The 44,362-nt window shown below is 34.2% G+C and carries 58 protein-coding genes, 4 pseudogenes and 2 other annotated features (1 of these 64 cut by a window edge); of the genes and pseudogenes, 12 read left to right on the top strand and 50 right to left on the bottom strand.

Annotated features, from left to right (window positions below; all coding sequences use genetic code 11):
• From ACTNDN_RS06255 to ACTNDN_RS06265, 3 genes are all read left to right on the top strand, one after another.
• A protein-coding gene (locus ACTNDN_RS06255; RefSeq protein WP_031539814.1) for a TetR/AcrR family transcriptional regulator crosses the window boundary here: on the top strand, positions 1-54 show its end. It extends 489 nt beyond the left edge of the window; the window shows 54 of its 543 coding nt (coding positions 490-543); the start codon falls outside the window, past its left edge; it ends in the stop codon at positions 52-54.
• A gap of 137 nt (positions 55-191) precedes the next feature.
• On the top strand, positions 192-437 hold the full coding sequence (locus tag ACTNDN_RS06260; protein WP_441130896.1) for a hypothetical protein: 246 nt from the start codon (positions 192-194) through the stop codon (positions 435-437).
• Between the two features lie 71 nt (positions 438-508).
• Positions 509-817 carry an aspartyl protease family protein gene (locus tag ACTNDN_RS06265; RefSeq protein WP_441130897.1) on the top strand — a complete coding sequence of 103 codons (309 nt, stop codon included), beginning with the start codon at positions 509-511 and terminating at the stop codon, positions 815-817.
• Positions 818-1,291: 474 nt separating this feature from the next.
• Here ACTNDN_RS06265 and ACTNDN_RS06270 read toward each other — a convergent pair whose 3' ends face one another.
• Complete coding sequence (locus ACTNDN_RS06270; protein ID WP_441130898.1) at positions 1,292-2,014, bottom strand: hypothetical protein; 723 nt, start codon at positions 2,012-2,014, stop codon at positions 1,292-1,294.
• Positions 2,015-2,355: 341 nt separating this feature from the next.
• On the opposite strand from ACTNDN_RS06270, the gene ACTNDN_RS06275 reads away from it, so the two are divergent.
• A complete protein-coding gene (locus tag ACTNDN_RS06275) occupies positions 2,356-2,598 on the top strand; it encodes a hypothetical protein (protein WP_031539717.1) in 243 nt (80 codons plus the stop codon).
• A 25-nt stretch (positions 2,599-2,623) separates the two neighbouring features.
• Here the strand turns inward: ACTNDN_RS06275 and ACTNDN_RS06280 are convergent, their stop codons facing one another.
• Genes ACTNDN_RS06280 through ACTNDN_RS06295 form a run of 4 tightly spaced genes read right to left on the bottom strand, consistent with a single transcriptional unit; the run spans position 2,624 to position 4,328 of the window.
• The gene (locus ACTNDN_RS06280; protein WP_441130899.1) at positions 2,624-3,079 is read right to left on the bottom strand and encodes a hypothetical protein; all 456 of its coding nucleotides are present in this window, start codon (positions 3,077-3,079) and stop codon (positions 2,624-2,626) included.
• A gap of 19 nt (positions 3,080-3,098) precedes the next feature.
• A complete protein-coding gene (locus ACTNDN_RS06285; protein WP_031539720.1) occupies positions 3,099-3,677 on the bottom strand; it encodes a TetR/AcrR family transcriptional regulator in 579 nt (192 codons plus the stop codon).
• A gap of 13 nt (positions 3,678-3,690) precedes the next feature.
• Positions 3,691-4,002 carry a DMT family transporter gene (locus tag ACTNDN_RS06290; RefSeq protein ID WP_031539721.1) on the bottom strand — a complete coding sequence of 104 codons (312 nt, stop codon included), beginning with the start codon at positions 4,000-4,002 and terminating at the stop codon, positions 3,691-3,693.
• Between the two features lie 5 nt (positions 4,003-4,007).
• On the bottom strand, positions 4,008-4,328 hold the full coding sequence (locus ACTNDN_RS06295; RefSeq protein ID WP_231512599.1) for a DMT family transporter: 321 nt from the start codon (positions 4,326-4,328) through the stop codon (positions 4,008-4,010).
• 181 nt (positions 4,329-4,509) lie between these two features.
• On the opposite strand from ACTNDN_RS06295, the gene ACTNDN_RS06300 reads away from it, so the two are divergent.
• The 3 genes from ACTNDN_RS06300 to ACTNDN_RS06310 all read left to right on the top strand — a co-directional run bounded on the left by ACTNDN_RS06300 (position 4,510) and on the right by ACTNDN_RS06310 (position 6,473).
• Complete coding sequence (locus ACTNDN_RS06300; protein ID WP_251629308.1) at positions 4,510-5,073, top strand: CPBP family intramembrane glutamic endopeptidase; 564 nt, start codon at positions 4,510-4,512, stop codon at positions 5,071-5,073.
• Between the two features lie 128 nt (positions 5,074-5,201).
• On the top strand, positions 5,202-5,789 hold the full coding sequence (locus ACTNDN_RS06305) for a hypothetical protein (RefSeq protein ID WP_441130900.1): 588 nt from the start codon (positions 5,202-5,204) through the stop codon (positions 5,787-5,789).
• 3 nt (positions 5,790-5,792) lie between these two features.
• Positions 5,793-6,473 carry a lysozyme inhibitor LprI family protein gene (locus ACTNDN_RS06310; RefSeq protein WP_441130901.1) on the top strand — a complete coding sequence of 227 codons (681 nt, stop codon included), beginning with the start codon at positions 5,793-5,795 and terminating at the stop codon, positions 6,471-6,473.
• A 40-nt stretch (positions 6,474-6,513) separates the two neighbouring features.
• On the opposite strand, the gene ACTNDN_RS06315 is transcribed toward ACTNDN_RS06310, so the two are convergent.
• From ACTNDN_RS06315 to ACTNDN_RS06330, 4 genes are all read right to left on the bottom strand, one after another.
• Positions 6,514-6,783, bottom strand: coding sequence for a DUF4030 domain-containing protein (locus ACTNDN_RS06315; RefSeq protein WP_311298478.1), 270 nt, complete (start codon positions 6,781-6,783; stop codon positions 6,514-6,516).
• Between the two features lie 60 nt (positions 6,784-6,843).
• Positions 6,844-7,191 carry a GNAT family N-acetyltransferase gene (locus tag ACTNDN_RS06320; RefSeq protein WP_396953890.1) on the bottom strand — a complete coding sequence of 116 codons (348 nt, stop codon included), beginning with the start codon at positions 7,189-7,191 and terminating at the stop codon, positions 6,844-6,846.
• A gap of 323 nt (positions 7,192-7,514) precedes the next feature.
• Positions 7,515-8,201: an acyltransferase gene (locus ACTNDN_RS06325; RefSeq protein WP_251629315.1), complete on the bottom strand. Its 687-nt coding sequence runs from the start codon at positions 8,199-8,201 to the stop codon at positions 7,515-7,517.
• 405 nt (positions 8,202-8,606) lie between these two features.
• Positions 8,607-8,747 carry a hypothetical protein gene (locus ACTNDN_RS06330; RefSeq protein ID WP_251629317.1) on the bottom strand — a complete coding sequence of 47 codons (141 nt, stop codon included), beginning with the start codon at positions 8,745-8,747 and terminating at the stop codon, positions 8,607-8,609.
• A 407-nt stretch (positions 8,748-9,154) separates the two neighbouring features.
• On the opposite strand from ACTNDN_RS06330, the gene ACTNDN_RS06335 reads away from it, so the two are divergent.
• A complete protein-coding gene (locus tag ACTNDN_RS06335; protein WP_251629319.1) occupies positions 9,155-10,027 on the top strand; it encodes a DMT family transporter in 873 nt (290 codons plus the stop codon).
• 312 nt (positions 10,028-10,339) lie between these two features.
• On the opposite strand, the gene ACTNDN_RS06340 is transcribed toward ACTNDN_RS06335, so the two are convergent.
• The 22 genes and pseudogenes from ACTNDN_RS06340 to ACTNDN_RS06445 all read right to left on the bottom strand — a co-directional run bounded on the left by ACTNDN_RS06340 (position 10,340) and on the right by ACTNDN_RS06445 (position 27,555).
• The gene (locus ACTNDN_RS06340; protein WP_441130902.1) at positions 10,340-10,705 is read right to left on the bottom strand and encodes a DUF2294 domain-containing protein; all 366 of its coding nucleotides are present in this window, start codon (positions 10,703-10,705) and stop codon (positions 10,340-10,342) included.
• A gap of 158 nt (positions 10,706-10,863) precedes the next feature.
• A complete protein-coding gene (locus tag ACTNDN_RS06345; RefSeq protein ID WP_441130903.1) occupies positions 10,864-11,361 on the bottom strand; it encodes a carbonic anhydrase in 498 nt (165 codons plus the stop codon).
• Positions 11,362-11,393: 32 nt separating this feature from the next.
• The gene (locus tag ACTNDN_RS06350) at positions 11,394-14,027 is read right to left on the bottom strand and encodes a DUF2309 domain-containing protein (protein ID WP_441130904.1); all 2,634 of its coding nucleotides are present in this window, start codon (positions 14,025-14,027) and stop codon (positions 11,394-11,396) included.
• A 14-nt stretch (positions 14,028-14,041) separates the two neighbouring features.
• Positions 14,042-15,559 carry an NADH dehydrogenase subunit 5 gene (locus ACTNDN_RS06355; RefSeq protein WP_441130905.1) on the bottom strand — a complete coding sequence of 506 codons (1,518 nt, stop codon included), beginning with the start codon at positions 15,557-15,559 and terminating at the stop codon, positions 14,042-14,044.
• Between the two features lie 658 nt (positions 15,560-16,217).
• A pseudogene (locus ACTNDN_RS06360) lies at positions 16,218-16,813 on the bottom strand (class I SAM-dependent methyltransferase).
• A 103-nt stretch (positions 16,814-16,916) separates the two neighbouring features.
• Entirely contained in the window at positions 16,917-17,672 is a 756-nt protein-coding gene (locus ACTNDN_RS06365) for an isoprenyl transferase (protein ID WP_441130906.1), read from the bottom strand.
• A gap of 86 nt (positions 17,673-17,758) precedes the next feature.
• Positions 17,759-17,977, bottom strand: coding sequence for a helix-turn-helix domain-containing protein (locus tag ACTNDN_RS06370; protein WP_031537865.1), 219 nt, complete (start codon positions 17,975-17,977; stop codon positions 17,759-17,761).
• A gap of 10 nt (positions 17,978-17,987) precedes the next feature.
• Entirely contained in the window at positions 17,988-18,464 is a 477-nt protein-coding gene (locus ACTNDN_RS06375) for a DUF2975 domain-containing protein (RefSeq protein ID WP_031537864.1), read from the bottom strand.
• A gap of 238 nt (positions 18,465-18,702) precedes the next feature.
• Positions 18,703-19,218, bottom strand: coding sequence for a GNAT family N-acetyltransferase (locus ACTNDN_RS06380; RefSeq protein WP_441130907.1), 516 nt, complete (start codon positions 19,216-19,218; stop codon positions 18,703-18,705).
• Between the two features lie 225 nt (positions 19,219-19,443).
• Positions 19,444-19,647 carry a helix-turn-helix transcriptional regulator gene (locus tag ACTNDN_RS06385; RefSeq protein WP_235251818.1) on the bottom strand — a complete coding sequence of 68 codons (204 nt, stop codon included), beginning with the start codon at positions 19,645-19,647 and terminating at the stop codon, positions 19,444-19,446.
• Positions 19,648-19,950, bottom strand: a complete 303-nt coding sequence (locus tag ACTNDN_RS06390; protein WP_235251819.1) for a hypothetical protein — start codon at positions 19,948-19,950, stop codon at positions 19,648-19,650.
• A 188-nt stretch (positions 19,951-20,138) separates the two neighbouring features.
• Positions 20,139-21,818 (bottom strand): glutamine--tRNA ligase/YqeY domain fusion protein, encoded by a 1,680-nt coding sequence (locus ACTNDN_RS06395; RefSeq protein ID WP_251629327.1) that lies wholly within the window; start codon positions 21,816-21,818, stop codon positions 20,139-20,141.
• A 73-nt stretch (positions 21,819-21,891) separates the two neighbouring features.
• Positions 21,892-22,146, bottom strand: a binding site (T-box leader).
• Positions 22,147-22,272: 126 nt separating this feature from the next.
• Positions 22,273-22,743 (bottom strand): hypothetical protein, encoded by a 471-nt coding sequence (locus ACTNDN_RS06400; protein WP_251629328.1) that lies wholly within the window; start codon positions 22,741-22,743, stop codon positions 22,273-22,275.
• Positions 22,744-22,970: 227 nt separating this feature from the next.
• Positions 22,971-23,360, bottom strand: coding sequence for a VOC family protein (locus ACTNDN_RS06405; protein ID WP_251629329.1), 390 nt, complete (start codon positions 23,358-23,360; stop codon positions 22,971-22,973).
• Positions 23,361-23,540: 180 nt separating this feature from the next.
• Positions 23,541-23,876 (bottom strand): hypothetical protein, encoded by a 336-nt coding sequence (locus tag ACTNDN_RS06410; RefSeq protein WP_441130908.1) that lies wholly within the window; start codon positions 23,874-23,876, stop codon positions 23,541-23,543.
• 265 nt (positions 23,877-24,141) lie between these two features.
• A complete protein-coding gene (locus ACTNDN_RS06415; RefSeq protein ID WP_031537858.1) occupies positions 24,142-24,459 on the bottom strand; it encodes a HesB/IscA family protein in 318 nt (105 codons plus the stop codon).
• Between the two features lie 165 nt (positions 24,460-24,624).
• Positions 24,625-25,161 carry a DUF5412 family protein gene (locus tag ACTNDN_RS06420; RefSeq protein ID WP_251629332.1) on the bottom strand — a complete coding sequence of 179 codons (537 nt, stop codon included), beginning with the start codon at positions 25,159-25,161 and terminating at the stop codon, positions 24,625-24,627.
• 61 nt (positions 25,162-25,222) lie between these two features.
• On the bottom strand, positions 25,223-25,426 hold the full coding sequence (locus tag ACTNDN_RS06425; protein ID WP_031537855.1) for a hypothetical protein: 204 nt from the start codon (positions 25,424-25,426) through the stop codon (positions 25,223-25,225).
• Between the two features lie 70 nt (positions 25,427-25,496).
• Positions 25,497-25,676 (bottom strand): hypothetical protein, encoded by a 180-nt coding sequence (locus ACTNDN_RS06430; RefSeq protein ID WP_031537854.1) that lies wholly within the window; start codon positions 25,674-25,676, stop codon positions 25,497-25,499.
• Between the two features lie 7 nt (positions 25,677-25,683).
• Positions 25,684-25,977, bottom strand: coding sequence for a hypothetical protein (locus ACTNDN_RS06435; protein ID WP_251629334.1), 294 nt, complete (start codon positions 25,975-25,977; stop codon positions 25,684-25,686).
• Between the two features lie 106 nt (positions 25,978-26,083).
• Positions 26,084-26,786: pseudogene (locus ACTNDN_RS06440) on the bottom strand (class I SAM-dependent methyltransferase).
• A gap of 106 nt (positions 26,787-26,892) precedes the next feature.
• Positions 26,893-27,555, bottom strand: coding sequence for a Type 1 glutamine amidotransferase-like domain-containing protein (locus ACTNDN_RS06445; RefSeq protein ID WP_441130909.1), 663 nt, complete (start codon positions 27,553-27,555; stop codon positions 26,893-26,895).
• 604 nt (positions 27,556-28,159) lie between these two features.
• Between ACTNDN_RS06445 and ACTNDN_RS06450 the strand changes: the two genes are divergently transcribed.
• Positions 28,160-28,306, top strand: coding sequence for a hypothetical protein (locus ACTNDN_RS06450; RefSeq protein ID WP_155986752.1), 147 nt, complete (start codon positions 28,160-28,162; stop codon positions 28,304-28,306).
• Positions 28,307-28,411: 105 nt separating this feature from the next.
• Here ACTNDN_RS06450 and ACTNDN_RS06455 read toward each other — a convergent pair whose 3' ends face one another.
• Complete coding sequence (locus ACTNDN_RS06455; protein ID WP_235251827.1) at positions 28,412-29,305, bottom strand: DUF4367 domain-containing protein; 894 nt, start codon at positions 29,303-29,305, stop codon at positions 28,412-28,414.
• Positions 29,265-29,795, bottom strand: coding sequence for a sigma-70 family RNA polymerase sigma factor (locus ACTNDN_RS06460; RefSeq protein ID WP_441130910.1), 531 nt, complete (start codon positions 29,793-29,795; stop codon positions 29,265-29,267). The genes ACTNDN_RS06455 and ACTNDN_RS06460 overlap by 41 nt, the downstream gene beginning before the upstream one ends.
• A gap of 179 nt (positions 29,796-29,974) precedes the next feature.
• Here ACTNDN_RS06460 and ACTNDN_RS06465 point away from each other — a divergent pair, with 179 nt between their 5' ends.
• Entirely contained in the window at positions 29,975-30,751 is a 777-nt protein-coding gene (locus ACTNDN_RS06465) for a class I SAM-dependent methyltransferase (protein WP_235251829.1), read from the top strand.
• Positions 30,752-30,821: 70 nt separating this feature from the next.
• Positions 30,822-31,151: a chaperone CsaA gene (gene csaA / locus ACTNDN_RS06470; RefSeq protein WP_235251830.1), complete on the top strand. Its 330-nt coding sequence runs from the start codon at positions 30,822-30,824 to the stop codon at positions 31,149-31,151.
• A 99-nt stretch (positions 31,152-31,250) separates the two neighbouring features.
• Here the strand turns inward: csaA and ACTNDN_RS06475 are convergent, their stop codons facing one another.
• From ACTNDN_RS06475 to ACTNDN_RS06490, 4 genes are read right to left on the bottom strand one after another with little or no spacing between them, the layout of a single operon-like run.
• Positions 31,251-32,081, bottom strand: a complete 831-nt coding sequence (locus ACTNDN_RS06475; RefSeq protein WP_235251831.1) for a GNAT family N-acetyltransferase — start codon at positions 32,079-32,081, stop codon at positions 31,251-31,253.
• 38 nt (positions 32,082-32,119) lie between these two features.
• Positions 32,120-32,593, bottom strand: a complete 474-nt coding sequence (locus ACTNDN_RS06480) for a GNAT family N-acetyltransferase (RefSeq protein ID WP_031537844.1) — start codon at positions 32,591-32,593, stop codon at positions 32,120-32,122.
• A 24-nt stretch (positions 32,594-32,617) separates the two neighbouring features.
• Positions 32,618-32,845 (bottom strand): hypothetical protein, encoded by a 228-nt coding sequence (locus tag ACTNDN_RS06485; protein ID WP_441130911.1) that lies wholly within the window; start codon positions 32,843-32,845, stop codon positions 32,618-32,620.
• A 20-nt stretch (positions 32,846-32,865) separates the two neighbouring features.
• The gene (locus ACTNDN_RS06490; RefSeq protein ID WP_031537842.1) at positions 32,866-33,036 is read right to left on the bottom strand and encodes a hypothetical protein; all 171 of its coding nucleotides are present in this window, start codon (positions 33,034-33,036) and stop codon (positions 32,866-32,868) included.
• Between the two features lie 148 nt (positions 33,037-33,184).
• Here ACTNDN_RS06490 and ACTNDN_RS06495 point away from each other — a divergent pair, with 148 nt between their 5' ends.
• Entirely contained in the window at positions 33,185-33,397 is a 213-nt protein-coding gene (locus ACTNDN_RS06495) for a hypothetical protein (protein WP_441130912.1), read from the top strand.
• Between the two features lie 114 nt (positions 33,398-33,511).
• Here the strand turns inward: ACTNDN_RS06495 and ACTNDN_RS06500 are convergent, their stop codons facing one another.
• The 13 genes and pseudogenes from ACTNDN_RS06500 to argS form a co-directional block, all read right to left on the bottom strand.
• Positions 33,512-34,045, bottom strand: a complete 534-nt coding sequence (locus tag ACTNDN_RS06500; protein ID WP_441130913.1) for a dihydrofolate reductase family protein — start codon at positions 34,043-34,045, stop codon at positions 33,512-33,514.
• Between the two features lie 42 nt (positions 34,046-34,087).
• On the bottom strand, positions 34,088-34,543 hold the full coding sequence (locus tag ACTNDN_RS06505) for a GNAT family N-acetyltransferase (protein ID WP_441130914.1): 456 nt from the start codon (positions 34,541-34,543) through the stop codon (positions 34,088-34,090).
• 141 nt (positions 34,544-34,684) lie between these two features.
• Positions 34,685-34,840 carry a DUF3934 domain-containing protein gene (locus ACTNDN_RS06510; protein WP_235251833.1) on the bottom strand — a complete coding sequence of 52 codons (156 nt, stop codon included), beginning with the start codon at positions 34,838-34,840 and terminating at the stop codon, positions 34,685-34,687.
• Between the two features lie 226 nt (positions 34,841-35,066).
• A complete protein-coding gene (locus ACTNDN_RS06515) occupies positions 35,067-35,255 on the bottom strand; it encodes a hypothetical protein (protein ID WP_441130915.1) in 189 nt (62 codons plus the stop codon).
• 120 nt (positions 35,256-35,375) lie between these two features.
• A pseudogene (locus ACTNDN_RS06520) lies at positions 35,376-35,974 on the bottom strand (DUF2441 domain-containing protein).
• A gap of 255 nt (positions 35,975-36,229) precedes the next feature.
• Positions 36,230-36,325 (bottom strand): annotated as a pseudogene (locus tag ACTNDN_RS06525) (antibiotic biosynthesis monooxygenase); the annotation flags it as partial.
• Positions 36,325-37,455 carry a DNA polymerase III subunit beta gene (gene dnaN / locus ACTNDN_RS06530; RefSeq protein WP_441130916.1) on the bottom strand — a complete coding sequence of 377 codons (1,131 nt, stop codon included), beginning with the start codon at positions 37,453-37,455 and terminating at the stop codon, positions 36,325-36,327. The gene dnaN and the pseudogene ACTNDN_RS06525, both read right to left, overlap by 1 nt.
• Positions 37,456-37,599: 144 nt before the next feature.
• Positions 37,600-38,034, bottom strand: coding sequence for a YfmQ family protein (locus ACTNDN_RS06535; protein WP_441130917.1), 435 nt, complete (start codon positions 38,032-38,034; stop codon positions 37,600-37,602).
• Positions 38,035-38,201: 167 nt separating this feature from the next.
• Positions 38,202-39,638, bottom strand: a complete 1,437-nt coding sequence (pdxR, locus tag ACTNDN_RS06540; protein ID WP_441130918.1) for a MocR-like pyridoxine biosynthesis transcription factor PdxR — start codon at positions 39,636-39,638, stop codon at positions 38,202-38,204.
• 152 nt (positions 39,639-39,790) lie between these two features.
• Complete coding sequence (locus ACTNDN_RS06545; RefSeq protein ID WP_441130919.1) at positions 39,791-40,717, bottom strand: DUF2268 domain-containing putative Zn-dependent protease; 927 nt, start codon at positions 40,715-40,717, stop codon at positions 39,791-39,793.
• A gap of 81 nt (positions 40,718-40,798) precedes the next feature.
• Positions 40,799-41,170 carry a VOC family protein gene (locus tag ACTNDN_RS06550; protein ID WP_031537825.1) on the bottom strand — a complete coding sequence of 124 codons (372 nt, stop codon included), beginning with the start codon at positions 41,168-41,170 and terminating at the stop codon, positions 40,799-40,801.
• 218 nt (positions 41,171-41,388) lie between these two features.
• The gene (locus tag ACTNDN_RS06555; RefSeq protein WP_031537824.1) at positions 41,389-42,057 is read right to left on the bottom strand and encodes a YcnI family copper-binding membrane protein; all 669 of its coding nucleotides are present in this window, start codon (positions 42,055-42,057) and stop codon (positions 41,389-41,391) included.
• Positions 42,058-42,265: 208 nt separating this feature from the next.
• A complete protein-coding gene (gene argS / locus ACTNDN_RS06560; protein WP_441130920.1) occupies positions 42,266-43,942 on the bottom strand; it encodes an arginine--tRNA ligase in 1,677 nt (558 codons plus the stop codon).
• A 52-nt stretch (positions 43,943-43,994) separates the two neighbouring features.
• Positions 43,995-44,209 (bottom strand) — a binding site (T-box leader).
• Positions 44,210-44,362: the final 153 nt, after the last annotated feature.

Raw genomic sequence — 44,362 nt, forward strand, 5'->3', positions numbered from 1 at the left:
GTTCATTTTAGTTCCGAGTATATAGCTGATCAAATGATTGAATTGTATCGATAGACATTTCAATCAAATAGGGAAGGCAGTAAAACATAACCTCCCCTACTTCTTTTTTTATCTATGTTTTTAAAAAACATAATTGAGTATTAATTTCGTAGTTTAATCGTTTATAATAAGATAAAAAGGAGGGATTTATTATGAAGTGGCAAGAAGTTAGGGAATTATTTCCTAATCAATTTGTATTACTTTCAATCCTCGACTATCATGAGGAAAATGGAAAAAAAATAATCGATGAAGTAGCACCCATTCGCTCTATTTCAAGTGAAAACGCTAATAAAGAGTTCTTTAAAGTAAAACAAGGCAACATTGTTTACCATACATCGAACGAGAGATGTATTGTCCATATTCGTAAAGACCCGTTATTAAGAGCGAGCCGAATTTAATGCAAATTTCATCTGATTGACAACTCCTAACAACATCTCTCATTATTACTTTTCGCGGAAGAATACTACAAGTGAATGATATTATTATTGATACAGGCTCATCTCACACAGATATTAGCCCAGATATTTTAGAAGAGATAGGGGTAGTATATGAATATGGAGACAATATTTATGAAGCCTATGGGATAGGTGGCTCAGTGCCTTTTTATACTAAAATAATGGATGAAATTCAAATTGATACGTTTATAGTGAAGGACATTAAAGTGGATGTAGGAATTCTCCCTAAAGATCATAAAGGACTTCTAGGGTTAGATATTTTATTGACCTACAATTTTATAATAGATATGAACAAGTTAGAATTATCCCCCTCAAAGAAATAGAATGAAGTTTAATAGAAAAATCTACTCTTTCCACGTATATACACTTCTCATTCATCTCAAACTCATGTTAGAAATAGAACACATATGAGAAATAGTTGCTTTCATGCTTAATTGTTTATTCGATTTTCAGCTCATTACTATAATAGTTGTAATAATTTCAGAATCTTCATTGCCTATTTTTGAAAAACAGAGTTCATTTTAACTCTGAATATATTGCTTATAAGATGATTGAATTGTGTCGATAGATATAAAAGAGAAGGCTGTAGAAACAACCTTCTCTCGTTTGTTTATTTAGTACTCTCGTCTATGGTTTTTGCAGAACCTGTAAATGGATGAATCTTATACGTTAAATCTCTGCCAGCTATCTTTTCTTCGGCAGTGATCATCCTACCTAAAGAAGCATAATAAAAAACAACTGCACCAAACGCTAAAATTCCACCTATAGCTTCGCATTTATCTTCAAAAAAATAACCTTCAATTCCCTTTAGCTAAAATAAACGCCATAAAACTGGGATCTGGCTTAGCTTCTTTCATTCCGTTTTCAGTTTGAAGAAAAACAGTCTTCTCCTTTTCATAATATACCTTTATTTTCAAATTTCCTAAATCCATTAATTTTGTATGCTTTCTACTAATAGTCGTTTCTTTTGAATCATATGCTTCGTTATTTATGAACTGGACTATTTCGCTAATGGCTGCTGTATCTTTCACTTCTACACCATCTTGTTGAGATTCATTTCGGTATATACGAATGCTCTCTGGATTTTGCTTTAGCCAGACAGTACTATTTAAAATTTGATGCTTGTCAAACATCACTTCTGTTTGCATTTCTGACTTATTATAAGATGCAGAAAGGGTTAGCTCACCATCAAAGCCTGCTTTTCTCCATCTAGAATAAAATCCAGACCAATCATTTGCTGAATCATTATCCTCAAGTGCTGAGCCTATATATTCTACACTCCATCCATGCCTAGGAAGTTCTTGCTCATAGTAGTCATAAATAGCCTCCCAGCTATTTCCGTCCATTATGTATTGGTCTTTAGTTGGTGTAAGTCCCGCATATAATGGGATGTCTTTCCCTTGCTCAGGAATAATGGTCATTCCCTTATATGTGTCATCCGTAACTTTTTGATAAATAATAAAACCCGTTAAAAGGAAAGTAAAAATAAATACATAAAGAACAAACCTTTTTTTGAACATTGAATTTCCCCTCTTCTAATATTAGCTTATCATTCAGTATAGTATAATATTTCCATTAATGATATTTAAATATTCTCAAAATTCCATTTGCTAACGAATTAATTTAGTATTATAAGGAATGTTATAAGCATTCCACATATAACTATATACGCGTGTCGCGTTAATCAGTTTCACTATTTGGAAAAATTATTTATACGGAATGTAATGAGAGCTTGAGGAAGGTTTATTTAGCTTAACTATTGAGATTAGTTGATTCTTTTCATTAAAAACTGGAAATAACCCCCATTTCCATTTAAATATATCGTATAATACAATTATTACAAATGGATGGAGGCTTATTAATGACAAAAAATGGATGGTTATCTCTACTTATGGTTGGTATTTGTATTGTATTATCCTTTTTTCTCAGTGCCAATAATGCAGGCATCTTCTTCTTATTATTCGGAATTTTATCTATAACTGGAATTGTATTCGCTATTTTGTCTAAAAAGTGGAGCAATATTATTCTTGGAGTTCTTTTAAATGGGATAGCAGGTGTGATTTTCACATTATTAGCCTTTGCATTTGGATTTGGAGAAGCTTAATACATTGATTACACTTCTATCCGAGTCAATAGCTTTCGATTTGAGCATCTTTTGGGCATACACTTTTTATATATGCGACTTCCTTTTCCGTAGCATGGGGAACATAGATCTCTGTTCCCCAATGACTGGAATGAAAGACCATCCTTTCTCCCATTAGTAAATTCACCGTAAACCACTTTAATTCTCTAGCTTTATTTGTATAGCTGTTGGATAAATAATGGACAAAAGCAGCTGTTTTCTTTCCATGGAATATCGTTAAATTATCCTCTTTCTGTATTTCGATATCTGGATAAAACGTTGATTTGAGTTCTTCTATAGTAATCGCTTCTTCATTCCAACAATGAATTTCAAAACAATCCGATTTTCGTAAAAAATAATCCACTGTTTGGAGCCAATAATCATCGTTTCCTAGTACAGGTTTTGGAAAGCTAGAATTTCCCTCCGTATAAAATGGGATATTAACAATGATATGTTTTTGCAAACTTAATTCCCCCCTTCCCCTACCTTGAAACTCCTTTCCAAAAAACCTCCCACAATGCTGCTAATTTATCATCCACTCTTTTCCCTGAATTAAAATAAACGATTTCAACCATGATTGCGATGATAATTCCTGTGAAAGCGGAGTTAAATATGTTTGCATCTTTTATAGTAAGTTGCCCTTTCTCTATCCATTTCGCGCACTTTTCGTCAATTAAATGCTCCTGGAAGTTCTCTGCTTCTGTTACTTCTTTTTGAATGACATCATATAGATGCATTGGTGGGAAGAAGCCCATTCTCAACCAAAATTTCAGCATTTCATTTTCCTGGAACATCCCTTTTACATAAAGTAAATAATGATAGAGAAACGTTTCTGGATTGCTACAATCTTCTTTTTCAAAAAACTGCTGTTTACGCTCGATTTCTTCTGCTTTTGCTTCCTTTAATACTTCGAGAAAAAGGTCATCTTTTCCTTTGAAGTGAGAATAAATAGACGCTTTTTTAATGCCCGCTTCCTCTGCAATTTCTGAAAGAGATGCTCCTTCAAATCCATTTTGTAAAAAAAACTTAATCGCTGCTTTTTTTATCTCTTCTTTTTTCACGTAATTCTCTCCTTTATGAGATTAGTTTCAATCCGACTGCAGCGCAAAGAATCATTGCAATAAATAAAATTCTTTTCCAATCCTTGGGCTCTCCGTATACAAACATCCCTAAGATTGCGGAGCCTACTGTGCCTATTCCTGTCCATACGCCATATGCTGTCCCCATTGAAATAGTCTTCATCGCATAAGTAAGTAATGCAAAGCTACACATAAACCCAATGATTAAATAAAGAAGCGCATCCCATTTTTTCATCGTTAACCGTTTAATATTAATGACACCAATTATCTCACAACATCCTGCTGCAATTAAAGCTAGCCACGCCATATCGTTTATGCCTCCTCTTTGTTTGCCCCTTCATCTGTTACCATTTTCAAGCCAATTACACCTATTAATAATACGAGAATCAATACCATTTTCACTAGATTAATTGGTTCTTTAAATAGAATGATTTCCGCAATGACTGTTCCAGCTGTCCCTAGCCCAGTAAACACAGCGTATACTGTACCAATAGGCAAATATTTTGTTGTATATATTAATAGATAAAAACTAATAATGATGGCGAAAATCGTTCCAGTCCATTCTAAAAAAGTGGATGCATGCTTAAGCCCAGAAACCCAAGCAACCTCCACAATCCCCGCACTAAATACCATTAGCCAATACTTATTCACACTCAAATCCTCCTTATATATAAACTACCGACCGTTCGGTAGTTATTGTGTCACATAATTGGTACCGCGTCAAGAAACAAGCTAAACAGGTGTAATTGTCTCTAAAAATTGTGTGAATTTCTATGTATGATAGCATGATAAATGTTATACTTACCATAATTTGGTGATATCAATAAAATACATCATTCTACAATTAGAAAAATTACTGGAGGAAAATAAGATAAATACGAAGGCAGTTACCTATGTTATCCTACTAATACTTTCAGGATATTTAATTAGTAATCTATCTGTTTTAAATCCAGCACTTAAAGATTATCAAGCTAGCATTTGGTTTGCAACCTTTCTAATCCTAACTTTAAGCTACAGCCGAGCAAAAGAAATAATCATTCCATTAGTGAACTTTTCCTGTCTAAAAAATACTGTATCCTATGTTTATATTTTCCTGACTTTAACGGCATCTTACTTCCTATTATTGTTATGTATTCACTATGAAATTCTATTAAATAAAACGTATATTTTCTACTTTAAGAATGGGCTTATGACAGGAGAAGATGTTTGGGGGATTATACCAAAAGTGTTGTTAGCACCAATTTGGGAAGAACTATTTTTCCGAGGGATCTTACTATTCTTTTTATTACGTTATATGAAACCCATTTTGGCTATTTCCATATCAGCTATAATTTTTGCCATGTTCCATCCGTTGTATTGGATCCTTACTCTTATTTGAGGATTACTATTAGCTTTTACTACTTATAAAACAAAATCTTTCGTCCCAGCCTTACTCTCCCATTCCCTTTGGAACTTGTATATATCCAAATTATTTATTTATTTTTAGCAAAAGGACTGGTGATAAATATGTTTTCTAACAAAGAATTACAGGATTTAATTGCTGGCAAGGTCGTTGGCAATCGGTTTCCCTATGATACAGGGAATCAACAAGAAATTGAAGCCCATATCAGGCGATTGTTTTATCGACTAAATCGCATACCAAATCTAATCTGCGAGGCAGAATGGAATCACTTTGGAAGTGGATACGCATCTTTTGTTGAAATATTTTGCTATATAAAAGAAGCCGTCACAGTGGAAGAAAAATACGGGATGCGGGAGGAAAATATTGAAGGAATTATCATTGATATTTGCCGATTAGCACCTGTAGCGATTATGGGAATGGATGAACGATTTCATAAGATTCGTATCGAAACGAATGAAAAAGTCAGTGGTTCGTCTGGATTTTTACTTGATGGACCTCATCGTTTATATGTAAACGAAAAATACCAAGAAGTTGCTGACAAGATAAGATTTGCTTTACAGGAATTTGATATTGAGCTTTTATCAGCAGCTACCCTTAATGATTTTTTGCCTTTTCGTGCTAAAATAGATACCATTCATCGAAATCCAAATGATTATTTAATAATGGACGCCATATTTTATTGGGAGGATTAACAAATGAACAAAAACAAAATTTTTATGGCAGCAACCCTATTGGTTATTTTACTTATGGGAATGTCTGCTTGCAGCAATTCATCTAATGAAACTACCTCAAGCAATACTCAAACGGAACCAGAGAATATAGAAGAAAGTACAGACAATGCATCTGAGAATATTGCGGACCCCACTCCTAGCGATCAAAATGAATCAGATGAAGCCGCTAATAATAATAACGATTCAAATTCAGAGAACAATAATATAGAGGAAAGAAGGCAAGAAAGTTTAACTACTATTCAAAAAGAGCTGGATGCATTGCCAGATAAGATTGCGGGCAACAAACAAGTTTTTCTAGAAAAATTAGATAATCTCCAGAAAGAACTTGATACTTTACCAGATAAAGAGGGTTCCGATTCAGGTGCTACAAACGCAATGAAAAATTACTACGGCATTTCTTATGAAAAGTATGATGAAGCCCTGAATGCTATTTATGCAACATTAAAAAAAGACTTGTCAACAGAGACGATACAGGATTTACAAACTAAACAGCTGAAATGGATTGATCAGAAAGAAGCAAAAGCGGAGGAAGAAAGACTAAAATATAATGGAGGCACCTTTGAAAATGTCGCATTATATATCTCTTTATACGAATCGACAAAAGAAAGATGTTATGTATTAGTGAATGAGTATATGACGGATTAAAGAAATATGGGAAGTCATTATGACTTCCCATATAATATTTTTAGTTTATTTTCTTATTATCTTTACTGTTCACAATAATGCTATACTCTTCATTAGCAAGTATGTCCGCTATTTCATCGGATTTTAAAAACTCCACTATTACTCCTTCAATTTCAGCTCCAAGTTGTTTTGACTGAGGATTGGAACTTAATTCCGAGGTACTAATAATGAATGTCAATGGTTCCCTTTTATAGCTTACACCTGTTACCTTGTATTCCTTTTTAGATAATAGACCTTCTGCGACGGGTGCTATATTATGAATTCCCCCTATATACTATCCAGTATTAAAATATATATATCTTCTTTTACAACATTTCATGATACCTATAATTTAATAGGATTTTAAATCTAATTCCATAAATCTTGCCTCTTTAATCGGATTATATACATATGGCTCAATATCATAAAATCCCATTGATTCATATAAACTTTGTGCTTTCTTCATCGTTGAAAGGGTATCTAGTCTTATATATTCATATTTCAGCCGTTTAGCTTCATCAATAATCACTTTGATAAGACCTTTTCCAATTCTATATCCCTTAAATTCATCACGAACATATAATCTTTTCATTTCAGCTATACCGTCTTTAATATTGCGAAGTGCCACACATCCTGCAACCTTCTCATTAACCATTGCTACATTTATTATTCCATCAGGGGGTGCATACTTTCCTGGCAATGTATTTAGTTCTGTATCAAAACCTTGAAAATCAAGGTCTATATTTAGAGAATGAGCATATTCTAAAAAAGTTTTTTCACTTCTTCCATCATTCCATCATCAAGGATTCGCTTAAATTCAATCGTATTCTCCTTGTTTCCAACTGCCATTATTAAAATCCCCCTTGGTATTTAACTATTCCTTTACTCCCCATCAATAGTGGACTATTCCCACCAATAATACCATAATTTTCAGAATATTCCACTGCTAATCTACAAAGAAAAAAGCAATCAAAGATGATCACTTTTTTATGCTTAAACTATATAATTTTAACCCGTTATGTATTATCTAGCCCACCCTACATTTTCTCTCACAATTTTAGCTGGATACCCTGCTATTGTGCAATTCTTCTCTTTGAATTTTTTCGTCACACAGCTATTATAGCCGACGATGCAATCATCTGCTATTTCGGTGCCTTTTAGGATATCTACATTTGCTCCTACCCAAATATGATTACCTATTGTGACTGGCTCTGTGTTTTTGTCTTTGCTATTATCCAAGATATTATAAATCGTATGTCCATTGGAATCTCTTACACTAACACTCCATCCAAATAAGACATTATCGCCTATTTCAATCCTTTCGCGGCATGCAAAAAAGCAGTTTCGATTACAGTCAAAGTTTTCCCCGAAGACTAAAGTCCCCTTGTCCACTCGAATGGAAACTCCGCTCGCAAAATTAGCTTTCCCATTGAAAATTAATTTCCCTTCTTTTTTTACGCAAATAAATCCGCTGTTCTTTAATGATTGATTGACCCCATCTGACCCATTTGTAAAATTAACTTTAATCATAAATCGCGTTATTTTACCATTGATCACACAGGTACCCCTACTAACATCCGCAATTTTTGTATTATAAGAAATTAAGATAGGTAGTTTTATTGCTTGTTTAAACGGAAACGCTTTAAAGTTAAAATATAGTGTTTTAGGCATTGAAAATAATAGCTTGATCAATAACATTACTTTTCTCATTTGCACTCTCCTGAACTATTCAATATTATATACCAATATTACCAAAGGCGTAATGAGGAAAGTGCAAAGGTTTTATTAATTCTATATGTATTTCTTGTAAATTTATATCGTACCTTGATTATATATTACACTTAACTACTTACTTTTTTTAAAGAGTATAGCAAAGTACCTACCAACATTCCTAACGATATCCCTACTCCGCAGCCTGCAACAGCTAGAAATACATTACCTGCTATCATTCCAAATATAGTAACAATCACCCCAGGTAATAATTAAAAAATCATCCCATATAGTAAATAGCTTTCTAATTTTGGATGCTTACCACCTTTCATATCAGTCATATTTCTCCCTCCTTTATTTCGATAAGCACCACTTACTTAGGAGTCTGCTTATTTTTTGTGTGAATCAAGAAGTATGAGCTTCCTCCCACCATGTATCCTCCCATAATGGAAAGCGCTGTTCCGACGATAACCCATTTCGTGGAAAATATATTCCTGACATAAATAAAAATACGTCAACCGCTATGAAGATTGGAACTTTTTTCATTTTCTCCTCCCATTCATCTAAAAAAAATTTCCGTAGATCATACCATTTGGTACTAATTTTTCCTATATTTATTCATACGTATATGGAACAAATTGGTTTCATTTATAAGAGCTTTTCTCATTGTTCCTTAGACAAAAATATGCTCCTTTGTTCTTTAAATATCGTCGTCTGTTCTACATTATGAATAATTTAACACAGTTTCTAATATCTTGAAATTTAAAAACAAAGAATGTTCAGAATCTGCTATAATGAAAGAAATATTTTTCAAACGAAGAGGTGAATTGCGTGTATTGGACTCCGTTATTTGAAAATGATGTACCAGCAGCATATTTCTGCTCTTAATGAGAAAGGTGACTGCATCTCTCCGTTAGGGGCTTTTAGACCTACTAAAAAAACGGAGGATAAAAATGAAAAAAAGTATATTAGGATCTATTTATTTAACTTTAGCTGCAAGCATTTGGGGTGGTATGTACGTTGTTGTGAAAGTGGTTGTTGCGGTCATTCCTCCACTTGAACTTGTATGGATTCGTTATCTAATCGCTATTGTCGCTTTGGTTATCATAGGGTTTGTAACTCGGCAAAAATGGCGAATGGAAAAACGTTATTTCCTTATCATCATAGGCATTGGCATTATTGGAAATGCCATTTCTATTGTAGCGCAAGAAACAGGTACCATGTTGTCCACAGCTCAAATGGGTGCAATTATCACTTCATCCACCCCTGCGTTTATGGTTATTTTTGCACGATTGCTGCTTAAAGAACGTTTGACAATGAAAAAGGGTCTTTCCATTTCTCTCGCTACAATTGGCGTTTTTCTTATTGTCGGAATCGGTAATCTTGATTTAACAAGCAAATTAGGTGGGATAGCACTTTTAATCGCCGCATTGACGTGGGCATTTATGTCTGTACTTGTAAAGCTTTTGCCAAGTGACTATTCACAAATTGTTGTCACTACTTATTCTATCGCGGTCGCTTTAATCGTGTTGACACCTTTTGTAATGCCAAGGCTACAAGGAATCCATATTTCTGAATGGGGACACCCTTCTATTTTTGGAGGTCTATTATATTTAGGAATTGTTTCAACAGCTGGAGGATTTCTCCTTTGGAACCGTGGGCTACAAATGCTTAACGCCTCAAGTGGCGGAATCTTTTTCTTCTTCCAGCCTGTGGTCGGAGCAGTACTTGGATGGATTATTCTTGGAGAAAATATCGGATTAACCTTTTGGATTGGCTCCATCCTAATTCTTGTTGGTGTTTTATTTATTATATCGGAGAAATGAACAAGTTCCCCATTCCCCCAAAAAATGAGGTCGGGACAAACTATATTAATAAGAAAAACGGAGCAGCCTGAATACACGTAGACTCCTATGGGAGCTGCGAGAAAGGTGAGACCCCGGAGGCGAAAGCTGAGGAGGCTCACCGCTCGCCCCATGGAAAGCGAAGTGTATTCAGGCTGCGGCTAATACCACCACTTTACTGAAACAGCCTATTATCTATGGTTGGAATACTTATGTCTCAACCTTGTTCTCTTCATCTAAATCTTTTATCTGTCTAAAAAATACAATAATCCTCTTTATGCCTTGCCTGACCCATTACATAAAAAGATTTTCCACATTATTAAATAATTTAAAAACCATCACCCGTTCACCTGTACGAGAACTTAAATCGGTATGAAAACTTTTTACTTCTTCTCCAGTAATCGTTACTATACATTTCTTTAGTTCTTCTACACCTGATTCCACTAATTCGGAACGAGTTTTCTTAATGGTTAATAGTCCTTCTTTTGTTTCACACACCGTATATTCAGCTGGTGTTAATATACCTTGTAAACTCACGATAATCATATCCCGTAATATATCTGTTTTAACAGATAAAGATCCACGACCAAGAAAGTCCTTTTCCCATTGAGTAATTGCCTTACTGATTTCGGCTTCACAAGAGCCTTTTGATATTTTCATTTTCTATGCATCCCCTATTGAACAATAAAAACTAGTTTTCTATCTGTTTTTTATTTTTAAAAAGATTGGCTTATGGTAGAAGCAAATCTTTGTAATATATATGAATATATACCATTCCGATTGATGACTCAATAACATTTAGCATGCTTTTTCATTTTTTAAGCAGTTTTATTTGCCGAAATCTCAGTGATGGCAGACTTTCCATGTTGATTATGGATGATTAAACCTCTCACTTTAACCTTTGCAGGCACTAATGGATGGTGACAAATCATATTAACACAATTTTTGATATTGTCACCAGTATTTTGTTTCCCATTTAGCCATTCATTAATTGTTTCACCGGAAAATTCAGGCATGCTATTTTGAAATAGATAATTTAATGTTTGTATTTTGGCATTAGATTGATCTTTTATAGAAATAGCACTATTTCCTTCTTCTCTTGTTCCGACAACAAAGATTTCTTCTACTTGTTCCTGATAAATAGCAATAATAATGGACCTCATAATATCCCCAAAAGGATTGGAAATAACAGGGCCAAAGCATTTGATAGTCAGCATGTTTTCTGGTTGAATATTCGTTTCTTCTTTTAAAATAGACTCCAAGCCTTCTCTAACATCCATCAGAAATAACACTTTTTTCGTCTTTTCTAAATTCATATCGTACACTCCTTTGTTATAAAAACCAACTGCTACCAGTTTTCCCAATGACCTTCTGGACTGACACTCGCTAGTCGGAGCCAACCATTTTTTACTTTTTGTTGAAATGCTGCATTATTTTTTAATAATCGCTCCACATATTCTTTAGGTGCCTGAATGACAATCAGCAGACGAAGTGGAGAATGATAAGCTTCATTGTCTGATTGCATAACAGATTGCCAAGGAAGGCCAGTTAATAAGTCACTTGCATTTCCTTGCATAACACCAATACCTGCTGTAACAGTTTGCGTTGCCTTATTGCCACTACCATAATAATGGGGAGCTACCGTTGAGGCGTAATATTCTAGATTTATCCATTGAGCGACAGTTCCTGGACCGGAAATAATCGTATCTAAAAGTTCCCCATTGCGGTCCTTCTGCCAATTGTAATTATGAAGAAATACTCTGCCTTCTAAGTCAGAACCTTCCGTTAATGTACGTTGTCCTATAATAAAAGCCGCATTGCCAGCTAACCCCCATTCCGGTCGGATCACGCTCCAATCTTCAGCTAGTTGATAGGCCTCAGACTTTGGCTTGCTCTGTTTCGATTGGAAATGAGGTAATTTAGCAAGACGCTCTGCATTTGCCTGGTGGCTTACTCTTGGCAAAATGGCTTCGATACGCTGAAACGCAGCATGTGCTGAATCGGAAAGCTCCTCTGGTATATATATCCAGTGTAATTCATCCACTGTTGTATTGTGCTCAGCCGCTACAAAGACAGTATCATCAGGAATAGCTATTCCTTCCAAAGCTAGCTCTTCCCTTACTTCAACAAGGTTACATAAAGTTGCTAAAACCCTAGCATTGAATCCACCTGATGCCCCTCCACAGGCACCACAGTCAAGTGAAGACGCATAAGGGTTATTAATACTTTGACTTCCATGTCCACATATCACAACTAATGGGCTGAAATTGTCTGTTATTCCCATCATTTTTAGAGCTTGTCGGGCATAGTTCACTTTATCGCTCTCCGAAAATCCAATCGGTATTCCTTCCTCTGTTTGATGAACATGATGAAGCACCAAGTTTGTCTTCGGTTTACGCAACCAATTTTTACGAAGATTATGAATCAAACGATCTGCACTTTTTGGCACAAAACTGCGTGCTACCATTTGAAGACTAAGCCAGGGACCACTTAATTCCGGTAAAAGTAGGTTTGCAAGTAAGTTCTGTTTCATTGTTTTAAATGTATAACTTAAGGAATGAACTGCCTGCTTACGTTGTTGAAAGGAAATTAATTCATTCTCCTCTGTACTCTCCATAATTTTATGCAAAGGCTTATTCATAATTGGCAAGGATGGATGACTGTGCGCGCTCCCCAATTCATTCGTTGCAATTGGTATTCCAAAAAAACCAGCCATGCCAATCGTTTCAAATGGTCCTTCTTTTTCCAATTGACGACGAAATGGTTCTGAGCGTACGTCAATACAAAATACAAATTGCGCTAACGTCGTATCCTTATCGCTGTTCCTAGATTGTTTGGAGATAATCTTTTGCCTTAACTGCTCAGCATGTGTTTGTTCCCAAGCTTCCAGCCAAAGTTTTCTGCATAGTTTCTCATCAAATCTTGCCGCAAATAGCAAATATTCGTGTTGTTTAGTCTTTGACAACTGTGTCCATTCCTTTAGTGACAGGCTAGCCCAATGAATCAAAGCTGCTAATAGAGAATGAGTGGCCTCCCTTTTTTCCAATCGTTTATTCCTAAAAGGGAGATAGGGATGTATAAGAGCCCATTCCAAGGAAATTCGAACTGCTAAATATTCGGTGATTAGGGCATTTTCCTCACTTGACTGATTAGAACGCCAAAGCATCATTCCTGCCCAACCTGGTAACGAAAGTAAATGTACTTCTAGATAACTCTGGATTTCCGTGTCAGGGATATCTAGTGCTTTTAACGCTTTTTTCAAAGCACTATCAGCCTCTTCTGGCCATTTTTTTAAACTTTCACGCTGTGATTTTGATAGTGCTGGATCATAGCAAACGAGACGATGCCAAGAACGATAGAAACCATCCTCACGATGAGGCATTTCCCAACCTGCCTGTGAGTCATCGAGATATAATTTACACCACTTGATTACATGGTAATCGAGAATATTGATTAACCTTTCCCCATCTTGATTCTCTATTTGGGAACTGATTGGTTGCATGGAAGAATGATTGATAGAATCGAGATTCTGTTCCCTAAGTTCCTCCACTTTTTTCTTGAGTTCTACCGATGATAATAGATTAGATGGGATTGGTTCCAATTTCAGTGCTGCATGGCAAAAGCGCTCTGCGACATCTCGAGGGATATTAAACGTCTGTAAATTTAAATCAAGCCATCGCTGCAGTCCCTGCTTCACAAATGCTTCATTAATCTCCCCCTTATTTTTTGCTGAAAGAATCATAGAAGCACTTGGATAAATATCCACATCACGAGTATTCTTTAACCGATCCGCAACTTGATCAAAAGTTTGCTTTTCAAGCCCCATCCAAGGATGACGTGCTGCAAAAGTAGAAATCGGCCAAAGTGGTGCAATTACTTTACTAGCAGATTCAACAAAATTACTAATATCTCTTTTAGTATTTTCTATCTTTATATCTTTCTTATTAGATCTTTCTTTTGTTAAAACTGATGTAACACTCATCACTAATTACCTCCTTATGGCAATTGTTGTTTTAGATAACTGGGATGGCTTTCCACTGATTTTGGCTTTGCTTCGCCTAATCTTACTAACCATAGATAAAGTACTGCAAAGAAAATAGACGAACGATTACGGGCAATAAATGCCCCTATTACACTTCCAACTAATAAAAGACAGGCAATTATGATGACTGCTACTGTTGGAGGCTGAGTCCCCTGGGAAACTGTAGATTGCAGGAAATCATAGAAAAAATGATGAATAGTGACATAAATAGCAGCCGTCCCTCCTACCATTAATAACCCTGCGATTCGACCAATGTTTCCCTCTCCCAAAGCTACTAGCTGTTTCCAAGAAATAGACAAGGACAACCCTAAGATTATCGCACTAATTAATTGATATCCCTCTCCTGGTGACTGGAGCCAAAAGACCAATCCAACAGCGAATCCTAAAATCCATCCCGTTATGCTCCATAAAAGTGAGGTCTGTTTATTACTTTGATTAGATATTTCGAAACGACGCACCGCTGAACCTGACTGTAAAAAAAGAGTTGCTTTAAACAAACCATGTAGAATAAGATGAATAATCGCAGCAATATAGGCACCTAACGCACATTGAATGAGCATAAAGCCCATTTGTCCAATCGTAGAGCCTACTAACTGACGTTTATAGTCCACTTGCACTAAACTGATTCCAGAACCAACCAAGACAGATATACCTGCTAGAACAAGCAAGATAATAGTAGCTATATCTCCATTAAATAGTGGAGAAAAACGAGCAAGCATAATCCCCCCTGCATTTACAATTCCTGCATGCATAATTGCTGAAACAGGTGTCGGTGCAACAACAGACTCTACCAACCATCTTTGGAAAGGCCATTGAGCTGCCGGAATGATAACCGCTAGGACAATCAGTAAGTTAATCCCTGTTCTCTCCAAACTTGCAAGTTCAGCTACATTTTCGATGGATAAAACAGACGCTAATTGCCAATAACCAGTGCCTTGATATAGCCAAAGGACCGCCAATAATAAGGACAACCAGCCAAATATAAAGTTACGGGCAGAGAGCTTAGATGCTTCATTTGCTATTTTCCACCTATTGTTTAATTTGATAAGAAAGGTTAATCCAGCAAGCGTTGCTCCCCAGAATAAAACCATCAAGCGCAGATCAGCACTTAACCAAGCAATGGAAGCAGCAGCTGTTGTGAACGTAAAGAGTGGAAAATATTTTCGATAAGAGCGATCTCCCATTAAGTAACGAATAGAAAACCGTTGCACAATTAATCCTATGGCAAGAACGAAAAAAGTCATTAACCAAGCCAAGGAATCCAAGTGTAATGGACCAAAATTCCCCCTTCCATTCGGATTCACAAGTGCTACTAAGGAAACTAGAGGCGGTAAAGACACAATCCAGCTATGTATCTTCACAAAGCTCAGTGGTACTCTTGGATGCAGAAATAATAATCCACTTAGCATAGAAACTAAAATCATAATAAAAAACAATACTAGCAATAATGGCAAACTCAGCGAAACAAACATGTTGAAATTCTCCTTTTACTAACTTACTTAGAAAACCACATTGACTTCAAAAATCCCCAACGTTCCTTTTAATAAAGGGAAACTTCCGTCAGTACACCCTTTTCCCACTGATTTTTAGTTGGATCATTCGGACATTTATAAACTGTAACAGTAGAACAACATTTTTCCCCAATAAAAAAGCCGACAATTTTTATGCTTCACCATGATAATAATCATAGGAAACAAAAAAATTGTCGGCTTCCCTTCAACTAATTACAGCGAATTTTTTGAAGAGCTACCCTTTATAGGTTTTATATGTAAATTAACTTTCATAATAAATATTCCATTATTAATTGGCTACTTATTTATAAAATCACTTTTCCTTTTTCTATTAAGTTACTTTTTCATTCAGTCAATGTAAACATTAAAAGAATGCTAAAGTCTTAATCTTGAAACAAAGAAAATTAACCTATAACTAAGTATTAAGCTAAATATAAGATATTCCAAATTCTTATATTTGTCAACAAGAAAGCCTTATTCTACAATGGAAAGGTTTCTTAAATAATGACACGATACCTTTTTCCAAAGTCACAAACTATCTTAAATTTAAATTTATAGAAATATAATTACCATAGGGACATCTTGATGAATTACTATCATAAAAAGCACTAAAAATAAATCATTTTATACTGCTGGATATAAACATTGACGCATCCTCATTCATAAATATGCGATTACCATGATAAAATGTTTTCATTTTGGATGACTTAAAACCTACTTCGGATAATATTTTTTTAAATCTTCATGGGAAAAACCGTTATGAACCTTTGGATGACTAATATTATCATTTTTATCAAAATCAACAATAATTAGCTTACCGTCAGTGTTTAAGATAGAAAACAATTCCTGTAATATTCCTTTCGTATCTGGAATATGAAGAAGGACCAAAGACATGAGAATAATATCTGCTTTTAATTCCGTAGTATTTTTCGTAAAATCGGAATAAAGTACGCTTGCGTTCCTAATACCTTTTTGCGCTATTTTCGTTTTCGCAACCTCCAGCATTTGTTCCGATGAATCCACTAGCAAAATCGAATCTACCGCGTCGGTTAATTCTAAACTAACGAGACCAGTACCACTCCCATAGTCGATTAAAGATTGGGATTTACTGTTTTCTAATTCTGTCCTTACTTCCTTCGCGATAACTTTCGCCAAATCTATTCTATCTTCTGTATCATATCTTTTTGCAAGCTGTTCAAATACATTCGTTTCCATCTTTCGCTCCTCCTACTTTAAATATTAAATATTAAAGCAATAATCAACCGTTAAAGTACAATTTAGCGTTGGATGCGTTGATTCAACATATATTACCAAACTCTTATAGCCCACCATAACGTCTTTTTCGATTTCTATATTCTTCTAACGCTTGTAGAAAGTCCTTCTCAGAGAAATCTGGCCACAGTATATCAGTAAACCAGAACTCCGTGTAAGCAAGCTGCCAAAGCAGGAAATTACTTAGACGTTTTTCCCCTCCGGTTCGAATAAGGAGGTCCGGTTCTTTCGTACCTGCTGTATATAGGTAGTCTGAAAACTTCTGTTCATCCAATTCTTCTAGTGGAAATTTTCCATTGTTTATATCCGAAAACATCTCTTTCATCGCATGTAAAATCTCGTGTCGGCTACCATAGTTTAGTGCAAAATTAAGCAAAAGGCCGTCATTATACCGGGTACGTTCCATTGCATCCTCAATGGCTTCACGTGTATGAGCTGGAAGCTTTTCCATATCCCCAACTATTTCTATGCGCACATTATTAGCAATCAGATCTGGTAGATAAATAGATAGAAACTCCTTAGGAAGCCTCAATATGAACTCAATCTCGGTCTTTGGACGTTTCCAGTTTTCTGTAGAAAACGTATAAAGTGTGAGAACCTTCACCTTGCATTTAACTGCTGTCTTAACAATTTTTACGACAGTAGACACGCCTTCTTTATGACCAGCCATTCTCGGCATGGCTCGCTTCTTTGCCCAGCGTCCGTTTCCATCCATAATGATGGCAATATGTTCCGGTATAGTATCATTCGGATAATGGACGAATCCTTCTGCTTGTTTGTTATTGAAAAAAGGTAGTTTCATTGATTTCCCTCCTTTCGAAAAGTTTTTTTATATTTCTATTCCCCCAATATGTCATGATGCTTTCTGGGAATCCTTTGATGTCCTGCTTATTCACTATCTTTATCCCTACGATATTCTAAGATTTCTCCAGGTTGACATTCTAAAGCCCTGCATATTCCCTCTAATGTGGAAAGTCGAATGGCTTTGGCTTTTCCATTTTTCAAAATAGATAGATTTGCCATCGTGATTCCAACCTTCTCTGAAAGTTCGGTAACGCTCATTTTCCTTTTCGCTAACATCACATCAATATTAATTACAATTGCCATTTCATTCACCTCAGACTGTTAAATCATTTTCTGATTTTATATCAATCGCTTGTTGTAAAAGTCTTTGAAGAACAGCTGCAAAGACCGCAATTACGATGGAAGCAAAAATCGGAATCATTCCAAATAAGATAAGACCTGGAGCATCATCTGACTGAGCCAAGAGAAAAATGAAAGGCATCATTAGTACATATAAGCTGCAAATGATAATTGCATCTTTCTTTATATGGCTTAATGCCTTTACAGACATTACCGAGAAAGCTTCATTCCTATCAATATAACCCAAAAGTCTAAAAGTCTGATAAAGAGCCATATAAAACGGGATTGTAGATAGATATATTCCAATTACAATCGGATATAGAATATGGGCATAATCTGGATTTACTGGATTCTTAGCCAAGTCATACATTCCCCATAATCCTAAAACAAGAACTGGGGTTCCAATAAGAACGACAGCTATCTTTAAAAAAAGTGTTGTTCCTCTTTTCATAAAAAAGCACCTCTCCTATTTATTATCTTATTGAAATTTACCATATAATTTATCGTTTTACAATAAATTTTTATTTAAATTTATACTTTTTTTATTGATAAACAGGTTGGATAATTATTTCAAGCTTATACATATTCATTTTTCTGCTAAAAAAGATTCTGTAAAAAAAGCAGTCCAATTCATTGTGAAGTGGACTGCAGAATAGTTTACTACATTTATTTTTCCAAGACATAAAATGTTAACCAATATCAATCCAATAACGCTGAACAATCTCCTTCCCATCTGCGGAAATCACTTCATTTTCTAACACTCCACCCACTTTTTGAATCGTTTTAGCAGAGGCGATATTTTCTTTATCACAGGTTATTAATACTTTACTTAGACCAAGTTTATTAGCTTCTATTAAGCTTAGTTGTAGCTGCTCTGTCGCATATCCTTTCCTGCGTTCTTCTGGATGAATGCTATAGCCAATATGTCCACTTTCCATCAACAATTCTGGCGTTAATCGATGGCGAATATTAACAAGCCCAATTAATTTCCCCTTGCTAATGCTTAAAAATTGAGTGGCAGGAACTCGATTTGGTGGTAGGTTATCGCCATTTTCCTGGCTAATTACTTTATTAAGCCATTCCTGAAAGTCGGTATAATTTTGCAAGGAGCTGCCGCCATAAGGGTGTTCTTCTATATGTAAAAATGCTGTTCTATATTCCATTAATTGTTCCCTATACCGCTCGGATGGTCTCACTAATTCCATTGAAATCTCCTTCTTTCTCTATCTATAGTTATTTTCTTTTGAGTTATAACCCTATTATTCTATATCATTTGTATACTTCATGGGCAATAACCCCGTTATCCTTTTTATTTCTTAAATTATTTTTCTATATTTTAACATACATTACCATTTCTTTTTGAATTTTTTAACATTGCCTTTTCCTTATATTCACAAGTTCAAAAAAGACCCCAATACGAGGTCCATTCATCATTTTTTAAGAGAATTACTCATAAAAAGCTCATCTACTGTGGTATCCAATACAAAGGCTATATCAAATGCTAATTGTAAGGTTGGATCATATTTATCATTTTCAATGGCATTTATTGTTTGTCTGGATACTTTACAAAGTTTAGCCAGTTCTTCTTGGGATAATTTTGCTAATTTCCTTAAATTTTTAATGTTATTTTTCATTTAATCACCATATTTTTTTCTGTAAACTAATAATGTTCCCAGATATATAACTAGAACCACCGTCAGAAACATTATCGGCGAAATTCCATTGCCAATAGAATAATTATTCCCCTGTAAAGATAGATATATGGACTCTGCCACTTCTAAAATTAGCATACCTGTAACTACGATAAATACATATGATTGAGCTTTCGTGTTGATAAACTTTCTTCTTTCATCACCTTTTTGAGAAAATGGAGCTATAAAAATCAAAATTCCGCAAACTAACAATATAGCTGAATACACAATTTTAACCCAATCCATTTTTAGTTTCCTCCTTACAAAATGTCAAAAGTATTTTACATTTGTTATTGTAGCATGCACACTAAATATGTCAAATACTTTTAACATTATATTTTTTATTACTTAATACATCAATCTTTTAGCCCTTACAATTCTGCTATCTATTAACTAAAAAATCGAGTACATAACCTTTGCACTCGATTTCACTTTTATCCTTTTTTCCCTTTCCACGAATCCTTCAGTGACACAATTCGATTAAAAATTAATTTATCTTCTGTAGAATATTTATCTACACAAAAATAACCGTGTCGCAAAAATTGGAACCTATCTTCGATTTTTGCGTCCTTCATCCAAGATTCAATTCGGCAATGGTTTAGTGTAACTTTAGAATTGGGATTCATTTTTTCCTCCCAAGTTTTTCCCGCATCTTTCACAATCATTTCGTCTTCAAATAATTTATCGAAAAGATTTACCTCCACTATTTCACTCTTTATAGCAGAAACCCAATGAATCGTTCCTTTTACTTTCCGCTCAGAAAATCCCGTTCCACTTTTGGTCTTTGGATCATAGCTACATTTTAATTCGATAATTTCACCTGTAACTTCATCTTTAATCACTTCATTACACTTGATGAAATACGCCCCTTTTAATCGGACCTCTGCATGTAAAGCTAATCGTTTAAACCCTTTTATTGGGACTTCCATAAAGTCTTCTTTTTCGATATAAATCTCTTTTGAAAAAACAACCTCTCTATTTCCTAATGCAGGATTTTCCGGATTATTTTCCATTGATAAAAGCTCTGTCTTGTCCTCAGGATAATTGGTGATCGTCACCTTTAATGGATTTAATACTGCCATCACTGTATTTACTTTTGATTTTAATTCTCTCCGAAGCGTACTTTCCAACATTGCTATGTCAGCTGTACTTTGATTTCTTACAAATCCAAGTTCATCAACGAAGGTGCGAATACTTTCTGGGGTAAAGCCTCTTCTCCTAAGTCCACGGATTGTTGGTAATCTAGGGTCATCCCACCCATCTACCAGCTTCCCTAACACTAATTCCCTTAAATATCGTTTACTTGTTACAACACCAGTTATATTCACTCTTCCAAATTCACGTTGTTTTGGCGCTTCCTTTATTTCTAGCTCAGTCAATACCCACTCATATAAAGGTCTGTGGTCTTTGAATTCAATGGAGCATAAGGAATGGGTAACACCTTCGATTGCATCTTGAAATGGATGAGCAAAATCATACATTGGGTAAATACACCAATCATTCCCGGTTCTATAATGACTAGCATGAATAATCCGGTAAAGAATGGGATCTCTTAAATTGATATTTGGGGAGGCCATATCAATTTTGGCTCGTAATACATGCGATCCTGTTGGAAATCCTCCATTTTTCATTCTCAAAAATAAATCGATATTTTCCTCTATTGTCCTGTTTCGATAAGGACTATTTTTACCATGCTCTGTAAGTGTTCCGCGGTATTCCTTTATTTGCTCAGGAGACAAATCACAAACATATGCTTTTCCTTTCTTGATCAAACTCAATGCTGCATGAAATATTTTATTAGAATAGTCAGACCCGTAAAAAATCCGTTCTTCTGGAGAATATCCTAGCCAATTAATATCCTCTATAATCGAATCCACATATTCCATATCTTCTTTTAAAGGATTGGTATCATCAAAGCGCAGATTAAAATTCCCGTTGAACTTTTGCGCAATCGCATAGTTCATATGGATGGCATATGCACTGCCGATATGCAGGTAACCATTTGGCTCAGGGGGAAATCTTGTGCAAATCGTTCGATTATATGCCCCATTTTGTAAGTCTTCAGCTACCGCTTTTTCCAAGCTATTATCTAACGCTACTTTCTCTTCCGTCATTTTAATCCCTCCATTTTTTTAGAAACGAACTATTTATGCCAATAAAAAAAATCCCACCCCCAAGACATTTAGTCTTGAGGACGAGATTTTATATCCGTGGTGCCACCCCAGTTTTTTAATATGTCGCCATATTAAACTCTTCAGGTACGGTAGTTACCTACTTATACCCTAGCTCTATAACAGGAGCACCTGTCACACTATCCCTTCATCATAAGTTCCAATGTGAATGCTCAGAGTCTTGGTTCAATAAGTAATTCTTACTCCTTTTCAGCAGCTGGGGCTCTCTTTAAAGAATTAGGTTATTTACTCTTCTCTTCATCGCTTTTGCTATTTTTTGGATTTAAATTATTCCTATGATAACAAGGTCTTTTCTGTTTGTAAAGGTAATATATTCATTAAATTAAAAAATAAACAAAAATCCATATCACAAAAATGCTCTTAGTCTTATATAAGACTACAATTTAATCCCCATATCTTTTGATTGGATAATATAATAATTATCCGATTCCCACTTATAATGACCCACATTAAAATCTTTTCGGTTGATTAAATCCTTGAAATCATGTGGGATAGTGCATTCCCAATTTAAATTTTCTATCTTAATAGGAAAATTGTCATCATTAGGATTGGGTGAGTGGATATAGACTGCATCTAAACCTGCCTCTTCTTCCACTAACCCTATCCATGATTGATAAGGTTTATCGAATGTGCTGAGCTTTTCTAATAAACTGTTATACAAAAAGATATGTGCTTTTATATGCTCTCTTCTTATTTTCCCGCTATGATTCCCATACCCGTAAAAATCAAGATGGGTATGCCAAGCATCAAACCAAGCATCTTGGCTAAAGTCTAAATCGTATTGCTCTGCGTTTAAGTCTCTCCACAAGTTGCGAAAATAACGCTTTTTTCCTCGAAACTTTTTCAAAAACAGTTGCCTCCTTTTGAACAAATTTATATTTGCCTATTTGGAACAATTGAAAAAGCCACATGGTTTTGATATTCCCAAACTGTCTATGTATCGGTCGTTCCATCTACAAATATGTTTAAAGAAATTCTTTAATATTGATACTTTCGTTACTACGGTATCAAAAAACATCGAAATTGTTGTAAACACATCTTTGAAAGGAAATGAGAATATTTCCCCCCTCTATCTTATAAATCCATCTGATCAACATTTAATTCGATTAAATTACCATCGGGATCTGCACAGAAAATCTGAGCAAATCCACTTATACCATATGGTTTTTCGATGATTTCTACATTATTCTGTTTTAACCAATTCAGCGTATCATAGTAGTTCTCTACTCGAAGTGCAAAGTGACCTTCTTTGCTATTTAGAGTTTTATTTGTTCGAATGGTTTGCGACTCAGGATAAACAATTAAGTGAAGTTGCTGATTCTCTATTTGGTACCAGGCACCTGGAAAATCAAAATCAGGACGTTGTAATTCTTTTAAACAAAGAATTTTCTCATAAAAATATTTGGCTTTTTCCAAATCCGTAACTGTAAGACTTACATGATGGAGCGATTTGTATTTAATCAAGATGCTTCACTTCCTTATTTATTTTTTCTATAAATAGACATCTCCCACTTTATGGAGATTTTAGAACAGCTAAGTCTGTAATAGTTCGACAATTACATTCAATAATCCTTTTCGTTTTACTTCCCATTTTTTAGAAAGGCACTTTTATTTCTTCATTCCATTTAACAGGAGAATAGTAAGTTATTCACTAGTTAAAATGGGCTTTTTTGTATCGATTTCGTATATTTTATAGCCTATTTCCCATTTATGATCTTTCGTGACTGTCATTGTACAAGAATAAGGCACTTTCTTACCATATGCATCCAGTTTAGGAATATCATCAAATGTAAATATTTCGTCTGTATCTAGCATTTTGAAGATTGCTTCAGCAGTGCGGCCTGATGTATCTATGTCAATAACACACTCTCCTTTCACCACATCATATTCTTTAAACAGCATATATTTTAGACTTGGCAAAGTGAAAGTTAACAGCAAAATACCTAATAACAAGACACCTATAGTTTTTGCTGCTTTCATTAAGGGAAACTCTTTATCGAAGTACATAACAACTATGTAATATAATGACCCAAAAACGAATAAAGCTCCAAGTAAGAGCATTATGAAATACATAACCATTTTCTAATATCCCTCTCTTTCATTGAGTATACGAGTGAACGGAGGAAATGTTTCAATTAATTTATTTTTACAGCTTATAAAAACTAAAGAATAGGATAAATCAAATCATATATCCGCTTAAAATAATAAAAACAGGCCCCTATTAGAGACCTGATTCTTCCCTTTATTAATTCGCTTTTTGCTTAACTTCCAAATGAAAAGAATAAATTTCACTAGCACCAATTAAGCGAAATCCTTTTCCTTGTACATAATCAAACTTTAAATCCTCATTAATATGCTTAATTGTTAAGGGATCTAAATAAATCGTTAAGCCATTATCTTCAAAGGCTGTATCGCCTTCTTGTGGAAAATCAACCGCTAAATCGAAATTATAAACATAGCTGCATCCACCGCTAAAGATTGTGTTTAACCGATAAACTGCACCTTCAGGAACTTCATAACTACGAAATTTTTCAACAGCAGCATCTGTGATTGTTACCTTCATTTTGCCATCTCCTACCTATTTTTACATCTTATATATACTATTCCAATATAAGAATGTAACTCATCTTACTTTCAGCATAATGGATTTCGCAAAGGGTTGCAAAAAAACTGCTTTCTGATGTATGGATAAAGAAAAATATTGAAAAAAAAGTTAGTTTTCTAGTAACTAATATCCGTATCGTTCTCCTTTTTTCAGATCTAACAGATGATTGTTAATCGAAACGGTATTTTCATTTTCCCACTTAACCTCTACATTTTCGATATTATCTTGATAATAGATTCTCTTTTTAAACCAAAGTGGACCGTTTAATTCTCCCCTAACTCCAAATGACCCCATTGCCCCGGCATCATATCGGTAAAAATCTATTGTGTTCGTTCCTTCAGGAGATTGTACTGTTTCCAAATGCTTGTTTGCTCCAAACCCAGAGGCAAATAATACAAACATGGTTGCAAGTAAGAATGCAATGGAAAGGCTGGCGGATAAAATGACCGTTAACCAACTTCTTGTCTTTGAGCGCCTATTTCTTTTATCTTTAAAACCAATAATAGCGAAAATAAAGGCTACTACACTAAATATAAGTAAAATATAATTTGGAGGTGCAATCAACCAAGTGTTGTTAATATTTGAATACAAGGAATAAGCTCCTAAGACTAAACAAACAAGTATTAAATATAGTGACCATACATTATAGCTCTTTTCCATAAAGCTCCCCCTATTTAAAATGTTCATCCATGCTATCTATTCATTTGTTAAATTTTCAAGTCTAATTCCGATCTAAAAAAAGCAGAACATAACTACCTGCGCCAACAAAAATAGCTAGTTTAATAGTGAAAAACATCCAAAATTCAAATGTTGTTAGTTTTCTTTGCTTTTTATTCCTTTTTAAATGCCAATAATAGAAAAAAGTGCATAGTAGTAGCAATACCACCGATAATTGATTGATTGTTTCTAATAGATTGATCATCATAAACACCTCTAACTAGTTGTTTAGATTTTACGGTTAGATATGTATGCTTTTATGAAAAAAACTTATTTTTTTATTGTATTTTACTTCGCTTCAAATGCCTATACAGATGGTCACTACCAATCAAAATTAAAATCCCCATCGCAACATTATTAACTATCATTTTGAAAGGATGAAGTCCTTCTAAATTATTAATCACCATTGCTGATAATATCAGTGTAAGAACAACGAAGTTTAAAATTTTGTTTTTCATAAGTAATTCACCCTCTTATTAAATCATTATCTTTAAATACTCCGGTTCCATTTTTACCTTTTGGCATATATTTTGTAAAAAAGGCTGCCATAATTAATAGAAAAACATTGATTAGCCAAACGGTAAGCCCTGTATACTTTAACCAATAAGCTAATAAACTGAATATACTTATAAGAAAAAAGCAAATATGTGTTAAAGCACTTTTAATTCCCGTTATTCCTGTATTTTTCCTCTTTTTAATTACGATAATTAGCGAAGAAACAAGAACGGTTATTAATATTAGTGATAAAATAGTCTTCAACCAATAGCATGCTCATACCTTTTCTATTTGTTATCTATTTATACGTTTTAGAACGTAATTAAGTTTCACGCAAAAAAAGCCAAGCCTTATCAACGATCAGAATTTATTATTTAATAGCTGGCTTTCTTACAATAAAAGTAACAGCATTTATTTTTAGCAATACTACCTTTTCATCACGGACAATTGTATATTCCAACGGTTTAACTACTTGGGACAACATTTCCCACCCTCTATAGATTCTATTTAGTGTATGTATCATATCTTCCGTTTTCTTATTTATTTCCATCATTGCATCTAACTTTTTATTCGTTGCCAGTTCGATTTCTTCTATCTCAGAATTAACAATCAAGCAGTTTATTCCATCATTTTTTGTTCCGACTGCCATCTGTTTCAATACATCTTCAAAAACCTCATCTGATTCGACGTGCTCCAAAGTGGACACAGCAACAATGAGATCAAATTCATTTTCATCGATTACATAATGGCCAATATCTGCCTTTCTCATTTCAATGATTCCTTCAACCTTATATTCTTTGCTATACCGTTTCAATTTTTCTAAAGCGGAATCTAATAGATCAACACAAATGACTTTCCCGTTCTTACCTTTAATTCTTGCGCAATGGGAATACTGTTTCTCCCGACAGCTGAACCTAAATCCAGTACCCGCATATTTTCTGTATTAGGAAAAAATCTAAAACAACTTTTACCGGCTTATATAACCACGATCCTTCTTCAAACAACTTATAATTTTCATAAAAATAATCATGGTATTTCTTTTCTTCTTTTCGGATTAAATCTAATCTAGACACATATAGCCCTCCATTCTTCTAATAACTTTCTCCATATACAGCTAATATTCAGAGTAAAATCCGCCTCTAGTCTTTTATTTAAATCCTCCCGCAACATACTGATAATTCAGATTTCTTTTAAACCCATCTTCCCAAATTTATTTAAAGTGGCAATCTTTGGCTTACTTTTAGCTATTACACTTAAATCTCCCTCATTAAATACGACAGCAACACCATCAGGAAGTAGTATATAAGTTTGTTGATTTTTCTTTAAACAAGCTTCTATTAATAGATCATCTTTAGTGGAGTAATGGCACCATATTGAATAATTTGCAACTAAATTTAATCCTGCATATACATAAAACGAGTAATTTTCACCACAAGAATGTAAAATATTATTTTTTCCAAGCACTATTGCCCCAGCACTTTGACCATATATTGTACCGCCGTTGTGAAAATATAAGCTTAGTAATTGATCAAAACCAGATTCCTTAAGATCATTTAATAAAGAAAGAGTGTTTCCTCCACCGATATAAACTGCTGAAAACTCGTTTAATTCTTCTATTGTTTTCCCATTGATATCTGTCCACATTGTTATATTATGGATTCCCAAAGGACGAAACATTTTCTCTATATAGACTAAACTAGATTCATATGTTCTTACTTTCAAGTCTCCTGCTATAGGTAGATATAATAACGGTTTGTCCTTATTGATCAATTGCACAAAATACTGATTAATTTCAAAGGTCTGTTTTAAATCTCCACCACCGGACAATATTATAATCCCCATAAATTTTGCTTCTCCTTAAAATAAAAATATTCTATCTTACAATGATAGTAATTAATTGATATATCTAAAAAATCTTTTTTATCTGATTCAATGAAAGTACCGCATACTTTCTCCCATTCTTTCCAAATATTCATTTTCTGGTTGCGAATATATTAATTCTCGTTTTGATAATGCTCTAATGCACCATCACCATTTTTTATGTAATATTCTCCATTACTATTTCTTTTCCTATTTTTATTTTAATAGAAATGACATGAATTATAAATGGAAGAATGGGTACTGGCTGATTTAAGTAATAGGATATGTTATTATTCAATGTTAATTTCTAGTAACGGGAGAACAAATGAGCGGAGAAATACTGATTAACTAATTAAAAAAGTCGAAATCCAAAGATTTGGCTACAATAATGGAAAAACCATCTTCATTTCTTTATAAAAGCTAAACTTCTCGGCTTTTTTAACGGCTTTACAGAGATAGGAAAAATGGCAATTGTGAATGGAAGAATACACAACAAATAATATAATACCTGGAATCAAGCTTACTGTTACAAATCCAATTCATAATATTTAAATGAAGCCACATACTAAAAACGGAGGTGAAAAATATGAAAACGAAGGATAATTTTTTAGAAGGCGCTAAAATCACGGACGATGCTCATACATATGGGCCGACTAATGGGGGGAGTGAAAAACACCATTCTCCTCAATCTGTTCCAAATAAGGAAGCAGCTAAATCAGGCAAACAACAGTAATAGAACACAATCATCTATGGAAAAGAAAGCATGATCAAGAATGATTATGCTTTCTTTTTCCATTGTTATCGTAGGAATAATTCGATCTTCCATTACACATATCTCTTACTTTTCAATCATTGACAGCAATACTTTTTCCATTTCTTCTTTAGACATTGTATCTGCAGTTAAGATGATTTTATATCCTTTTTCAGGTACTATTACCCTCATCCCAACAAACGGCCATTCATCACTAGGGGAAACATAATCCACCTGAAATCCATTTATAAAATAAGAATCAGGCTGTTCAAAAAAACCGGACTCTTCCATTTCTAAATCAGCTTTTTGATTTACATTTAGCTGTTGGGTTGAAATTCTAGACGCGCCATCGCTATATTCTAATGAAACAATCGGTTCTTCCCCTTCCTTATATATAGCAAAGCTTTCATCTACTTGTTTATATCCTTCTGGTAGATAAGTAGGTTTTATAATAGGAAAACTTGCGAATACCTGTGCTTCCTTAAGAGCAAATTTCTGTTCATAAGTACTTTGTAATTCTTTAATTTCATGTAGTCTTTTAGCTTCTTTGCTATCTGGCTGTCGATTTTCTTTATTTATCTTTTTCCATGTCTCAGCCTGTTCTGTATACAATTGACTATACTGTTTGAATTCTTCGTTGGTTAAATTCTCCTTCGCTATTTGCATGCTGCGCTCAAAGAAATCTAATTCTCCTTGAGTTTCTTCGGGATATGCTTTCATTAGATTCTCTTTCGACCCAAATAGCTGACTAATGAAAGATTGTGCAGCATCTGCCATGTGCGAAGCACCAAAAGCTAGACTCGCTCCAATTATCATTAACGAAGCTACAGATGCAAGTACCCACTTAGGGTAGTTTTTCTTTCGCTTTTCTTCTCTATCTAATTCCTGATCTATTTTTTCGAATGTTTCTTTTTTAAACTTTTCCAGATTCACTTCATGCTTAAAGTACATCTTTGCTAATCTTAATTCTTTTTCTTCCATTTCCATCCTCCTTCATTCTATTACTTAATAATTGACGACCTCTAGCAAGTCTAGATTTTACTGTGCCAACTTTAAGATATAAAACGTCTGCTATTTGCTGAATCGATAGCTCTTCAAAATAGAAAAGTGTAATAGGCAAACTATAAGGTTTCGGTAAATCATAGACAGCATTATGTATTTCTTCTTCCTGTACACTTCGGAGATAGGAGTCTTCACTGCTTTCTTGATTCATTTCCGGTAAAAAATCAGATATAACTTCTCGCCAAGATTTTCGAAACGAACTATTGCATTCATTTATTACAATTCTCGCCAGCCAAGAGAATGGCTCTTCCTTATTCTTTAATTGATCCATCGAATAAAATGCCTTAACAAATGCTTCTTGTACTTGATCTTCTGCTTTTAACCAATCTTTCGTGTATGTATATGCAAGCCTAACAAGACGTTGCGTATACTGGTCTATCCATAACTCTAGAACTTCTTTCTTATCCAAGAATTAACCTCCTTATTCAATATCTAGTTGACGTCTTTCATATGTAAGATGTCTTTTCTTTAGGAAAGGTTCCCATTTTTTAAAAATAAAATCTCGCATCTATCATAATACTAATTCCCTTTATCAATATTTTCCATTATAATTCAACTTACAAATATATACATAGGGAGAGTGTAGAAATGGAATCTTTTCAAAATGGAAAAGACAATTGGAATGCGGATTTATATGATGATAAGCATTCGTTTGTTTCAAAATTTGGAAATAATTTAGTAGAGTTGTTAGATCCAAAGCCTGGCGAAACGATCCTCGATCTTGGCTGTGGAACGGGTGATTTAACGAATACCATCCATAATTTTGGTGCTGAGACTTTAGGTATCGATAAATCGGAAAATATGGTGAAGAAAGCATTCAATAAATATCCTCATTTAAAATTCTTGGTTCAAGATGCAACAAGCTTACATTTTCCTAGCGAATTTGATGCAGTATTTTCTAATGCGACTCTGCATTGGGTACACCCTCCTGTCAAAGCATTAGAAGGAATCTATCAAAGTTTAAAAAAAGGAGGAAGATTTGTTGCCGAATTTGGTGGCAAAGGGAATGTTCAAATAATAACAGATGAAATAATACGTCAAATAAAAGGAGCAGGATTTCCGTTTAGCGAAGAACAATTCCCCTGGTTTTATCCAAGTATTGGGGAGTATTCACATTTAATGGAAAAAGTCGGATTTAGGGTTACCTTTGCGCAACACTATGATCGACCGACTCCATTAGATGGAGACAATGGCTTGAGGAATTGGATTACTATGTTTGGAGATCTTCTGTTTCATGGTATTTCTATAGATGCTAAGACCGAAATCATTTCAAAGGTTGAAGAAAATGTAAAAGATAGATTATATATAAAAGGAAAATGGATGGCAGACTATAAAAGGCTCCGATTGATTGGTGTGAAAGAATAATAGGGAATCAATTAAAAAACAGATTTCATTTAAAGATAGACTAAAATAAAACGAAAATGGAGATGTATTCATGGCAACAATTGAAGACTTTTTAAAATTGGATATCCGTGTTGGCACTATTATAAAAGCAGAACTTTTTCCAGAAGCACGTAAGCCTGCTATAAAATTAGATATTGACTTTGGAGAAATTGGCATTAAACATTCTTCTGCACAAATTACACAACGATATACACCAGAAGCACTTATTGGTAGCCAAGTAGTTGCAGTGGTAAACTTCCCAGCACGACGTATAGCTGGTTTTAAATCTGAAGTATTGGTAATTGGAGGTGTCCCGGAAGAAGGTGATGTGGTACTTTTAAAACCAGACGTGCCTGTAAAAAACGGAACACCGATAGAGTGAAGATTCAAATAAAAATGGTAAAGACCGCTTGAACAAGTCGGTCTTCTTTTTACTGAATATACTGTTATTTCAATATACTTAAGGTAGATATTTGAATAGTTATACTAAATTTGCCCTTTCATAGAACTCAATCGGACCTGCTTCGTCAATAATGATAGATTCATAGCCCATTTCCTTCATCTCATTTAAACATAAATGCAGCAAAGTATATCCAATACCTTGTGCTCGATTAGAAAGAGCGACTCCCATTGGTCCAAATAATCCCTTTTTTCTTCCTACTACATCAAAGCAAGCAAAACCAATTATGCTTGTATTATCGAATGCAATAAAAATAGGAATTTCGTTCATAAATAAACCATTTTCGATTGCTTCCATCCATCCATTTCCAAATTCCATATTCACAAAGCGTTTTAATAAAGCAACATCTTTTCTTGTTGCTTTTCTATACGTAATCTTGCTTGATGGTGGATGTGGAAAAGAATACTCTTTTAATGAAACAGTCAAATTCCTTGGATAAGCAACTATTTCTAGGATACTAGCTATATCAAACGCTTCAAATATTGCACTTGTTAATTGGTCATTACTTTCCAATATCCCCTCAAACAAATGTCCTTCATTTATATAAATCTGCTTAAATCTATTCATTCGATTACTTGCAAACTCAAAAATATTTTTCGTAGAATGAGAAATATTTACTTGAAAATGTTCAAACGGAATTCCTTGTTCGTTTTCCCTTACACTTGGATTCTTTAATTGTTCCCTTACTTTAACTATAAGATCGGGACATGTATTATGTATTTCAGCACACACTCCTGTTTTTTCATGCAAAATACCAAATAACAGATGAATGGGGTACATAATCGTATTTGTCCTACTAGCTTGCTTTTCTGCTTGATGTAGAATTCTTAAAGATCGTTCTGTGAATTTCAATACCCTCTTCCCTCTCTCAATCGTTTCTTTTTCTATTTTTAAGAAAGCTTCTTTGATAAATCCATCATATTATCAAAGCCCAGCTGTTCATAAACCGTTCGTCCAGTAGAACTGGACCATAATCTTGCTCGTTTTGCGCCTTTTTGTTTTAGCCATAAACAAACTTCATCTACTAACTGAGAAGCTAAACCATTTTTCCGATATTCTTTCATCGTATATACCGCTATCACCCAGCCAAAGAGACTTTGTTCTTCTGCAAGTGGAAAGGCATACTCTGTTCTAATTAAACCGCCTGCACAAGCAACAATCTTTTCATCGTCGTTATCTAAAGCAACTCTAAACATTAAATTGCCTAATTCAAATTCCTTTAGAAATATGTTTTTCACTTCTTCAATCCGCCGAAGATTTGGCTTTGGTATTCCATCTATTTCTCCCATTTCACAAGCCATTTTATACCAGTAGTCTGTCATAATACTCAGCTCGTCATAAGTAGCCCATCTTGTTTCAAACATAGTTAACCTCCTAATTAATATTATTTATAAAAGGAATAGGAATAATCCAATAATGGCAATTACCAAATAACATATTGTTCCGATAGCTTTCACTTTGCGATTCACATCTGTTTTTTTCTCTAAATTATGTGTATAGTCATACATAACCCATAAAGAAATTAACGGAATAATTCCTACCAAATAATTATCTATATGAACGATTATATACACTGCCACTATTGCAAATGCACTATTATATAATATCGTTCTCAATCTCTTCCCTCCTAAATTAATTACTGCTTCGTATTAAAGCATTTTTCACAAATTAATTTCCCTTCATAATGTATATAAGCTTTTATTTCCGTCATCCCTTTTCGCTTTGGATAGAGCATTTTCACAAAAACAACTTCATTCCCTTTAATATGTTTGCCACAATAGGAACATTGGGGTTTTAGTTTAAACATCGCTGTTCCTCCCTATATAATTTATCTACTATTTACTACGGACAATAGCTATTAAAAGTTCCGTTTATCCCCATTTAGACTAAGCTCAAATGAAAAATGCAGACACATATGTTACATTTAAGTTATTAGAATTCAAATTATTCAATCAATGAAAATTTCTGTAGGAGGTGATTATATATTGCTTTTACTTATAGCAATTGTATCGATCGTTATATGGTGTACGCTATCTCGAGAGCTTGTAAAAACTTCAGAGGAGAAGAATAAATTAAAAAACAAGCGTAAAGTCATAACTTTAATGTCTGCCGGTACCTTATCAACCATTATTCTGACTATCTCCCTTTTTCAAAATTTCCAATTTTAAAATCCGCTTTACACAGAACTTCCAAAGTTACGGGAGTTCTCTTTTTTTGTCAAACTATAGGCAAAAAAGCATTACCACATATTGCAGCAATGCTTTAATTAGCCATTTTATGAATTATTCTTTCACTACATAATGAAGCTCTACAAACTGATTAAAGGTTCTTAATCTTTTCAAAGAAAGGTCTAATTGATAATCCCCCTCTTTAAATAACGGAATTCCATTGCCTAGAATAGTTGGAGCTATTGTTACAATGATTTCATCAACCAATTTTTCTTTCATAAAAGAATATAATAGTTCTCCTCCACCAACAATCCAAATCGATTTTCCCTCTTCGCTTTTTAGCTTATCAGCAAATTTAGTGACATCTTCATTAACAAATTTTACATACTCTGTATCCTCAATAGAAGACTTTGTATATACATAACAGTTTTTGTTTTTATATGGAAATTCCCCTCCTTCTTGGTTCATAATCCAATCATAAGTCCTTTTACCAAGCAAAATGGTATCCACAGTTTCATAAAACTCGCTAATTCCGTTATCCCCTTCCCCTTCTACTTTGAATAGCCATTCAAGAGAGTCGTCTTTCGTCGCAATATATCCATCTAAGCTTGAGGCAATAAATAATACTAATTTTCGTTTTTCACTCATAAATTCCCCTTCAATAATGACGCCTTTTCATAAATAGTAGAATTAAATGTCTTTTTCCATCAAAACATTCGTAGTCTCATACCCTACTTTCTCATATAATCCTCGGGCTACTAGATTATGACCAAAAACATGGAGACCTATTTTTTTCAATCCGACCTCCTGCCCAACCATCTCTATTTGCTTTAGTGCTTCTTTGGCATAGCCATTCCCTTGGTATTTTTCTCTTATATGTATATCATAGATAAACCCTAGTTTTTCAGACTTTTGTGCGAGCCAAATAACGCCAACTGACTCGTCATCCTTTCGAATCGTGTATAAGAAATTCCGCTCCGTCTTTTCTCCTTGCGGCAAAAGTTTTGCATATTCCTCTTCCGCTTTTCTTATGGATTCTTCCTGCTTCCAATTTCCTGACAAAACTTTTTCTTGTGCATAGGTTTTAATTGCAGAAGATAGATATGTTTTATATTCATCAGAATTGATTAAATCTAATTTAATCATTGCTTATCACTCCCCCTTCACTTTTTATTCTAGTTTTTAACAATCAATTCCTGCTTTACCTAGCTTGGAAAAAATTTAAATAAGGAAAAAGCGATCCTTCCTCATGAAAGAATCGCTCCGTCTGTTATATAGCAACAGAAATTATTTTTCCGATGTCTCTGTATTTTTGCGATTTTTAACACCTTTACTCGTGTAAGGCTTGTTACTCTTTTTTTTGTTTGCACTAGCTTGCCAACGATTCCAGCCCTTCTTATCTGTTCCTCTGCCTGTTCCGCCCTTACCTTTTGCTTTACTCATAGAATCAACTCCGATTTTCTTGTCCATTTACGTATCTATCATTAGTTAGTCTTATCCTTTTATTATGGTAAAAAAACATACATAATGAACTATAAGTATATAACAAGGAGTTAATGTTTGAAACAATTAATAATTTTTGTATATGATAATAAACTTTTTTTCTTCCACCAACCATAACATATTACAAAAGAAGCACTATTCTTTCTTAGATTAAGCACTCGTTCCTTTATACTTCACTATTGTTTTTCTTTCCAGCAATTACAACTCTATATACATCATAAGTAGTAAACACAACCACTATTCCCCAAAAAAAGATACTGCTACCAATCGAATTATCACTAAATAAGACAATAAGGACGACAATCCAAAAACCGACCAATGAAACTATTCTGTTAACCATTTCAGATTTAAACATTTTTTTCACACCTTTTTGATCATTATGAATACTTATATTAGCTGCTATTCGCCTTATATTTTATACGTTTGTTGAACAAATAGGTTTCAAAATGTTTGTTCGAATTTTCATTATCCACTTTTAATTAAATTTGCCAATTGTAAAATCATGAATAATCTCGACCACTTCAATTTTTCCATTGATCAAAAGCGCAGGTAGCTCATTTTTCTCGTTTCCTTTCCAATATTGCCGAGCCTGTTCTATTTTTTTGTGGAAAGGTGCAGCCTCTATAGTTGGCAATAGTTCCCCATCTCCTTCAAAATAATTCCCCATCACACGAAGCTTAACAATCTGTAATACATTGCGGTTATAGGAATCAAATAATGCTTTCCATTTTAGAACTTCATCATAACTTTTCGCAGCATATAAACAAGCCAGCCTGGAAGGATAATCTGGATATTCCTGTAGCCTAACCATTTCGGTTATTACTTCTCTAATCGCTCTCATTGTATGCCCCGCATACTGAACAACAACTTCGGCATTTTCTTTATCTAAGTGTAAGCCTTCTTCTGAATAATAATCATTTAAAAGTTGCATACAATCATTGTTTTGATCATTTAAATGTTCTCTTTCAAAAAGAAATGATATAAAGTGTTTTTTTGGTGTTTTTCAAAGTTAATGACCTGTCCATGCGTCATTTTTTTATTTGTGACAAGATGATAGGCAGTAAATTCTTTCATGTCTCCTCCTCCTGTTTAAGACAAATTAGTATCATCAGAAAACAATTACCACTTTTTAGTTTCTTTCTCCCTTTTCAATGATTCTAGAATTTCCTTGTTTTGCTTCGTTACTTTTCCTAGTTTTACTTCTATTGATAGACAAGTAATAACTACTATAACTATTCCAATCGATATGATAAATATCATATATACACTGCTTTTTTCTTTATATTATTTTACTCATCTACTATATGCTAAAAAGAAATGTATATCCCCTCAAAGGACAACCTTTGTAAAATGTTCAACTATTGGAAAGGGATCATAAAAATGATGTAGCTGCTTTTTCCAATCCTGATATTCATTCGATTGTCTTAATACGAACGCACTGGAGATATTAGATGAAGATACATATTATTTCCAACAGGTTCTATTAATACCGGTCTCATAGAACCTCCAAAACTTATTCTTACATCTTCTTCCATTATTACATTTAAAGCCTCCGTTAGAAAGCTTCCATCTAAAGAGATACTTAATTCTGTCTCTCCATCAAGCTTTTTTATAATTTGTGTTTCCTCTATTTTTCCTATCTCAGAAATGTTTGAGGTGATTTTTAATTTTGAAGCCTCTTTTATTTCCAAATAGACATTATTATTCTTCCATTCACTTGCGAATAGGCAAGCTCGGTCTATTCCTCTTAATAGCTGCTTTGTGTTAACTATAATTATTGTCTTTGCATTGTTGGAGAATAATCCTGAGATATTTGGATAGTTTCCTTCTATTAATCTGGAATAAAGAGAGGTAGTATTCGATTTAAATACAATATAACTGTCTGATACACAAATATCGATAATTTTAGTTTCATTATGTAATAATTTTCTAAGTTCCTTGAGGCTTTTACTTGGAACAATAAATGAACCACTTAAAGTAGAATCGATTGTAAGCTCTCTACAAGCTAAGCGATGAGAATTAGTGGCCACAAATGTTAGTTTACTTTCTTTAAATATCATATTAACGCCAGTGAACACTGGTCTTGCTTCACTTTTTGATACTGCAAAAGCTGTCTGTTTAATCATATCTAATAAATCTTTACTTTGAATTTTAATATGTCTCTTTTCATCTATTTGTGGAAGTCTTGGATATTCGTCTGCATGGTAACCATTAAGAGCTGTAATAATTTCCTCCGCTTTCAGGGTAGCAATTTGCTTCTTGTTTACTGTTAGATGGATTTTATCCGGTAACTTTCTCACTAGTTCACTTAAATATTTGGCAGATAATACGACACTGCCAATCTCCTTTACTTCTAACACATTGACTCCATCCATTTCCAAAGGAATCACTTTTTCAATAATAATATCTGCGTTACTTCCTATAACAATTACAGATTCTTTATTTGCGATAATTTTTATGCCTGAAAGAATAGGAAAAGGGGTATTCTGTGATACTGCTTTATTTACATCTGCTATCGCTCTGTTAAAGGTTTCACTATCAATAATAAATTCCATTATATTCAACACTCCAAAATAATTGATAAATAAACAATTCGACATTTATTGCCAATTTCCTTGTTCTTTCTTCCCTCTCACATTACCTTTCAAAAAAAACGAATAATAAAAACTACCAAACTGGTAGTTATAATCTTGTAACAATCAAATTCTATTTTTTAAAACATCTAAATGAAGAGGATAGGTGCTATATGCGACTATTTTATTTTTGTATTTTTTCACAATATCTACATGATCGTGATAACTATTTAAGAATAATTTTATATTCTTATTTCCTTTTTTCGTATGAATAATGAGGGAATACTCAGCATTATTTGGATTGAGGTATGTTTCTTCACTTCCTGGATATAGACTATATTTTTCCCTGACAATCGCTTCATTAAATAGTTTTATTATCGTCTCTTTATTCTCCCCATCTACCTTCCTCTCGTTGTAGATGATTTCCGTCTCCAAATCATTAAGTTTTAAATGCATCTTATATTTATCCAAAAGCCAATCTACCACTCCAGTTGGTAAGCACGTCATTAAAACTTTTATCATACAAAATAGGGCTAATGCTATGATAGAAATCCAGGTCATTCTCATTCACTCCATACTTATTCAATTAACATTTCTACGATATTAATATTACTAAATTTCTCATTCACATTGACCATCCAATTATCATATAAATTGACCATCCACTTTCAAATTATGCTGACTTCTCTATAAAAAATGATGCAAAGTTGTTTTGCATCTCATCTGTATTATTCTCTACTGGACTTTATTGCTTCTGCAAACCTTCTTATCCCCTCATCAATATTGGTTTCTTTTTCTTTCGCATAAGTAAATCGAACATAATGAGAGTTGGAACCCATAGTGGAGCCTGGTGCATAAATAACCCCATTTTTTAGCGACTCCTCCAATAAACGGTTTTCGTTGACTTCATTTATTATTTTACACCACAAATGAATCCCGCCAGTTGGAATGATGAATTCTACTTTTCCTTTTAAATAGGTATCTAAACTTTCGATGATTTGATTTCTTCTACTTTCGAGTTGTTTAATTAAATGATTTAAATGGGATACAAACGAAGGCGATTCTAGAAAATCGTTTGCTATCCATTGGGAATAACTCGAATGTCCAAAATCAACCTGTTGCTTAGCATCGGATAATCTTTCAATCACTGGCTTTGGACCAATAATCCAGCCAATTCGAAGTCCAGAAGCAACAATTTTAGAGAGCGAGCTAATATATAAAACATTCCCATTTTCATCCATCGATTTCAGCGGAAAGACCGGTTTTCCAGAAAAAGAGGTTAAACTATATGGATCATCCTCTACTACTGGTATGCCATATAGGGAAGAAATTTCTAAAATCTCCTTCCTCCTTTTTTGACTGAGGGAAATGCCAGTTGGGTTTTGGAATGCTGGGTTTAGAAATATCATTCTAATCCTGTGCTTTCTATGTAACGAGATTAAATCATCAGGTTTTATGCCGTTTTCATCTGCTGTCAATAAATAGCTTTTAACTCCTGCTGATTCAAATAATGGCAGACTATAATGATAAGAGGGATCCTCAATCGCTACCGCATCCCCGGGTTTAAGCAAACATTGAATGATTAAATGCAAAGCTTGTTGGGCTCCAGATGTAATCAATATAGAAGACGGGTTCGTATGCAAACCACGATATTCCTCCATATGATGGGCAATGGTCTTTCTTAGCACCTCGCTACCTTGTGGATGATCATAGCCTAATGACCCAATATAAGAGCGATCAGAAGTAATTTCCCGTAGCGATTTTAAAGGAAAAAGATCCTCTGAAAGTTCTCCACTAGCTAAATTGATCAAATGATGATCCACCATCTCTTTTCGTATCCGTTGCATGACAGGTACATTAGGCAGAAAAGATCCAGCTTCAATATAGCGATTCCAGCTGGGCACACGCTTTTTGGTTATTCCCCATATATCCTTACTGATTGTTGTTCCACTGCCGCGTTTTCTTTCAATTAATCCATTTGACTCTAACTCATCATAGGCTGCAACTACTGTACTTCTATTCAATTCTAGCAATTTTGCTAAAGTTCTTTCAGATGGCAACGGCTTGTCTAAAGGAAAAGATCCATCTGCGATACCATTTTCAATAAACTCAGCTAGTTGCCTATAAATTGCTTTTTTTATTTGTCGATTAGGTTTCCACTCCATTGCCTCCACACTTCTTTACCTCATATTGCATCCATATAGGACTGCTATCACTGCTATCTAAATTATATTGTTTTCCATTATAACTTAATATTCTCCCTTTAAACAGCTATAGTGCTTTCCTTTTTTCCTATAGAATATTTCCCTACTTTTTACTAATAAAGCTCAATATATTTTCCATCCCCATAAATCTCTTCTCCAGATACCTCTGTCCATTCTTCGGGGGTAAGACTTGTATGCGAGTCTAAATAAGCTTTTACTAAATGATATCCCGCGTTATACCCATAATTCTCAGGAAGTTCGTCCCCTCCATAGATTATTTCATAGGCACGGTATCCATCATAAAAATTCAATTCAGGCTCTACTAGTTCCCAATATTCTGTTAAGAAAGGATAGCTTGGATCTTCATACGAATTACCAGGGTAAACAATGTTTTCAAACATCACTGCTTTTCCTTCTAAAACTAAAATATCCAATACTGTATCAGAGCTTTCTCTATTAAAATAATTTTCCGTCCAAACACTATGATGGTATTCATGTGCTATTCCAACCTTCAAAAATTCTTCATCAAAAAATAACGTGTAAAGAACACTGATTTTCCCTGTTCCTTCGGTTACCATTTGTGGCAAATCAGGATCGTATGGAGTTGGATAAATGCATACATCTGTAGCTTTGTTTGATGGAATATAATTAGCGGATTCTATTAATGCTTCTTTAATAGCATTATTTATTTTTTCCTCATCCATTGTATTTATAATCGCGTTAACAAGTTCCATGTCTTCTGGAGGCTCGACTGAATATGTTTTCCCACTTCTTTCAAAGTATTCCCCATCCTGGTAGCATGCTTCAAAAACCGGTTCAATTACTTCTTCTTCAAATATTTGCTCTTTTGGAATAGTTGAATCCTTTTCTATCCTTTTTTCATAGTTGTCATATAGCTTATAAACATGAATAATATTAAATTCTTGATTTGTTTCAGGATGATTGTACGAATAAATCAACGTTTCATCTAAAGTTTTTTGATCAAATGATATCAGCACTGTACAAAAAAGTAAAACAATAAAAACACCAAATAAACGCATAAAATGTCTCCTCAATAATTACAAAGTCCAACAGATAGTAAATAGGTTTTTTAGGTAAAAATATGGGGAATTATTTTAATCTTACCAGTGTACTTGGAGCTTATTTCCATTTGGGTCATAAAAGTGGAAAAAGGTGTGACCATTATCTTCTTTTATATCCTCCACCTTAACTTGATTATTAATTAAGTGTTGATGAAATTTAGATAATTCTGGACTTGTAAAACCAATGCTAAATTCTTGTTTATTATCAATTGTAAAATGTGCAAATGTTTCATCCTCAGTAGGAACTAAGATAAGTAAAAAAGGTCCTTCATTCACTTTTATAATGGCAAGTTCCTCTGTATTGTTTAGCAACTGCAGCCCTAGTACATCTCTATACCATTTTGCAGACAGTTCTAAATCTTTTACAGGAATTCGAATATAATGGACTTGTTCAATAAATGATTTACTCATAGCCTTCTCCCCTTTATTTAATCCGGTATATCTATATTCCCTTTCTATATCCCTATTTCCTTCCGATAATTGAATTAAATTAACCCTATCTTTATCGGAATGTTACCGGTGAAAGAACAACCGTTTGAAAAATTCAATAAACATTATTCATTTACAAACAAAAAAGTCCATTCCTTAGAAGCTAATCTATTCCTTAGGAAATGAACTTTTTCATCTTATTATTTTTTTCTAATAAAAGTCAATCCAATCGCTACAACTGATAAAACAATCGCGATAATGGAAAGAATCATATTTACATTCGTACCTTCATGTGCATGCTCGGTATCCTCGTCTGAAGCATGATGATCATCTGCTGTGTCATCTGTTGCTTCATCCGTTCCATGGCTATGTCCATGACTATCAACCGTTTCATTGGATTGAGCAATACTTGTAATAGAATGAGGTAATTCAGAATCACTGTCTCCTGTCCACTCGACAATGCTGCCATCTGCATAGTATTGGAATGCATCCCAGGCAATATCGCCAGGCTCTTTAGGATTTTGTGCTCTAAAGGTGAAGTCGCGGTATTGACCAGCTTTAATTGCCGTATCTTCTGATTCCGCTTCCCAAGTAACTGTAGCAACTTTCCCATTATCATCTGTTGTTGTAGTCGTCTTCCAGCCATCCACTGGTGCATACATTTTGAATTCCACATTTTCCGGAATCTTGATTGTAACTTTGGTTGTATCCACATTTTTTTCAACCGGTATTCTTACTTGATATGTTTCCCAAGCCTCTGTAGTTGATTGAGAAGGATTTACTGTCACATGAGCATTCACTGGTAATGCAATGAAAAAGACAGCTGCAAAAGCAACTAGTACCGATAATAATTTCTTGTTATGTATCATTTTTAAATCTCCTTTACTTTTTTACTGATTCCATAAAGAGAGGTTAACACTATCTCTCACGTGTTAACCTCCTTCATCATAACAAATCAAGTAACTTCATTCAAAGATAAAATAGCTGTTTTTGTGTCTATTCTGTGAACGTTTTATATCAAATGTATTTTTAACGAGCTATATCCTATTTTCGCCAAAATAAATCCTTTTTAATCTTCTACATCGCTTCAGGAGCGGATATACCTAGCAATCTTAATCCTTCTTTTAAAACAAGTGTTACTGCGTATACCAATGATAGTCTCGCTTGTTTCTCATCGTTTTCTTCCAAGATTTGAACATGTGCGTAGTATTTATTAAATGCTTTCGCTAAGTCGATAACATACTTGGCGATTTCAGAAGGATCATAATGCTCCATTGCTCTTTCCACACTTGTTGGAAAGTACATTAAACTCTTCACAATTGGAAAACTTCCATGATCCCACTGTAAGGCAGTAATGTTAGCTGGTTGGAAAAATTGTCCTTTCCGTAATAAGGAACACGCTCTTGCATGTGTATATTGGATATATGGTCCTGTTTCTCCTTCAAATTTAAGCATATCCTCTAAGGAAAATTCTATATCTGTTAACCGATAGTGCTTTAAATCATGAAAAATGATTGCCCCAGTTCCAACTTGCTTTGCTACTTCTTCTTTCTTTTTTAGAGAGGGGTTTTTTTCTTCGATATTTTTCTCTGCCAACTCGATTGCTGCTTGAAGTACCTCCTCTAATAGCACCACTTTCCCTTTTCTTGTAGACATTTTCTTGCCTTCTTTCAGCATCATACCAAATGGAATATGAGCCATTCCTTTTGCCCAATCATAACCCATTTTTTCTAATACTTGAAATAACTGCTTAAAATGGAGAGTTTGTTCATTGCCTACCACATATAAGCTTTTCTTAAAATGGTAAATATCCTGGCGATAGATCGCTGCCGCTAGATCCCGTGTTGCATAAAGAGTTGCTCCGTCGCTCTTTTTGATTAAGCATGGCGGGAAGTCTTCAAGCTCTACCACCTGTGCCCCTTCTGATTCGACTAAAAGCTGCTTCTCCTTTAATAACTTGACAACAGCTTCCATCTTGTCGTTAAAAAAAGCTTCTCCATCGTTTGAATCGAATGTTATTCCTAATAGTTGATAGATTTTATTAAACTCTTTTAACGATTCCTTTCGAAACCATTTCCAAAGTATTGTCGCTTCTTCATTTCCCTGCTCCAAATAATTAAACCATTTTCTCCCTTCCTCATTTAAGGCAGGATCTTTCTCGGCTTTCTCATGGAACAGAACATATAGCTTTAATAATTCTTTAATGGGATTTTTCCTTACTTCCTCTTCTATTCCCCATTTTTTATAGGCAACAATTAATTTCCCAAACTGTGTCCCCCAATCACCAAGATGATTAATGCGAATGGGGGTATAGCCATTTTTCTCTGCAATAAGTCCAATGGCATTCCCGATAACCGTTGAACGCAAATGCCCCATTGAAAATGGTTTGGCAATATTAGGAGAAGACAAATCAATTGTCATTACTCCTTTATCTTGCTGGATATCGCCATAATGCTCCTTTTGTTCAAGTATTTCCCCAATTACTTTAGAGGAAAGCAATTGCTGATTTAAATAAATATTAACATAGCCGCCAACAACTTCAACATGAGCAATTAGTGGAGACTCGATTTTTCCGGCAATCTCTGCAGCAATGAGCTGCGGTGCTTTCCGCATTGATTTCGAAAGGGTAAAGCATGGAAAAGCCAAATCTCCTAAATGAGCAAATTTCGGTTTTTCCAATAGTTGTTCAATCATTTCCTTTGTTAAATCTAAATATGGTTCTAATACGTTTGCTATTTCTGATTTGATGTCCATCTATTCTTCTCCTTTTTAAAGATAAAATAAAAAAGCCCCCACCTCTTCCAAACGAAGAGGCGAGAGCTTAAATTCCCGCGGTACCACTCTAATTGCTATTTCCATAACCACTTAAATCAGTTAACGGCCTGTCACCGATCATTCCTACTTCCATTTTCAGAATGATATCTCCAAAGTGCGTTTCACTAATTGTTCTACATTAGGCTTCCACCATCCCTAATTCGCTATCGCTTTCCAATTAGCTAGTCTCTTTTTCAACGACTTTCCATATTTTTTCTTATTATACACACACTCTCCGGAAGAATCCAACACTTTTTTGCTTTTTAAAACTTACACGGAATAAATAACACCAACGGATAAAATAGGTTATAATAGACTTATTAATTATTTAAGTTGGTGTTTATTTATGCGTACTAAAAA

It is taken from the genome of Niallia sp. HCP3S3_B10, assembly GCF_052064465.1.
GTDB lineage: Bacteria > Bacillota > Bacilli > Bacillales > Cytobacillaceae > Niallia > Niallia hominis.

Excerpts from the sequence above, each read along its gene's own strand:
- ACTNDN_RS06260 (WP_441130896.1), top strand. The coding sequence starts at position 192 with ATGAAGTGGCAAGAAGTTAGGGAATTATTTCCTAATCAATTTGTATTA.
- ACTNDN_RS06270 (WP_441130898.1), bottom strand. The coding sequence starts at position 2,014 with ATGTTCAAAAAAAGGTTTGTTCTTTATGTATTTATTTTTACTTTCCTT.
- ACTNDN_RS06275 (WP_031539717.1), top strand. The coding sequence starts at position 2,356 with ATGACAAAAAATGGATGGTTATCTCTACTTATGGTTGGTATTTGTATT.
- ACTNDN_RS06290 (WP_031539721.1), bottom strand. The coding sequence starts at position 4,002 with ATGGCGTGGCTAGCTTTAATTGCAGCAGGATGTTGTGAGATAATTGGT.
- ACTNDN_RS06295 (WP_231512599.1), bottom strand. The coding sequence starts at position 4,328 with ATGGTATTTAGTGCGGGGATTGTGGAGGTTGCTTGGGTTTCTGGGCTT.
- ACTNDN_RS06305 (WP_441130900.1), top strand. The coding sequence starts at position 5,202 with ATGTTTTCTAACAAAGAATTACAGGATTTAATTGCTGGCAAGGTCGTT.
- ACTNDN_RS06310 (WP_441130901.1), top strand. The coding sequence starts at position 5,793 with ATGAACAAAAACAAAATTTTTATGGCAGCAACCCTATTGGTTATTTTA.
- ACTNDN_RS06325 (WP_251629315.1), bottom strand. The coding sequence starts at position 8,201 with ATGAGAAAAGTAATGTTATTGATCAAGCTATTATTTTCAATGCCTAAA.
- ACTNDN_RS06330 (WP_251629317.1), bottom strand. The coding sequence starts at position 8,747 with ATGAAAAAAGTTCCAATCTTCATAGCGGTTGACGTATTTTTATTTATG.
- ACTNDN_RS06335 (WP_251629319.1), top strand. The coding sequence starts at position 9,155 with ATGAAAAAAAGTATATTAGGATCTATTTATTTAACTTTAGCTGCAAGC.
- ACTNDN_RS06340 (WP_441130902.1), bottom strand. The coding sequence starts at position 10,705 with ATGAAAATATCAAAAGGCTCTTGTGAAGCCGAAATCAGTAAGGCAATT.
- ACTNDN_RS06345 (WP_441130903.1), bottom strand. The coding sequence starts at position 11,361 with ATGAATTTAGAAAAGACGAAAAAAGTGTTATTTCTGATGGATGTTAGA.
- ACTNDN_RS06350 (WP_441130904.1), bottom strand. The coding sequence starts at position 14,027 with ATGAGTGTTACATCAGTTTTAACAAAAGAAAGATCTAATAAGAAAGAT.
- ACTNDN_RS06355 (WP_441130905.1), bottom strand. The coding sequence starts at position 15,559 with ATGTTTGTTTCGCTGAGTTTGCCATTATTGCTAGTATTGTTTTTTATT.
- ACTNDN_RS06365 (WP_441130906.1), bottom strand. The coding sequence starts at position 17,672 with ATGAAACTACCTTTTTTCAATAACAAACAAGCAGAAGGATTCGTCCAT.
- ACTNDN_RS06370 (WP_031537865.1), bottom strand. The coding sequence starts at position 17,977 with ATGGCAATTGTAATTAATATTGATGTGATGTTAGCGAAAAGGAAAATG.
- ACTNDN_RS06375 (WP_031537864.1), bottom strand. The coding sequence starts at position 18,464 with ATGAAAAGAGGAACAACACTTTTTTTAAAGATAGCTGTCGTTCTTATT.
- ACTNDN_RS06380 (WP_441130907.1), bottom strand. The coding sequence starts at position 19,218 with ATGGAATTAGTGAGACCATCCGAGCGGTATAGGGAACAATTAATGGAA.
- ACTNDN_RS06385 (WP_235251818.1), bottom strand. The coding sequence starts at position 19,647 with ATGAAAAATAACATTAAAAATTTAAGGAAATTAGCAAAATTATCCCAA.
- ACTNDN_RS06390 (WP_235251819.1), bottom strand. The coding sequence starts at position 19,950 with ATGGATTGGGTTAAAATTGTGTATTCAGCTATATTGTTAGTTTGCGGA.
- ACTNDN_RS06395 (WP_251629327.1), bottom strand. The coding sequence starts at position 21,818 with ATGACGGAAGAGAAAGTAGCGTTAGATAATAGCTTGGAAAAAGCGGTA.
- ACTNDN_RS06410 (WP_441130908.1), bottom strand. The coding sequence starts at position 23,876 with ATGAAAGCAGCAAAAACTATAGGTGTCTTGTTATTAGGTATTTTGCTG.
- ACTNDN_RS06415 (WP_031537858.1), bottom strand. The coding sequence starts at position 24,459 with ATGAAGGTAACAATCACAGATGCTGCTGTTGAAAAATTTCGTAGTTAT.
- ACTNDN_RS06420 (WP_251629332.1), bottom strand. The coding sequence starts at position 25,161 with ATGGAAAAGAGCTATAATGTATGGTCACTATATTTAATACTTGTTTGT.
- ACTNDN_RS06425 (WP_031537855.1), bottom strand. The coding sequence starts at position 25,426 with ATGATGATCAATCTATTAGAAACAATCAATCAATTATCGGTGGTATTG.
- ACTNDN_RS06430 (WP_031537854.1), bottom strand. The coding sequence starts at position 25,676 with ATGAAAAACAAAATTTTAAACTTCGTTGTTCTTACACTGATATTATCA.
- ACTNDN_RS06445 (WP_441130909.1), bottom strand. The coding sequence starts at position 27,555 with ATGGGGATTATAATATTGTCCGGTGGTGGAGATTTAAAACAGACCTTT.
- ACTNDN_RS06450 (WP_155986752.1), top strand. The coding sequence starts at position 28,160 with ATGAAAACGAAGGATAATTTTTTAGAAGGCGCTAAAATCACGGACGAT.
- ACTNDN_RS06455 (WP_235251827.1), bottom strand. The coding sequence starts at position 29,305 with ATGGAAGAAAAAGAATTAAGATTAGCAAAGATGTACTTTAAGCATGAA.
- ACTNDN_RS06465 (WP_235251829.1), top strand. The coding sequence starts at position 29,975 with ATGGAATCTTTTCAAAATGGAAAAGACAATTGGAATGCGGATTTATAT.
- csaA (WP_235251830.1), top strand. The coding sequence starts at position 30,822 with ATGGCAACAATTGAAGACTTTTTAAAATTGGATATCCGTGTTGGCACT.
- ACTNDN_RS06480 (WP_031537844.1), bottom strand. The coding sequence starts at position 32,593 with ATGTTTGAAACAAGATGGGCTACTTATGACGAGCTGAGTATTATGACA.
- ACTNDN_RS06490 (WP_031537842.1), bottom strand. The coding sequence starts at position 33,036 with ATGTTTAAACTAAAACCCCAATGTTCCTATTGTGGCAAACATATTAAA.
- ACTNDN_RS06495 (WP_441130912.1), top strand. The coding sequence starts at position 33,185 with ATGAAAATTTCTGTAGGAGGTGATTATATATTGCTTTTACTTATAGCA.
- ACTNDN_RS06500 (WP_441130913.1), bottom strand. The coding sequence starts at position 34,045 with ATGAGTGAAAAACGAAAATTAGTATTATTTATTGCCTCAAGCTTAGAT.
- ACTNDN_RS06505 (WP_441130914.1), bottom strand. The coding sequence starts at position 34,543 with ATGATTAAATTAGATTTAATCAATTCTGATGAATATAAAACATATCTA.
- ACTNDN_RS06510 (WP_235251833.1), bottom strand. The coding sequence starts at position 34,840 with ATGAGTAAAGCAAAAGGTAAGGGCGGAACAGGCAGAGGAACAGATAAG.
- ACTNDN_RS06515 (WP_441130915.1), bottom strand. The coding sequence starts at position 35,255 with ATGTTTAAATCTGAAATGGTTAACAGAATAGTTTCATTGGTCGGTTTT.
- dnaN (WP_441130916.1), bottom strand. The coding sequence starts at position 37,455 with ATGGAATTTATTATTGATAGTGAAACCTTTAACAGAGCGATAGCAGAT.
- ACTNDN_RS06535 (WP_441130917.1), bottom strand. The coding sequence starts at position 38,034 with ATGACCTGGATTTCTATCATAGCATTAGCCCTATTTTGTATGATAAAA.
- pdxR (WP_441130918.1), bottom strand. The coding sequence starts at position 39,638 with ATGGAGTGGAAACCTAATCGACAAATAAAAAAAGCAATTTATAGGCAA.
- ACTNDN_RS06545 (WP_441130919.1), bottom strand. The coding sequence starts at position 40,717 with ATGCGTTTATTTGGTGTTTTTATTGTTTTACTTTTTTGTACAGTGCTG.
- ACTNDN_RS06550 (WP_031537825.1), bottom strand. The coding sequence starts at position 41,170 with ATGAGTAAATCATTTATTGAACAAGTCCATTATATTCGAATTCCTGTA.
- ACTNDN_RS06555 (WP_031537824.1), bottom strand. The coding sequence starts at position 42,057 with ATGATACATAACAAGAAATTATTATCGGTACTAGTTGCTTTTGCAGCT.
- argS (WP_441130920.1), bottom strand. The coding sequence starts at position 43,942 with ATGGACATCAAATCAGAAATAGCAAACGTATTAGAACCATATTTAGAT.